This is a genomic window from Streptomyces ureilyticus (assembly GCF_011045025.1).
GTDB lineage: Bacteria > Actinomycetota > Actinomycetes > Streptomycetales > Streptomycetaceae > Streptomyces > Streptomyces ureilyticus.
In genome coordinates this window covers 1-57397 of the sequence record NZ_JAAKZX010000020.1, presented here as the reverse complement: position 1 = coordinate 57397, position 57397 = coordinate 1, and the positions used below count along the sequence as shown (strand labels likewise).

The following is a 57397-nucleotide window of genomic DNA, read 5'->3' as shown; positions in this document are numbered from 1 at the left end:
CGGGCCCGGCGCTCCACCACGAGCGCGTTGCCCTGGTCGCCGTACGTGCTCAGCAGGTCCGGGTAGATCCACACCAGACGCAGGCTGTTGTCACTCATTGATGATCGTCCTCTGTGGTCAGTTGCCGACGCGGATCACTTGCCGACGCCGGTCAGTTGCCGACACGGCGGCGCAGGTCCTGGAACGCGGTGTAGTTCGCGATGACCTCGATCCGCCCCGGCGGTGCGATCTGCACGGCCTGGTCGAGGTTCTCGCAGACCTGGAAGGTCTGGTTCGCGACCTCCAGACGCACCGCGAGGTCCAGCTTCCGGTCGCCGATGACGAAGATCGGGTGCCCACTCAGCCGCGTGTAGTCGACGTCCCACAGCCAGGAGGTGTCGGTGCCGTCGGCCCCACGCGCGTTCACGGACAGGATGACCGGCGTCGGCGGCGGGTCGATCAGCGAGAACGTCTCGAGCCAGCCCGCCGGGTTCTTGGCGAGCAGCAGCCGAAGGTCACGCTGCATGAACTGCACGACGTCGTAGCGTCCGGCGACCGCCTGGACCTGGTACATACGTTCCAGGGCGACCTGCGGCGGCACACCGAAGACGGCGGCCACGGCGGCCGACGAGGCGGCGTTGGCCTTGTTGGCGCGGCCCGGCAGCTGGAGGTGGATCGGCCAGGCGGAACCGTGCGGGTCGAGGACATGGTCGCCGTTCAGCGCCCAACTGGGCGTCGGACGGCGGAAACCGCACTCGCCGCAGTACCAGTCGTCGCCGGGCCGCTGCATCACACCGCCGCAGGACGGGCAGGACCAGGCGTCGTCCTTCCACATCTGCCCGGCGGCCACCCACACGACGTTCGGCGAGGAGGAGGCGGCCCACACGACCAGCGGGTCGTCCGCGTTGGCGATCACGACGGACTTCGAACCGGCCAGGCCCTCGCGCCAGTGCTCGGCGAGCATGCGGGTCTCGGCGGCGCGGTCGAGCTGGTCGCGCGAGAGGTTGAGGAGCGCGATGGCCTTCGGGTCGGTGTCACGTGCCACACCCGCGAGGTACTTCTCGTCGACCTCGATCACCGCGTACCGCGCGTCCGAGCCACCGGCCAGCGCGGAGGTGATGCCTGCGGGCATGTTCGCGCCCAGGGCGTTCGAGACGACGGGACCGGCGGCGCGCAGCGCCTCCGCGATCAGCCGTGTCGTGGTGGTCTTGCCGTTGGTGGCCGACACCAGGATGACGTCCAGGTGCTGGGCGAGCCGGGCCAGCAGGTCGGGGTCGAGTTTGAGCGCCACCCGGCCGCCGATCACCGATCCGCTGCCGCGGCCCGCGGCACGCGACGCCGCCGCGACCGCCTTGCCCGCCGTCACGGCCAGCTTGGCCCGCGGCGACAGCGGGTCCGAGTTGCCTGCCATCAAGTCCCGATCCTCCTTGCGTACGACGCCGCGCCCTGCCCTGCTGCCGGCAACGTGTGGCCCTCAGCCTATCGAGATCCACGACCGGCCCGGTTCGCGGCACCACCCCGGCGCCCGCGCGACATTGAGGACCGTACCCTTGCGGCCATGCGACACGGCTCGATCCCGGGCGCCCAAGGGCGCGTCCTCACGCTGTCCCTCCTCGGCGACCCCGTGTTGCACACACCGTGCGAGGAAGTCACCGACTTCGGCCCTCAACTGGCTCGTCTGGTCGAGGACATGTTCGCCACCATGTACGCGGCTCAGGGAGTCGGGCTCGCCGCGAACCAGGTCGGTCAGTCGTTGCGGGTCTTTGTGTACGACTGCCCTGATGACGAGGAGCGACGGCATGTGGGTCACTTGGTGAACCCGCGTCTGGTCGAGGCGGACGGACTGCTGCTGCGCGGTCCCGAGGGGTGTCTGTCGCTGCCGGGCCTCGAGGCGGGGACGGAGCGGTACGACCACGCGATCGTCGAAGGCTCCACGCTGGACGGTGAGTTGGTGCGGGTCCATGGCACCGGGTTCTTCGCCCGGTGCCTTCAGCATGAGTGTGATCACCTTGACGGCGGTGTGTACGCGGACCGGCTCAAGGGGTGGCGCCACCGGCGGGTGATGCGTCAGGCGGCGCGGGCATCCTGGGGGCGCTAGAAGCTGGGTCCGCCGACCTTGTCGCCCGCCGCCGCCAAGCGTCCCCACAGCAGGTCCGCCAGACTGCGTACCAACTCCGCACGTGAGCACGGGCGTTCGCCCAGCCACCAGTCGCCGGCCGCGTGCATCATGCCGACGATGCCGTGGCCCCACACCCGCGCGAGCTGCGCGCTGTCGGGGCCGAGGTCTACCCGTTCCTCGATGACCTTGCTGAGTTCCTCGCCCATACGGCGCAGCAGGGGAGCGGAGTGCAGGCCGACGTCGAAGCCCTGGTCGCTCTGTGGGCCGCCCTCCGACGGGTGCATCAGGAAGCGGTACACCTGCGGACGTGCCTCGATCGCCGCGAGATACGTGTCGAGCGTGGCCTCGACCCGCTCGCGGCGCTCGGCCGGCGCGTCCAGCGCGGCCCGCAGCGCCTCGAGCAGGGCGTCCGTGTGGCGCTTGGCGAGAGCCGCGTACAGTCCACCCTTGTCACCGAAGTGCCGGTACAGAATGGGCTTGGTGATGCCGGCCTCGGCGGCGATGGCGTTCATCGAGGCGCCGGGGCCGTCGCGGAGCACCACCCGGTCGGCGGCTTCCAGTAGCTCTCGCCGACGGCGGTCGGCGGACCGCTGCTGCTCGGTCCGCTGTGTGGTGTCCATGAGCTCTCCCCACCCGTGCTGATTCGGTGACGCCCTGCGCAACGTAACACCCTGCTGTGATTCTGCATCGAACGGGCTGCCGGAGGGGAACCGGGAGTTGACTTTTCCTACCGACGGGTAACAGGCTACTGTTACCGCAAGTAACATGTGAGTGCGTAGCTGGAGGGGACATGGCCGAGTTCACCATGGAGCTCAACGACGAGCAGAAGGAGGTCCGGGACTGGCTCCACGGCTTCGCCGCCGATGTGATCCGTCCTGCGGCAGCCGAATGGGACGAGCGCGAAGAGACTCCCTGGCCGGTCATCCAGGAGGCCGCGAAAGTCGGTATCTACTCCCTGGACTTCTACGCCCAGCAGTACTTCGACCCCACAGGCCTCGGCATCCCCATGGCCATGGAGGAGCTGTTCTGGGGTGACGCGGGCATCGCCCTGTCCATCGTCGGCACCGGCCTCGCCGCCGTGGGCGTCCTCGCCAACGGCACCGAGGAGCAGATCGGCACCTGGATCCCCCAGATGTACGGCGACGCGGGCGACGTCAAGGTCGCGGCCTTCTGCTCCTCCGAGCCCGACGCCGGCTCCGACGTGGCCTCCATGCGCACTCGTGCCGTCTACGACGAGGCCAAGGACGAGTGGGTCCTCAACGGCACCAAGACGTGGGCGACGAACGGCGGCATCGCCAACGTCCACGTCGTGGTCGCCGTAGTCGACCCGGAACTCGGCTCCAAGGGCCACGCCTCCTTCATCATCCCGCCGAACACGCCGGGCCTGTCCCAGGGCCAGAAGTTCAAGAAGCACGGCATCCGCGCCTCGCACACCGCCGAGGTCGTCCTGGAGGACGCCCGCGTCCCCGGCTCCTGCCTGCTCGGCGGCAAGGAGAAGCTGGACGAGCGGCTGGCCCGGGCCCGGGAGAGGGCGAAGGCCGGTGGTGAGCGCGTGAAGAACGCGGCGATGGCGACGTTCGAGGCCTCGCGCCCGGCCGTGGGCGCCATGGCCGTGGGCACGGCCCGGGCCGCGTACGAGGTGGCCCTCGATTACGCCCGGACGCGTGAGCAGTTCGGCCGCCCGATCATCGACAACCAGGGTGTCGCCTTCCAGCTCGCCGACATGCGTACGTCCATCGACGCGGCCCGGCTGCTGGTGTGGCGGGCCTCGTGGATGGCCGTCAACGGGAAGCCGTTCACCGCGGCTGAGGGTTCCATGTCGAAGCTGTTCGCGAGTGAGACCGCGAAGAAGGTGACGGCGGAGGCGATCCAGATCCTCGGCGGCAACGGCTACACGCGCGAGTATCCCGTCGAACGCATGCACCGGGACGCCGCGATCTACACGATCTTCGAAGGTACGAGTGAGATCCAGCGGCTGGTGATCGCGCGCACCCTCGCGGGGATGCCGATCCGCTGACGGCACCTGAGCCGTCGGCGGTGCCGTGAGAGCCTGGGGAGTACGGGAAAGGCAGCGCAGTCGAGCCGAAGGAGTGCGGCGATGGCGCGGACAGCCAGGGAACTGCTGGACACCACCACCGGAAAACTCGCCCCCGACCCGCAGGCCAACCGACTGCTGCCCCTGATCGGCCGGGGCGCGGCACGGCGCGACACCCTCGCCACGCTCGCTCTCGAACAGCGCTACGTGATCGCCGCGGACCGCCGGGCGTTCCTGCATCTCGCGGAACGGTCGGCCGCCGAGCCCGAGTGCGCCGCCTTCTTCACCATGCTCGCGGAGGGCGAGGCCCTCGCCCATGTGCGGCTCGGCCCGCTGCTCGCCGCCTGCGGAGCGGATGAGGCGCGGGCGGCGGCGTACGAGCCGCTGGCGGGGGCGCAGGCGTATCCCGCGTACGTCGCCTGGCTCGCCCTGAACGGCGCACCGGCCGACGTGGTGCTCGCGCTGAGCGCCAACTTCTCGGCCTGGGGCGGCTATTGCGCCACCATCGCTGAGGCGCTGCGCCGCCAGTACGGCTTCGACGACGAGGCCTGCGGTTTCTTCGACCTGTTCGCGGAACCCGCGCCCGACCTGGAGCAGAAGGCGATGGCCGCCGTACAGGCCGGGCTGGACGCGGAGTTGATCAGCGAGGAGGCGGTCCACCGCTACGGACGCCTGCTACAGCGCTACGAGGAGATGTTCTGGCACACGCTGTGGGAGCTGGACCGGGGCGAGTCCTAGACGCTCCAGCGGTCTGTCAGTCGGGTGATGTCCCACTACTGTGCGCGATGCACGCCACGTCGATACGGTCGGCCAGTTTGGCGAGTTCGATCGTGAGGGTCGCCACCGTGTCCTCGTCGAGGCCCTCCTGACCGGCCTCCACCAGATGGAGCCACCGGCCGCCGACGTTGCGCAGCAGCTTGCTGACATCGGCGGCCGCCACCTGCAAAGTGCCGCGGTCGTCGACGATCAGAGGGAGGGTCACTTCGCGGTTCACACAGGCGATCGTAACTGCGGAACGCTCACGCTCCGTGCCATACGGTGGTGATGTTGCAGAACTCGCGGATTCCGTGGCCCGCCAGCTCACGCCCGTAGCCGGACCGCTTGACCCCGCCGAAGGGGAACGCCGGGTGGGACGCCGTCATCCCGTTGACGTAGACACCGCCCGCTTCCAGATCGCGTACAAAGCGGTCGACGTCCGTCTCGTCGCGGGTCCAGACGTTGGAGCTCAGCCCGAACGGCGAGTCGTTGGCGATCTCCACCGCCTCGTCGAGGCCGACGGCACGATAGAGCGTGGCGACGGGACCGAAGGTCTCCTCGCGGTGGATGCGCATGGCGGGGGTGACGTCGGCGAGGACCGTCGGCGGGTAGTACCAGCCGGGCCGGTCGGGCCGTTCGCCACCGCACAGCACCGTCGCGCCGCTCTCCACCGCCTCGTCCACCAGCTCCGCCAGACCGTCGCGGCCCTGCTCGCTGGAGAGCGGGCCGACCTCCGTGTCCTCGTCCATCGGGTCGCCGACCTTCAGCGCCTTCATGCCCGCCGTGAAGCGCTCGGCGAAGGCGTCGAACACGTCCGTGTGCACGATGAACCGCTTGGCGGCGATGCAGGACTGCCCGGTGTTCTGCACACGCGCCGTCACCGCGGTCTTCGCCGCCCGGTCGAGGTCGGCCGACGGCATCACCACGTACGGATCGCTGCCGCCCAGCTCCAGCACCGTCTTCTTGACCTCGTCACCGGCGACCGAGGCGACGGCGCGGCCCGCCGGTTCGCTGCCGGTGAGCGTCGCCGCCCTGACCCGCTCGTCGCGCAGGATGCCTTCGACCTCGCCGGTGCCGATGAGCAACGTCTGGAAGCAGCCTTCCGGGAAGCCTGCCCGGTGGAACAGGTCCTCCAGGTAGAGGGCGGTCTGCGGCACGTTCGAGGCGTGCTTCAGCAGTCCCACGTTGCCTGCCATCAGGGCGGGCGCGGCGAACCGGATCACCTGCCAGAGCGGGAAGTTCCACGGCATCACCGCGAGTACCGGGCCGAGCGGCCGGTAGCGCACGATCACCCTGGAGGCACCGGAGTCACGCGCCTCCGACTCCGGGCCCTCCTCGTCGGCGAGAAGTTCCTCGGCGTGGTCGGCATACCAGCGCATCGCCTTCGCGCACTTCGCGGCCTCCGCGCGGGCCTGCTTGATCGGCTTGCCCATCTCCGTGGTCATGACGCGGGCGGTGTCCTGTGTGTCCGCCTCCAGCAGGTCGGCAGCCCGGCGTAGCCGCTGGGCGCGCTCGGTGAATGAGGTGGTGCGGTACGTACGGAACGCGGCGTCGGCGCGCGCGAGCCTGCGCTCGATCTCTTCGGCGCCGAGGGCGTCGTAGGTTTTGAGTGTCTCGCCGTTTGCCGGGTTCACCGTTGCGATGGGCATGGCTGACCTCCTCGTACGGGAGCGCTCCACTGAGGGCACCGGTTCTGCGAGCGCCGTTGTTTGAAGCGCCGTCCAGGTCTGCGGGTAGTTTGTGGCTGGTCGCGCCCGCGATGAGGGTCCCCCCGCTCGAGCGCAGCCGAGAGTGGGGAGGAGCCGCATATGTCACAGCCCGCGCCCCTTCGGGGCGCTTGTCGCAGCCGACCTTGTCGAGTCCGCGTACCCCGGCGCAGGCGTTCTAGCCGACCCGCACTTCGAGGCGGTTCAGGAACTCCGCCTGGGCCTTGACGATCACGGCTCTCGCCCGGTCGAGCCCGAACCACTCCACTCGGCTCAGTTCGGGGAACGCCTGGACTCGGCCCGAGTTCCTGGGCCACTCCATCTCGAACGTTCCCGGGACCACCCTCGCCGGGTCGATGTCGGCCTCGATCGCCCATGCGGTGACGATCTTGCCGTTCGCCTGCCGGACCTCGCCGAGCGGTACGGCCTCGCCGTCGGGCGGCTCCAGGCCCAGTTCCTCGCGGAACTCCCGGCGGGCCGCGTCCCAGGCCGGCTCGTCGGGCTCGTACTCGCCCTTCGGTACGGTCCACGCGCCGGCGTCGCGCCGCTCCCAGAACGGGCCGCCCATATGGCCGAGCAGTACCTCCAGGCCGTCGCCGGCGTGGTGGAACAGCAGCAGGCCCGCGCTGCGGCGAGCGGCCTTCACCGGGTCACCTCCGGGTGCGCGGCGAGCAGCGTCTCGACGGTGTCGGCCTCCGCCGGGGTCTTGTCCTCGCGGTAGCGGACTACGCGGGCGAAGCGGAGCGTGACGCCGGCCGGGTAGCGGGTGGACTTCTGCAGACCGTCGTAGGCGATCTCGACGACGAGTTCGGGACGGACGGTCACCACATGCCCGCTGTCCTCGACGGCGAGCTCGCGCAGCCGATCGGTCTGCCAGGTCAGCATCGCGTCCGTCATGCCCTTGAACGTCTTGCCCAGCATGGCGAACGAGCCGTCCGGATTCCGCGCCCCGAGGTGCAGGTTGGACAGCTTGCCGGTGCGCCGCCCGTGCCCCCACTCGGCGGCCAGCACCACCAGGTCCAGCGTGTGTACGGGTTTGACCTTCAGCCAGGAGGCACCGCGCCGGCCCGCGCTGTAGGGGGCGTCGAGGCCCTTGAGTACGACGCCCTCGTGGCCGCGCTTCAGCGTGTCCGCGAGGAACCGTTCCGCGGCCTCGCGTGCCTCGCCGTCCGCCGGATCCGCCACGAGCGTGCGCCGCACCCGCATCGGCTCGGGCACCAGCCGGGCCAGCTCCGCGTGGCGGTCGGCGAACGGCAGGTCGAGCAGGTCGTGTCCGTTCACGGACAGTGCGTCGAAGAAGACGGGGGAGACGGGGAGGGCCCTGGCTGCCGTGCCGACGTCCGTGCGGGATCCGACCCGTCCGGCGATGTCCTGGAAGGACTTCGGCCGTCCGCTCTCGTCGAACGCGATGACCTCGCCGTCCAGGATGAACCGCTCGCCCTTCAACTCCCTTGCTGCGGAGGTGAGTTCGGGCAAGCGGTCGGTGATGTCGTCCAGGGTGCGCGTGTAGAGGCGTATGGCGTCGCCGTCGCGGTGGACCTGGACGCGGATGCCGTCCAGCTTCTCCTCGACGGCGCAGGGGCCGAGCTTGGCGATCGCCTCCGCCACGGATGTGGCGCTGTGCGCCAGCATGGGCAGGACCGGGCGGCCGACGGTGAGCCTGAACTCGGCGAGGGCCTTCGGGCCGTCCGCCAGCAGACGCTGCGCCACGGTCCGCAGCGAACCGGCCAGCATCACCGCCCGCCGTACGTCCGCGGAGGGTGCGCCGGTCGCCTCGGCGAGCCCCTCGACGGCTACGGCGTCCAGGGCGCCCTGTCGTACTTCTCCGCTGAGCAGGCCGAACAGGAACCGTTGCTCGTCCACAGTGGCTGCCGCCATCAGCTCGCCGACCAGGCGTTGGCGTTCGGCCTGCGAGCCGGGGCCGGAGACGGCGGCGAGCGCGGTCAGCCGGGCGTCCACGTCCCGCACGGTGAGCGTGGGCTCACCGGCAGGGGCGACCGGTCGGCTGAGCACCTTCCAGCCGACACCGATCCGCCCTTGCGGGAGGCGTCCCGCCAGGTAAGGGATCACGATCGGCGCCTCCTCGGCTTCCGCGTCCCGGAAGAGCTCGGCCAGGAGGCCGATCTTCCGGGAGCGGGCCGAGGTGGCGGCGACCTCTTGCGATACGCGGGCGAGCCGGGCGAACAGCATGTGGCCATGGTGCAACGGAGCGGGACGCTCTACACCCGCACGGCGGCGCCTCTATCCGTTCTATCCGTGGAGTGCGGATTCGAGGTCGCTCATCAGCAGCTCCCCGTTGATCGTGGCCCCCGCCCGGTAGCCGCCCGCCGCCGCGTTCACGACCTGCTCGGCGAAGCCCATCGCGTTGCCGGCCGCCCAGACGCCCGGCACGGTGGTGAGCCCGGTCGGGTCGACCACCGGGTACGCGCCGAAGGGGGTCTCCCGAAGCTCGGCGCCGAGCTGCTCCAGTAGCCCGGTCTGCGGTACCGCGCGGGGCGCGACGAACAGCACGTCCCGCACGTGTGCCGTGCCGTCCGCGAGGCGTACGCCGGTGAGCCGGTCGTCATCGATGACGAGCCCCGCCACCTCGCCGGGAACCACGTGCACTCCGGCCGTGGCCAGGTGGCGCAGATCCTCGTCCGAGAGCTCGGACTCGGCGACCGTGTGCAGGAACAGGGTGACGTCCTTGGACCACTGCGTGACGATCAGCGCCTGATGCACGCTCATGGGGGACGTCGCGAGAACCCCGAACGCCTGGTCGCGGACCTCCCAGCCGTGGCAGTACGGACAGTGCAGCACATCGCGCCCGAACCGCTCCGCGACCCCGGGCACCGACGGCAACTCGTCCGCGAGCCCGGTCGCGACGACCAGCCGGCGCGCGTGCACCGAACGCCCGGACGCCAGCGTCACATCGAACTCGTCGGCGTCGTCCCGCGCGACGTCCACCGCGCGGTCCCGGACCAGATCAACCCCGTACCGCTGAATCTCCAGCCGCCCCTCGGCGAGGAACTCGGCGGGTGACATCCCGTCCCGCGACAGATAGCCCTGCATGTGCGCGGCAGGCGCGTTGCGCGGCTCGCCCGCGTCGACGACGAGGACCTGGCGCCGCGCGCGTCCCAGCACGAGTGCGGCGGACAGCCCGGCCGCGCCGCCTCCGACGACGACCACTTCGTAACGATCGGTCATGGTGACCACCTCCACGGACAAGGTCGCCCCACGGCTGCCGCATTGACAAACGCCTTTGCCGAAACTGCAATGTGCTCATGAGTGAGCACGAGACGGACCTGAATGAGCGGGACACCGACGACGTGCTGGCGGGAGTCGGCCCCCGGCTGCGGCGGATCCGGAAGGAGCGGGGCGCGACGCTCGCCGGGCTGTCGGAGGCGACCGGTATCTCGGTGAGCACCCTGTCACGGCTGGAGTCCGGCCTGCGTAAACCCAGTCTGGAACTGCTGCTGCCGATCGCCCGGGCCCACGAGGTGGCTCTGGACGAGCTGGTGGGGGCTCCGCCGGTGAGGGATCCGCGGGTTCGGTCCCAGCCGATCGAGCGGCACGGGCGCACCTACTGGCCGCTCACCCGCCAGCCCGGCGGACTCCAGGCGTTCAAGGTGCTCGTGCCGCAGGGGCAGGAGGAGCCGGAACCCCGTGTCCACGAGGGGTATGAATGGCTCTACGTCCTCTCCGGGCGGCTGCGCTTCGTGCTGGGCGAGCACGACGTGGTGCTGACGGCGGGGGAGGCCGCCGAGTTCGACACGCGCGTGCCGCACTGGTTCGGGTCGACGGGGGAGGGGCCGGTGGAGTTCCTCAGCCTGTTCGGGCCGCAGGGGGAGCGGATGCATGTACGGGCACGGCCGAAGCGTTCTTGATGTGCGTGACGCTAGCCTGATCGGCAAGCGACCGCTTAGTATGCAGTCCGACACCGCTCAGACGACAGACGCGAGCCGAAGGGGCGCGCCGGTGTCGAGAGCACGAGCGCGCGGAGGCCCGAAGGGCTGAGCACGGTCGGGCTCTCGACACCGGCTGAGGCGCCCCTTCGGTGAGCAAATAGACACAGTCCTGTGGAGGCCCCCGCATGCAGGCATGGCAAGTGCACCAGAACGGTGAGCCGGGCGAGGTGATGCGGCTCGAGGAGGTGGAGCGGCCCGTGCCCGGCGAAGGCCAGGTCTTGGTCAAAGTGCGTGCCGCGAACATCAACTTCCCGGACGCCCTGCTGTGCCGCGGGCAGTACCAGATCAGGCCGCCGCTGCCGTTCACGCCCGGCGTGGAGCTCTGCGGCGAGACCGAGGACGGGCGGCGGGTCATCGGCAATCCCGCCCTGCCGTACGGCGGCTTCGCCGAGTACGCGGTCGCGGACGCGGCGGCCCTACTGCCCGCCCCCGAGGCGCTCGACGACGCCGAGGCCGCGGCGCTGCACATCGGCTACCAGACGGGATGGTTCGGTCTGCACCGCCGGGCCGGTCTGGAGGCCGGCGAGACGCTGCTCGTCCACGCTGCCGCAGGAGGGGTCGGCAGCGCGGCCGTGCAGCTCGGCAAGGCCGCGGGCGCCACGGTCATCGGGGTCGTCGGCGGGTCCGACAAGGCGGACGTGGCGCGGGAGTTGGGGTGCGACATCGTCGTCGACCGGCGCGCCGAGGACGTCGTCGGCGCCGTGAAGGAGGCGACTGGCGGCCGGGGCGCGGACGTGATCTACGACCCGGTCGGCGGTGAGGCGTACGCGCAGTCCGCCAAGGTCGTCGCCTTCGAGGGGCGGATCGTGGTCGTGGGTTTCGCGAGCGGGGCCATTCCCAGTCCGGCCCTGAACCACGCCCTGGTGAAGAACTACTCGATCATGGGCCTGCATTGGGGTCTCTACAACACCAAGAACCCGAAGCTCGTCCTGCGCTGCCACGAGCAGCTCACCGAACTGGCCGCCCGCGGCGCGATCAAGCCGCTGGTCAGCGAGCGCGTGCCGATGGGCGGTGCGGCTGCCGCCGTGCAGCGTGTCGCCGATGGGGTCACCACCGGTCGCGTCGCCGTCATCCCTAGTCTCGGTGAAGGAGGAGCGGCATGACCCACGCCGCCGAACTGCGGGATCGTACGCAGGAGTTGCTGTCCGCCCATCCTCCGGCCACCACCGACCGCCTCGACTTCCTCAAGGCCCGCTTCGACGCCGGACTGGCCTGGGTGCACTACCCGGAGGGCCTCGGCGGACTTGGCGCGCCGCGCTCTCTCCAGGCCGTCGTGGACGCCGAGTTGGAGGCCGCGGGCGCCCCCGACAACGACCCGCGGCGCATCGGTATCGGCCTCGGCATGGCGGCGCCGACGATCCTCGGCTTCGGTACGGAGGAGCAGAAGCGCCGTTTCCTCAGGCCCCTTTGGGTCGGCGAGGAGGTCTGGTGCCAGCTGTTCAGCGAGCCGGGTGCCGGCTCCGACCTGGCCGCGCTCGGCACGCGTGCCGTACGGGACGGCGACAGCTGGGTCGTCAACGGGCAGAAGGTGTGGACGTCCAGCGCCCATGTCGCCCGGTGGGCCATCCTCATCGCCCGTACCGACCCGGACGTGCCCAAGCACCGCGGCATCACGTACTTCATCTGCGACATGACCGACCCCGGTGTCGAGGTGCGGCCGTTGCGCCAGATCACCGGCGAGGCCGAGTTCAACGAGGTGTTCCTCACCGACGTCCGCATCCCCGACAGCCACCGGCTCGGGGAGATCGGCGACGGCTGGCGGGTCGCGCAGACGACGCTCATGAACGAGCGGGTGTCCATCGGCGGTATGCGCATCCCGCGCGAGGGCGGCATGATCGGCCCGGTCTCGAAGACCTGGCGCGAGCGCCCCGAGCTGCGCACCCACGACCTCCACCAGCGGCTCCTCACCCTGTGGGTGGAGGCCGAGGTCGCCCGCCTCGCCGGCGAACGGCTGCGCCAGCAGCTCGTCGCGGGCCAGCCCGGCCCCGAGGGCTCCGGACTGAAGCTCGCGTTCGCCCGCCTCAACCAGGAGATCAGCGGCCTTGAGGTCGAACTCCTCGGCGAGGAAGGCCTGTTGTACGACGACTGGACGATGCGGCGGCCCGAACTCGTCGACTTCACCGGGCGCGAGGCCGGATACCGCTACCTCCGCTCCAAGGGCAACAGCATCGAGGGCGGGACCAACGAGGTCCTGCTGAACATCGTCGCCGAGCGCGTCCTGGGCCTGCCCGCCGAGCCGCGCACCGACAAGGACGTCGCCTGGAAGGACCTCGCGCGATGACGGATCTGCTGTACTCGGAGGAGGAAGACGCGCTGCGCGCGGCCGTACGCGACCTCCTCGCCGACCACTGCGACACGGCGGACGTGCTCGCTCGCGCGGAGTCCGGCGCGCCGTACGACCCCGAGCTGTGGAAGGCCCTCGCCGACGGCATGGGCCTCGCGGGCCTTCTGGTCCCCGAGTCGTCGGGCGGCCAGGGCGCCACGCATCGCGAAGTCTCCGTGGTGCTGGAGGAGTTGGGCCGATCGGTCGCTCCCGTGCCCTATCTGACGAGCGCCGTCGTCGCCACCGAGGCCCTGCTCGCCAGCGACGCCGGTGACCTCCTCGGCGAGCTGGCATCCGGGCGGAGGATCGGCGCCCTCGCCGTCGCGCTGAACGTCGCTCCCGGCGCCGCCTACCAGCTCGTACGACATGAGAACGGCGCCCTGCACGGGGAGTTGACCGGCATCGCGGACGCGGCCGTCGCCGACGTACTGCTGGTGCCCGCGGACGACGGCGGCCTGTACGCGGTGGAGGCCGACGCCGTGACCGTCAGCCCACAGGTGTCCCTGGACCTGACCCGGCCGGTGGCGACGGTGGTCCTTGAGGGTGCGGCCGGGCGACTGCTGGGGGATGCCGAACCCGCCGTACGACGCGGCCTGCGGGCCGGAGCCGGACTGCTCGCCTCCGAGCAACTGGGCCTCGCCGACTGGTGCTTGACCGAGACGGTCCGCTATCTGAAGGACCGTAAGCAGTTCAACCGGCCCGTCGGCGGTTTCCAAGCCCTCAAGCACCGGCTCGCCCAGTTGTGGCTGGAAGTCGTCAACGCGCGTGCCGCGGCCCGCAACGCCGCCGACGCGCTGGCCACCGGGAGCACGGACGCGGATGTGGCGGTCGCGCTCGCCCAGGCGTACGCGGCATCCGTCGCGGTCCATGCCGCCGAGGAGGCAGTGCAGTTGCACGCAGGCATCGGCATGACGTGGGAGCACCCCGTGCACCTCTACCTGAAGCGGGCCAAGGCCGACTCGATCGCGTACGGAACGGCCGGCCGCCATCGCGAGGCGCTGGCCGAACTGGTCGACCTCCCAGCACCCTGACGTACACCTGCTCACACCCGTGAGAAGCCCGCCCCACCTGGGGCGGGCCCGGCGGCTCGGCCGCGGCTCGGCGCTGCCCTCACACGGCGGGGGTCTCTTTGCCCAGGAGTGCCTGAGGGGCGTACCGCAAAACGGTCTTGACCGCCTCGTCGCCCAGGCGCCGGCGCAGCCGCGGGACGAACTCCCGGCCGAGTACGTCCATTCCCGGCCCGCCTCCGTACGCGGTGAGCGAGGACTTGCGTCCGACGTCGGTCCCCAGGCAGACGTGACCCAGCTTGCCGGCCTCGGCCATGCGCTCGATCAGGTCGAGGACGACGGAGTCCGGCCGGTACTTGATCCGCCCGATCGTGTCGTAGACGAGGTGGGCGCCGCGGGCGATCAGGTCGAGGTGCAGTTCCGGATCGGGGTTGCGGTCGGTGTGGGCGAGCAGGACCCGCCCGGCCGGCAGGCCGTGCTTGTCCAGGAGGTCCAGGGCAGCGTGTGCGGCGGTCCCGACCTCGGTGTGGACCGCCACGGCCACGCCTGTCTGCCGGGCCGCCGTCGCTCCCGCGGCGAACCAGCGTTCCTCGTGGCGGTCGATACGGTGGTACGAAGCCCCGAGTTTGATGACACCCGCCTTGTGAGGGCTGGGGACGGGGCGCGGAAAGTCCCAGTCGTGGCTGTCCATGCCGGTCCGGAGGTCGTCCAGGAGCACGTCGAGAAGCGTGGCGTCGTCGGCGTGGCGGGCCCAGTGAGCGGCCGGGTAGTGCGCGCTGCGGTGGAAGCCGGTCGCGGCCACGACATGGACGGCGCTTGTGCGGGAGACCTCGGCGAGCTGGACGGGGCGGCGTCCGAGGCCGACCGGGGTCAGGTCGACGACGGTACGGATGCCGCTCGCCGCCACCCGCAGGAGCTCGGCCGCCGCCTTGCCGGTGTCGAGGAACTCGTCACCCGGATTGACCGGGGTACGCAGGAAGACGTGCTCGTGGGCATCCACCGCGCCGAGTTCGTCAGCGGCGACAGGGCCCAGGACTGTCTCGACGACAGGCATGCTGTTCTCCTTCACGATGCCGACCCTCCGACCGGTGTCGGGGAGCCCACCCCGGCTCGGGCAGGGGGAGCCGGGCGCCACGACCGACAGTTGCAGCCGTGGTACTGGTACCGGCGGTCATGACCGGTGGCCGGGACCGACCGGCCAGGCCGGTTCGGAAGTCCCTAGGCCAGTTCGATGTGGAACACGAAACGGGAACCCGCATAGCGGGATTCGGTGAGTTCGACGGGTGTGCCGTCGCCGGTCGTGATCAGTCGGCGCTCGACGAAGATGGCCGCCCCGACGGGCAGTTCCAGAAGGGCGGCGTCGTCCTCGGTGGCGATGGCCGCTATCTGCGTTCCGGTTGCCCGGGAGGGGGCGAAACCCTGCTCGGTGAGGGCCTGGTGCAGCGAGCCATGGGCCAGGTCCTCGCGCAACAGCCAGGCACAGGACGGTGGCAGCACGACGTTCTCGATCGCCATCGGCTGCTCGTCGGCCAGCCGCAGCCGCCGTACGTGAACGACGTTGGACTGAGGAGCGAGTCTGAGCGCGGTGGTCTCCTCCTGGCTGCCCACGCGCAGTTCACTCGCCAGGACGGTCGATGACACGGGCATGCCGCGCAGGGCCATCTCCTCGGTGAAGGAGCGGAGTTTGCCCATCTGGCGGTGGACCTGCGGTTCCCCCACGAAGGTGCCGACTCCGGAGATCCGGTAGATCGCACCCTCGGCGACCAGACGCTGGGTCGCCTGCCGGACGGTCATCCGGCTGACTTGGAACAAGTCGCACAGTTCCGCGTCGGACTCGATCTGATCCCCGGGCTTCAGCCCCGCGATCCGGCCGCGGATGTGCCGTTCGACTGCTTCATGTCGCGGCATGGGCCGCCGAGCCACGGCTTTCCTCCTTTTGTCTGTACCGGTAGGTCCCTCTGTCCATAGCGATAGGGCCTGCTGTCTATACCGGTATGCCCCCGCAGCATAGGCCGTCACCTTAGCGCGCGTCCACACCAGTGCTGCCCGGCTGTAGCCAGTGATCAACCGGTGCAGATGCTTGACGTTCCACTGGTTACCGCTCTAGCGTCCAGGGCGTACTGCCTGTCTAGACTTATCCTTTCGAGTTTGCCGGAGGCCGTTCCACAGGAGCGCCCTGTCTCCGTCTGTCTCCGCCCTCGTACCGAGAGGTATCTGCACGTGTCATCGTGGATCCGTACCGCAGTCGGGATCGTCGAGCAGATTGCCGAGTCCCAGGCCGGCGCCGTCGAGGCCGCGGCTCAGATCGCCGCCGGGTCGATCGCCGCCGACGGGGTCGTCTACACCTTCGGCACCGGTCATTCGCGCATGCCGGTGGAGGAGATATTTCCCCGCTACGGCTCCTATCCCGGCTTCCAGCCGCTGGTGGAGCTGTCGATGACGTTCCACACCCAGGTGGTGGGGGCCAACGGACAGCGGCAGGCGATGTTCATCGAGCGCGTCGAGGGACTGGCCGACCAGATCCTGGCCAACTTCCGGCTGCGCCCTTCGGACAGCATGTTCATCTTCAGTGTCAGCGGGCTCAACGCCGTTCCCATCGAGATGGCGATGGGCGCGAAGAAGGCAGGGCTGCCGGTCATCGCGGCCACGTCGCTGCAGGAGACGAACGCCGCCGAACCGCGGCATCCGAGCGGCTCCCGGCTCGCCGACCACGCCGATGTGGTGATCGACCTGGGATCGCCGGTCGGCGACGCCATCTGCCACGTCGACGGCCTGGACGTTCCCGTCGGCCCGGTGAGTACCTTCACCGCGATCGCCGTGGTCAACGAGATCAAGGTCCGGGTCGCCGAACTGCTCGCCGAGCGGGGCGCCATGCCGCCGGTCATCACCAGTTCCCGCCTGGTCGGTGCGGACCGCAGCAACGAGCTGTTCGAGGGCGCCTATCTCGAATTCGCCCGCCGCTCCGCCGCCGCTCTGCGCACCGCGGACGGTGCGCCGTGAAGCGGCTGCTGGTGGCCGGCGCTCAGGGCGGGATCGGCGCCGCGTGCGTCAACGCGGCGCGGGCAGCCGGTGCCGAAGTCTTCGAGGCCGACCGCGACTCGTACGACATCACCGTATCCGCGGGTGCCGACGCGGCCGTGGCGCGAGCAGCCGAGGCCCTGGACGGTCTGGACGGCATCGTGCACGCGGTGGGCATGTCCGGCCGGCGTCTCGGCGACGGGCCGGTCGACGAGTGCGGCGACGAGGCATGGCGTGAAGTGCACCGGGTCGATCTCGACTCGGTGTTCTACCTGCTGCGTGCCGGCATACGGCGGCTGTCCGGCTCGGGCGGGTCGATCGTCGTGATCGGCTCCGCCCTGGCGAGCACGCTCGATGAGGACTTCCTCACCGCGGCCTACGCCAGCGCGAAGGGCGCCCTGGTTCCCCTGGTGCGCTCGGCCGCGTTCACCGGCGCCCCCAAGGGGGTGCGCGTCAACATCGTCGCGGCTGGCCTGGTGGACACCCCGATGGCCGCGCGTGCCATGACAGATCCCGCGATCCAGGACCGATTGCCGCGGCTGATGCCGCTCGGGGCGCGGGCCTGCAGCCCCGGAGAGATCGCCGACACCGTCATGTGGCTGCTGTCGGACTCTTCCTGCCGCACGACCGGCGCGGTCGTCCCCGTAGACGGAGGGTGGCACCTGAGGTGAACGGCACGCGCGTCAACCAGGCGGAGGCCGAGCGCCATCCGCTGCTGTGGGACGGTGATGTGGTGGTCGTCGGCGGAGGCTCGGCGGGCTCCGCGGCAGCCGTCGCGGCCACCCGACGGGGCGCCTCCACCCTGCTCGTGGAAAGCGCCGCTCACCTGGGCGGCACCGGGGCGAGTGTCCTGGACACCTTCTACGGCTTCTACGCGCCCGGTACGGGGGAGCGCGTCGTCGGCGGCGTGGGCTGGGAGGTGTGCCAGGAGCTCACCGATCGCAAGGCGGCCTTCGAACGCCCCAACACCTACGGCGCGGGCACCGGCATCACCTACGACCCCGAGACACTCAAGCTGGTCTGGGACGAACTCACCGGCAGGGCCGGGGTGCGGGTCCTGTTCCACGCGCGTGCGTCACGGGTGGTGATGGAGGGTCAGGACGTTCTCGGGGTGGTCGTCGAGACGGTCGCCGGCCCCGGATACGTACGGGCCGGGGCCGTCGTCGACGCCAGCGGTGATGCCGACATCGCCTGGCGCGCGGGGGCTGCGCTGGAGCGACCCGCCGAGGACCGCGTCGTGCAACCGCTCACCCAGACCTTCCGGCTCGCCGGTGTTGACGCCGAGGCGACCGGGACGGCGGAGCTGCACCGCCTGATGGCCCTGCACGCTGACTCGGGACCGCGTACGAGCTGCCCCGGCGCGAAGGTTCTGTTCACCGGACCACCGAACCTGGGGTCGTCCACACCAACGTGACCCGCGTCAGCGGCGTCGACCCGACCGACCCGTGGCAGCTCTCCGGAGCCGAACAGGAGGGGCGTCGTCAAGTCGTCGAGTACACCCGGTTCCTCGTCGAGCAGGTGCCGGGGTACGAACGGGCCTTCCTCATCGCGTCCGCGCCGCGGATCGGCGTGCGGGAGAGCCGCCGTCTGATCGGCGAGTACGTCCTGGGCAAGGAAGACGTCCTGAGTGCGCGTCAGTTCGAGGACTCCATCGCGCGCTGTGGGGCTCCGATCGAGGACCACGCCGCCGGGCAGCGGACGATCTGGCAGTACGTCGGCTCCGGTGACCAGAGGCCCACCGGCCGCACTTACGGTGTGCCCTACCGATGCCTGCTTCCCCGTGGCGTTGACGGTCTGCTCGTCGCGGGCCGGTGCCTGTCGGCCACCCACGACGCCCACGCCTCCGTCCGCTCCATCGGACAGTGCATGGCGATGGGGCAGGCCGCCGGGACCGCGGCGGCCCTGGTGGTCTCCGCCGGATGCCGGCCCCGCGACGCGAACATCGTCCAACTACGTGAACAACTCGCAGCCGATGGCGCCCTGATCGGACCCGACTGACCGTCTCTGCGTAAAAGGCTAGACAGGTTGTGCGTGCGCCGCTGACCCACTCAAGCGCTGATCGTGACGACTCAAATCAGTCAAAGTTTCTGATTCTTTACAACTCAACTGATTGACTGGACGATTTGCGCGCCTTAACTTCCCGTTAAGTCTATACAGGCAATACTGATCCATCAGGAGATCGTATGGTCGCGACCATGGGCGGTCCTCGCCCCGAAGGATCCGCCCTTGGGGTGGACATCGGGGGCACGAACATCAAATGGGTGCACCGTGCCGGCGCGGTCGTCGTCGCGCGGGGCACGCTGCCCACGCCGGCCGCCGGTCCCGCGCAGGTCGCCGCCACCATCGCCGAACTCGTGGGCGCGCGCACCGCCGAGGCCATCGGCGTGGCGCTGCCCGGCCATCTGAGCCCGGACCTGCGCTCCACCACCACCATTCCGAACATCGACGGCGAGTGGCAGGGTTACCCGCTTGCGGACACGCTCGAACGCGCGACCGCGAAGCCCGTCCTGCTGATGAACGACGCACGCGCGTTCGCCTCGGCGGAACTCGCTCTGGGCTCCGCGCGCGGTCACACCGACGTGGTGTTCATGACCATGGGCACCGGGATAGGCGGTGCGATCGCCCTGGGCGGCAGCGTCCTGCGCGGCCCCGGCGACAGGATCGGCGAAATCGGGCACATGACCGCCGCGCCCGGCGGAAGCCGCTGTGCGTGCGGAGCCCGCGGCTGCCTGGAGACGGTGTCGGGCGGCCGGGCGCTGGCAGTCGCCTGGTCCCGCGTGCTCGCCTCGCGCGGGACCGCGGACCAGGACCGGACCGCGACACCCGAAGACCTGGTCCGGGCCGCCCAGTCGGGCGACACCACGGCCCGAGAGATCCTCGATACGGCCGCCACGGCAGTAGGTACGGTCCTGGGCAGCGTGCTGACCCAGCTCGGTCTCTCGACGGTCGTCGTCGGCGGCGGCGTGGCGCCGGCCTTCGGCGTGATGCGACCGGCCGTCGAACTGGCACTGCGCGACCGTCGGCGACTGATCGGACCGGTGACGTTCCTGGCCGCCGCACTCGGCCCGTACGCCGGCGCGATGGGGGCGGCGCTGAACGCCACGGCGCAGCCCCGCGCCGTCGCTTCGGCACTGCCTCGGTTATCCGTCATCTGACGGTCCCCAGCACCCGTCGGCGAGCGGCGCGATCGGCGGACCGGCCCTCCTCCGCATCGGCGGGTGTCGCGCCGGCGAATGGGCTTCCGTCCTCACCGGCGGCCTCACACCCGGAGACCCTGCTTGGCCCGGCGAACGAATCCGAACGATCCTTGCCCGTCAGCCGTCAGCCGTCAGCCGTCAGCCGTCAGCCCCACCTGCCGACCGGCCTCCCCATCCGCATCTCATCTGCATCCCATCTCCTCCCAACGCGCCTTCCGTAGCGCGGGATCCGGCGCCCAGTCGGCCGGCCGTCGCCCTCCCCGCTCGGCGGCCGGTCTCCATCCCGCCCAGCCCAGGAGGGTTTCCCGATGATCGACGCGTTCGTCGACGACGGCTCGGTACAGAACGAACCGCGCCCCTCCGAGCGGCCAGAGCACACCGCACGACAGCAGTGGTGGCGCACCGCCGTCATCTACGAGGTGTACGTCCGCAGCTTCCTCGACAGCACCGGGGACGGCATCGGCGACCTCGCCGGTGTCCGCGCGGGCCTGCCGTACCTCAAGCGACTCGGTGTCGACGGCATATGGCTCAACCCGTTCTACCCCTCGCCGCAGTACGACCACGGCTACGACGTCGCCGACTACTGCGACGTGGATCCGGTCTACGGAGACCTGGACGAGTTCGGCGGCCTGGTGGACGACGCGCACCGACTCGGGTTCAAGGTGCTCATCGACATCGTCCCCAATCACTGCTCCAGCCGCCACCCGTGGTTCCTGCAGGCCCTGGCCGAAGGCCCGGACGGCGGTCCGGGCAGATCCCGCTTCCACTTCGCCGAGGGTCGTGGTGCGGGCGGCGAACTGCCGCCCAACAACTGGCACTCCATGTTCGGCGGACCCGCCTGGACCCGGGTGACCGAGCCGGACGGCACGCCGGGCCAGTGGTACCTGCACCTGTTCGGGCCGGAGCAGCCGGACTTGAACTGGCGTAACCCCGAGGTCGGTGGCTACTTCGAGCAAGTACTGCGGTTCTGGCTGGACCGTGGCGTCGACGGGTTCCGCATCGACGTGGCCACCGGCCTCTTCAAGCATCCCGCACTGCCGGACTCCCCGGACCCGGCAGCCGACGCGCGCGCCCGGGACACGGTCAACCCCCTGGCGTGGAACCAGCCCGAGACCCACGGTGTCTGGCGCATCTGGCGCGCCATCTGCGAGGAGTACACCGCCCGGGACGGCATCGACCGGCTGCTCGTCGGAGAGGTGTCCGTGCGCACCGCGGCCGAGCAGGCCGCCTATGTCCGCCCGGACGAGCTCCACCAGGCGTTCTTCTTCCACATGCTGACGGCCCCTTGGGACGCCGCCACCTTCCGCCGGGTCATCCAGGACGCGCTGCGGGACATAGCCGACACCGGGTCGACCATCACCTGGGTGCTCAACAATCACGATCAGGTCCGCACCGTCACCCGGTACGCGGCCGCCGCGCGCGCTCGCGCCGCGGCGCTGCTGATGCTCTCCCTGCCCGGCGCCGCCTACATCTACCAGGGCGAGGAGTTGGGCCTGCCGGAGGTCGTCGACCTGCCGGACGAGGTGCTCACCGACCCGATCTTCCATCGCAGCGGCAGTCGCGTGGGCATACGTGACGGCTGCCGCGTACCGCTGCCGTGGTCGGGGCACATGTCGCCGTTCGGTTTCACCTCGGGCGAAGGCGTCGCCAAGCCTTGGCTGCCCCAGCCCGAGTGGTTCGCGGAGCACACCACCGAGCGGGGCATGGCCGATCCCGATTCCTTCTGGCATCTGTATCGCGACGCGCTGCGGTTGCGCCAGAGCCTGCCGTCGCTCGGCAACGGGACGCTGCGCTGGCTGGATTCCCCGCCGCAGGTCCTGGCCTTCGTCCGCGGTGACGGGCTGGTGTGCGCCGTCAACTTCGGCGACGTCCCCTGTCCCGCCCCGGTCCACGGCACACCGCTGCTCGCGAGCGGTCCCTGCCCGCCCGGCACCCTCCCTGGCAGCACTGCCGCCTGGTGGGTGGCCGACGGCCTCACCGACTGATCCGTTGTCCGTCGCAACACGTTCCGTACGTCTTTCACAAAGGAGTGACCCAATGAATGGCAGAGCGGCAGTACTGACGGCCGTCGCCGTCCTGATGATCGGGGCCGCCGGGTGCGGTTCCTCGGACAAGGACGCCTCCAGCGCCCCCGCGACCACCGGTGCGGGCGGCGCCTCCACGTTGGACCTGCCCAAGCTCGACGGGCAGAAGCTGCAGGTGGCCGGCGTCTGGACAGGCGCCGAGCAGAAGAACTTCCTCAAGGTACTGGCCCGCTTCGACGAGTTGACGGGGGCAAGCACCACCTTCGTGCCCACCGGCGACAACGTGTCGACCTTCGTCGGCAGCAAGATCCAGGGCGGCTCTCCGCCGGACGTGGCCCTGCTGCCCCAGCCCGGCGTGCTGCAGCAGTTCGCCAAGGAGGGCTGGCTCAAGCCGCTCCAGCCCGCCGTGACCAAGGAGCTGGACCAGAACTACAGCAAGGCCTGGCGTGACCTGAGTACGTACGAGAACAAGCAGTACGGCGTGTTCTTCAAGGTCACCAACAAGTCCTTGTTCTGGTACAACACGGCGATCTGGGAGCAGGCCGGACTGAGCACCACCCCCACCACCTGGGAGCAACTGCTCAAGGACGGTCAGACACTCTCCGACTCCGGCACCCCGCCGTTCTCCATAGGCGGCGCCGAGGGCTGGCTCGTGACCGACTGGTTCGAGAACATCTACCTCAGCCAGGCCGGCCCGGCCATGTACGACAAGTTGACGAAGCATCAGATCAAGTGGACAGATCCATCGGTGACCAAGGCGCTGACCACGCTGGGCCAGATCTTCGGCAGGCCCGATCTGATGGCCGGAGGCACGCGCGGCACGCTGCAGACCGACTTCCCCACCTCGGTCGGCCAGGTCTTCTCCGACCCGCCCAAGGCCGCGCTGGTCTACGAGGGCGAGTTCATCGCGACCAACATCACACAGGAGACCACGGCCAAGGTCGGCACCGACGCCAAGGTCTTCCCCTTCCCGTCCGTGGACGGCGGCAAGGCACCAGTGGTGAGCAGCGGCGATGTCGCGGTCGCACTCAAGGACGGCGAAGGCGCGCAGGCGCTGATGCGCTTCCTGGTTTCCCCCGAGGCCGCGGAAATCGCCGTGCAGCAGGGCGGTTTCCTGTCTCCGAACAAGGCGGTCGCCTTCTCCAACTACCGCGACGACACCGTGCGGGGCATCGCGAAGAACCTGATCAAGGCCGGCGACAACATCCGGTTCGACATGTCCGACCAGGCGCCGGCCGCGTTCGGCGGAACCAAGGGGCAGGGGGAGTGGAAGGACCTGCAGGACTTCCTCGCCAAGCCCTCCGACGTCGCGGGCGCGCAGAAACAGCTCGAAGCGGACGCCGCGAAGGCGTTCGCCAAGGCCGGCTGAGGCAGCCGCCATGTCACAGACCCTTTCCCCTCCGTCCCCCGCCGCCCCCGCGGCGGCGGGGGCACCCGCCCGCCGCAGGAGGAGGACGCTCCGAGGCCGTAGCTGGATCGCGGTCTTCTTCCTGCTGCCCGCGCTGGTCCTGCTCGGCGCACTCGTGGTGTATCCGATCGTGTGGTCGGTGGTACGCAGTCTCTTCGGCCCCGACGGATTCACGCACTTCGTCGGGCTCTCCAACTACACCGACGTCTTCACCGACCACCAGACCCTCGTGGCCATCAAGAACAATGCGGTCTGGGTCGTGGTCGCACCCGTCGCGGCCACCGGGCTGGGCCTGATCTTCGCCGTGCTCACCGATCGGATCCGCTGGGGCACGGCATTCAAGCTGGTCGTCTTCATGCCGATGGCCATCTCCATGCTGGCCGCCGGCATCATCTTCCGGCTGGTCTACGACCAGGACCCCGGCAAGGGCGTGGCCAACGCGGTGGCGACCGGCGTCCACGACACCTTCTTCAAGGCATCGGCGTATCCCGGGGCTCATCCCCGCGTGGCGGGCCCCGGCAGCGGCACCCTGGCAGGGCCGGTCGGCGGCCCTTACACGAGCAGGCCCGTCAGCGCCGATGGCGGTCCGGCCACACTGCCACTGGTCGGTTTGCAGCCCAGCACGCTGACCGGCGCGACGCAGGCCGCTTCGCCGAGTGTTTGTCCGCAAGGTGCGTTGTGCGGCACGGTCTGGCTGGACTTCCAGCCGGGCGGCAGCACGCCCGGGAAGATCGACCAAGGGGAGAAGGCACTGTCCGGCGTCCGGGTCGAGGCTGTGCGTGACGGGCGCGTCATCGCCACGGCGACGGCCGCCAAGGACGGCGCCTTCGCCCTGCCCGCGAACCGGCTCGGCGCCTCACCGGTTCAACTGCGCCTGCCGGCCACGAACTTCACCGAGCAGTACGCGGGTGTCAACTGGCTCGGCCCGACCCTGGTCACCTGGTCGATCATCGGTGCCTACGTCTGGATGTGGACGGGCTTCGCGATGGTCCTCATCGCCGCCGGGCTGGCCGGGATTCCCCGGGAGTTGTTGGAGGCCGCACGTGTCGACGGCGCGAGGGAGTGGCAGGTCTTCCGCCGCATCACGGTGCCGCTCCTGGCGCCGGTGCTGGGCGTCGTCCTGGTCACGCTGGTGATCAATGTGCTGAAGATCTTCGACCTGGTGTACGTCATCGCGCCCGGCGCCAGCCAGCAGGACGCCAACGTACTGGCCCTGCAGCTCTATCTGTCCTCCTTCGGCGGCGGCAACGACCAGGGCACCGGCAGCGCGCTCGCCGTGCTCCTGCTCGCCCTGGTGGCCCCGGCCATGTTCCTCAACATCAAGCGGTTCCGAAAGGAGAGGTCACGATGACAACCCTTCAGACCGCCCAGGCCAGCCAGACCGACGCCACCGTCCCCACTGCCTCCGGCCGCCCGGGTCCGGGCGCTGCCGCCCGCGCGGCGCGTCGGCTCGTCGGCGGATCCACACGTCTGGTCCTGCTGGTGGTGGCCATGTTCTGGCTGCTGCCCACAGTCGGCCTGCTCCTCTCCTCGCTGCGCGGGCCACTGGACATCGGGTCGTCCGGCTGGTGGACCGTGCTCACCAAGCCCGCGCAGCTGACCCTGCACAACTACACCAGCCTGCTGGACGACTCGACGATCACGCATTCGTTCCTGAACAGTCTGCTGATCACTGTCCCCGCCACGCTGCTGGTGGTGGTTGTCGGCTCACTCGCCGGGTACGTCTTCGCCTGGGTCGAATTCCCAGGCCGGGACTGGGTGTTTCTGCTCATCGTCGGCCTGCTCGTGGTGCCCTTGCAGGTTGCGCTGGTGCCCATCACCAGCCTGTTCGGGGATCTCGGGATCTTCGGCAGCATCGCCGGCGTCGTCCTCTTCCACGTCGCTTTCGGCCTGCCGTTCGCGATCTTCCTGCTCCGGAACTTCTTCGCGGGCATCCCGCGCGAACTGCTGGAGGCCGCCCGTCTCGACGGGGCGGGCGAGTTGTGGCTCTTCGTCCGGGTGGTGGTTCCGCTCGGCGGGCCGGCGATAGCCTCGCTCGGCATCTTCCAGTTCCTGTGGGTCTGGAACGACATGCTCGTCGCGCTCATCTTCGCCGACGCGGATTCCGCCCCGCTCACCGTGGCCTTGCAACAGCAGACCCGCCAGTTCGGCACCAATATCGACGTCCTGTCCTCCGGGGCCTTCCTCTCCATGATCATCCCGCTGGTGGTCTTCTTCGCCTTCCAGCGGCAGTTCGTCAGCGGCGTCATGGCAGGAGCGCTGAAGTAAGCCGCTCGTGCTCGCGTCGCCGGGCCCGGACCGGACAACTGCCCGGTCCGGGCCCGGCGACGCGAGGCCTTCCAGACCCTGCCCCAGAGAGCCGTACCGCCAAGTGATGGTGGCCTGCGCCGACGCCTGGGAGCGCCTCGGGAAGCGCCTATGGAGGCGGGCCTTTCCAATTTCTTTGTGGGGATGGGCGTTGCCGCGCCCGATGCTGCGCCGAAGTGAACGCACAGCGGCAGTCCAGCCAACTTCCCACATGGCACTGCTCCTTGGCACCCGAAGGACCGCATACTCGCTGAGGCTCCACGTATGGCAGACCCTCAGGGAGGCAGAGCATGGCCCTCACCACCCGTCGCAGAGCGCTCACCACCTTTGCCGCCGCCCTCGCGGGCTCGGTCGCCGTGCCGGTGTACGCGCAGGCGAGCGAGCGGAAGCACGGCCCGCGCCCGCTGTGGCGCGCCCACGCGCACAACGACTACCTGCACCCCAGGCCCCTCTTCGACGCCCTGGACCACTGGTTCGGCAGCCTCGAGGCCGATATCTTCCTCGTCGGCGACCAGCTTCTGGTGGCCCATGACGCGGTCGATCTCGATCCGGCCCGCACGCTCGAGTCGCTGTACCTCGACCCGCTCGCCCACCGTGTGAAGGCCAACCACGGTTCGGTGTACCGGGGTTACCGCAAGCCGATCCAGCTCCTCATCGACCTCAAGACCGAGGGCTCCTCGACGTACCTCGAACTCGACCGCCATCTGCGCCGCTACAAGCACCTGTTCACGACGTACGCGCACGGGCGGGTCTTCCCCGGCCCGGTCACCGCCGTGATCTCCGGCGACCGTGCGGCCCGTACACCCATGGAGGTCCAGACCGTGCGGCGCGCGTTCTACGACGGCCGTCTCGCCGACCTCGGCGGCCCGGCGCCCGCCTCCTTCATCCCGCTGATCAGCGACAACTGGAACCTCAACTTCACCTGGCAGGGCACCGGTCTGTTCCCCGAAGCCGAGCGTCAGAAGCTGCGGAGCATCATCGCGACGGCCCACTCGCGCCGCCAGAAGGTCCGCTTCTGGGCAACGCCCGACCTGGCGGGCCCGGCCCGCGACGCGCTCTGGGGCGAACTCCTCGCCGCCGACGTCGACTACATCAACACCGACGATCTCGCAGGCCTCGAGAAGTTCTTGGACGCCAACGTGCGGGCGTAGCCCAGCGCTTGCACAAGCAGTCAACACACGATCGGCGGACACGTCAGCTGCCTGGACGAACCTCCCGCTACGCCACACTTGCGGCCGAAAGCCGCGATGTGGGCGTGGCGGAGGAGGTTGACGATGGCCATTTCCATCTCTGTGGTGCTGCTGCTCGTGGTGCTGGCAGTGATCTTCATGCGTAGCGGTGCGTTGAAGATCCCGCACGCTCTGGTGTGCATCCTGCTCGGTTTCTATCTCGCGAGCACGAGCATGGCGCCGACCATTCACGACGGCATCTCGGCGACAGCGGACATGGTCGGCGGCCTGAGGCCGTGAGGCGCTGAGGCCCTGAGCCCGGACAAGGTCTCACGGCGACTCAGGGCCCGCTCACGGTCTGGAGAACACTCCGATCCCGTTCGGCACCGGGCGCTCGGCTCCGGCGCTGGGATGGTTGCGTATGCTCACCGCAGCCGCTCCGGGCTCCCGGGCGACCAGCGTGGTGGACCCGCCGCCGTCGAGACTGAAGGCGTCGAGGGAGCCCAACTGCCGCATGATGGCGGCCACTTCGGCGATCGTGAGGCCGGTACGGAACTCCGGCGCACCGTCCAGCGCGAGCAGCGTCAGGCGTCTTCCGCCGTGCGAGACGCCCGCTGCCGTCCGCACCGCCGCGGTCGCGTTGTCGAGACCGGCGAGCGGCTGACCACCCCTCAGGACCGGGTAGCCGCCCACCACGAAGCGGTACGGAATCCTGGACGCGGCCGCGACGAGTCGGTGCCGCACCTTGACCCGCTCGCCCAGCGACAGCTTCCGCAGCTGCTGGGCACCCGCCTCCCGGCCGACCAGGACCGTGGTGCCGGCCGCGATGGGACCGCTGCCCGGCGTGTCGGCGAAGGACACGACGCGGCCGTCCTCGACCGTCACCTCATGAGTGTCCGCGCTGCAGGGCGCGGCCCGGTCGGTGTCCGTGCCGCAGGTGGCCCGCAGCCGGGAGACACTGCCCCAGTCCGAGGTGAAAGCGCCGACGGAACCGACCGGCAGCGCGTACTGGTTGAGCCCGCCGAGCGGCAGCCGTGTCGCACGCGTACGGACCGAACCGTCGAGGGCCATGCTGTCGAGGCGGGCCCGCCCGTCGGTGCCCACGCCCAGCACGTCCCTCGTGCTCGTACCAGGCGGGAGAGCGGGACCGAACCGCTGACCGTCCGGAACCGCCGCCTTGAGCGTGCGCCCGCTCGCGATCGCCGGGCCGACGGACGCGCCCGTCGCCTCGACTCCCGGATGCTGGGTCTCGGTGATGTTGAAGAAGTCGCCGTTGACGCCCGCGACGGCGCCGCGCACGTCGGCCAGTTGAGAGACGGGGGCGCGGGCCGCCACCGCGCCGGGGTACATGAGGTCGACCCTCACCCGGGGATCGCGGAGATCGACGCTCAGCACATGTGCGTGGGCCACCCCCTTGGCGGCTGGAATGTCGAACTCCGAGTACGCCACCCCCGGAGCGATCGCGACCGGGGCCACCGAGGGCTTGGCGCCCTCCACGCCGCCGGCCGGTGCCGCCCCCACCAGGGCGGCACCGGCCAGCACACTCCATACCGCGAGAACCGTCAGCACGGTTCTGAACCGTCCACGTCCCATACCGCCCCCTGCTGTCTCCACCGGTCTCCTCAACGAGCCCAGGACACAGGGGAGTTCACCACAAGGTGGTTGACGTGACGATGCTACGTACCGACGAGACGCGAACGGATCAGAAAACGCACTCCTTCGGGTGCCTCCAGCGAGAAGCCGCTGCCTCGCCCTTCCACCACGTCGACGATCAGCCGGGTGTGACTCCACACCTCGTACTGACTCTTCGACATCCAGAACGACACCGGCTCGTCAACGCCGTCGACGGCGAGCGAGGCCAGCAGCACATCGGAGTCACCGGTCCGGAACTCGCCCTCCGGGTAACACATGGGCGCACTGCCGTCGCAGCAGCCGCCGGACTGATGGAACATCAGCGGGCCATGGGCGGCACGGAGGCGCCGCAGCAACTGGGCAGCGGCAGGTGTCAACTCCACGCGGGGGGCGGGTGAGTTCACCGTGCATCACTCCTCAGCGCTTGCCGGTGCTGGGCGGTGACTGAGTCAAGCACCTGTCCCGTTGCAAGAAGGTTGCACGCGGAGAAGTGACGTACGGGGGACTGGCCGGACCGGCGCCGTCAGGGCAGCTGGACCAGAGTGAGCTGGTACTCCTCCACCTGGGGCAGTCGCTGGTCGGCGAGGCCGGCCAGCATCTCCTGGTACGCGGAGGGCAGCTCCTCGTGCATCCGCGGCGGCAGACTGGTGAGCCGGTGGGAGGCGAGGAGCCTGGACCCGGGCCGCCAGTCGGCGAGTTCGGCCGGGTCCGCGCAGGCCCACCGCATCCGGGCTTCGACCTTGCTCAGCGCGTCATGCTCGTCCTGGGTGCCGACGATGCCGGGACCGGCGGTGTCCAGGGCCAGCAGTGAACCGGGGAACCGGTCGGCGATCAGGTCCACGACGTGCCGTACGTCCTGCTCCTCCAGGAACGGCAGCACGGCTTCGGCGGCGAAGAGGTACGGGCCGGTGGACCCGGTGGCAACGGTGTCGGCCCACGCGCTGTCAGTGACCGAGGCGGCGATCATCGTCCGGCGCGGGGTGTCCGTGAAGAGGGTGCGGCGCAGTTCGATCACGTCGGGCAGATCGAGGTCGAACCAGCGGGCCTTGCCGTTGTCGACTCGTTCATACCGGGTGTTGAGGCCGGTGCCGAGCTCCACCACCGTGCCGGTGGGGTTTTCGGCGAGGAAGTCCGTCACCCATCGGTCGAAGAGGGAGGTGCGCAGTACGGTGCCGACCAGGCTGGGCAGGTTCTCGAAGCGCGCGAAGTCGTAGTCGATCGACGCGACGATCTCCTCGGCTCGCGCGTCACGCAGGGCCGCGTCCTTCTTGCGGTTCTCCACCGCCCGGCCGTACAGCGGGATCAGCAGCGTCTCCTGGACCGTGCCCAGGCGTACATCGCGCTCGGTCATGCCAACCTCCCAGATCGCTGTCCGTATCCGGTCGGGCGGCGCCGTGGCCGACCACCGCCCGACCCGGGGTCTTCAGTCAGGCTCCGGCTACGAGTTCGGAGTGCTCGTGCTCGCAGGCATCGTCGATGCCGTACGTGTCCCAGGCGGGGAACGGATCGACGGTCGGCGTGCTCTCGCCGTCCCTCATCAGGCAGTCGGCCAGCGCCGCCCGCAGCGCCTCGGCGCGCAGCCCGGTGCCGATGAACACCAGTTCCTGGCCGGAGGGGCTCTCCGCGCCGAGGGCAGCGGAGGGCTCGAAGCGGGCGACGGAACCGGCCTGCGACCACAGGCCCGTCACCTGCGCGCGGCTCGCCAGCCAGAAGAAGCCCTTGGACCGCAGGACCTGCCCGAAGGCCCCGCTGTCGAGCTCCTCGGTGACGAACGTCCACAACCGCCCCGGATGGAACGGCACTTGGGAGCGGAAGACCGTGGAGGAGATGCCGTACTCCTCGGTCTCCGGGACGCGGTCGCCGTTCAGCTCCATGACCCAGCCCGGCGCCTGCTGGGCGCGATCGAGGTCGAACAGGCCGGTGCCTAGCACCTCGCCCACGTTCACCCGGCCGTGCGCGACGGGAACGATCCTCGCCACGGGGTTGAGGCGGGTGAGGGCCGCACGGAGCCGGGCCGCGCTCTCGTCGTCGACCAGGTCGAGCTTGTTCAGCACGATGACGTCGGCGAACTCGATCTGGTCCATCAGCAGATCGCTGACGGTGCGCTCGTCGTTCTCGTACTGGTCGAGGCCCCGCTCGGCGAGCTCGTCGCCGTTCGCCAGCTCGGGCAGGAAGTTGGCGGCGTCGACGACCGTGACCATGGTGTCGAGCCGGGCGAGATCGCCGAGCACGGCTCCGTCGTCGCGGGCGAAGGCGAACGTGGCGGCGACCGGCATCGGCTCGGAGATGCCGCTGGACTCGATGAGGAGATAGTCGAAGCGGCCTTCGCGGGCCAGCCGGTCGACCTCCTCCAGCAGATCGTCGCGCAGCGTGCAGCAGATGCAGCCGTTGGTCAACTCGACCAGGCGTTCCTCGGTGCGCGAGAGGGTGGCCTCGCCGCCGCGCACGAGGGCCGCGTCGATGTTGATCTCGCTCATGTCGTTGACGATGACCGCGACACGCAGTCCCTCACGGTTGCCGAGGACATGGTTGAGCAGAGTGGTCTTGCCCGCGCCGAGAAATCCGGAGAGCACGGTCACGGGCAGCCGGTCGTCCGCCATGCCGCTCAGTCCTCGGGGTGCAGCAGACCGCGTTCGTACGCCTTCACCAGCCGCTGCGGCACCTGGTGGACGGTCCCGTCGATCGTGACCGGCACGAGCTGCGGGGTGCTGGCCTTCCACTGGGCGCGACGGTGACGGGTGTTGCTGCGGGACATCTTCCGCTTGGGAACGGCCATGGGGTCCTCCTTGGTGAGCGAGCGACCCAGACGCTACATGAAAATGGATCCCATTACGAAATGTGTTGCCCGGCCCGGCGGGCGGGTCAGGGCGAGACGAGGCGGAGGATCGCGGTGCCGTCGGGGCTGGGCACCACTTGCAGCGCGACCGTGCCGGCTTCCTTGGCGGGCGGACCCCCGGCCGCTCCGCACTGGGTGCCGCTGCCATTGCTGTGGAAGTAGGTGGTGCAGCCGCTGCCCTTGCCGCTCGCAGTGCCGCTGGTCGAGCCGCCGTTTTTGCTGGTGCCGTGGGTCACCTTGAAACCGGCCTCGTTCTTGCCGACCTTGGTCACGGACAGTTTGGCGGGGCCGGCGGGGATCTTGATGTCGAACGTCACCGGCTTGGACACCGCGATCTCGCAGTTGCCGTCGGCGCACGCGCCCGTGTCGGTGCCGTCCGCCGCCGTGACCGTAGGGGACGGAGACGGGCTCTTCGAGCTGTCGTCCGCACGAGAGTCCGGGGACTCGGTCTTACCCGTGCCCGCGCCCGCGGCAGCATCACCGGAGTCATCGCCGGAACCGCCGCAGCCGGCCACGGTCAGCAGCGCGAGCGTCGCCAGCAGCGCACCGCCCGCCAGTCGTCCCGTACGTCCCGCCGTGGTCAGCCTTGTCATGGTGTTCCCATCCCTTTCGTGACTCGCCCGAGAGCAGGCGGCGAGTCTATTGAGGGGCCGACGGGACGGGTCCCGAAACCGTCGCCCGGGCGACGTGGGGTCCTTTGTTCCCTTCCCTTACTCCGGGTGGTATGTCTGTGCCGCTGTGACTCGGGTGCCCGCGCGACGGCGTCCGCGAGTGATCTGGCTCACGTCAGCTTTCTGTCAGGTGACTGTCCGGGAGGTGTCAGTCCGGTCCGCTTCCATGTGCTCATCGAGGCCTGCGACCACCGGCGGGCATTCCGCTGCCCGGCGCATCGGGTCGGGTCGGCGCACCGTACAACGGCAGTTGTTCACGGACAGCACGGACAGCACGGACAGCAGAGAGGACCCGGATGTCCATCCCCCACAAACCGTCCGCCGTCACCCCCTTGCCCCCCGAGGAACTGACCCCGGAGGAACTGGGTTTCGACCCGGACGCCCTGCGCGAGAAGTACCGGGCCGAGCGTGACCGCCGGATCCGCCCCGACGGCAATCGGCAGTACCGGCCGCTCGTCGGCGAGTTCGCCTCGTACGCCGACGATCCGTACACCCGGTTCGTGCCCCGGGAACCGCTGCACGACCGGGTCGAGGCGCTGGTCGTGGGCGGCGGGTTCGGCGGTCTGCTGGCCGGTGCGCGGCTGCGGCAGGCGGGGGTGCGGGAGATCCGGGTCGTCGAGCAGGCCGGGGACTTCGGCGGCACCTGGTACTGGAACCGGTATCCCGGCATCCACTGCGACATCGAGTCGTACGTCTACATGCCGCTGCTCGAGGAGATCGGCTACGTCCCGAAATGGAAGTACGCGCCGGGCGAGGAGATCCGGCAGCACGCTCAGGCCATCGGGAAGCACTTCGACCTCTACGGCGACGCCTGCTTCCAGACACAGGTGACCGAACTGCGCTGGGACGAGGGCGAGTTGGAGTGGATCGTCGCCACCGACCGCGGCGACCGCATGCGGGCGAGATACGTGGTCGTGTCCAGCGGAACGCTCAGCCAGGCCAAGCTCCCCGGCATCCCCGGCATCGAGACATTCCGGGGGCACGCCTTCCACACCAGCCGCTGGGACTACGCGTACACCGGCGGCGACGCGAACGGGAACCTGCACAAGCTGGCCGACAAGCGGGTGGCGGTCATCGGCACCGGTGCCACCGCGATCCAGATCGTGCCGCATCTGGGACGCGACGCACGGCACCTGTACCTGTTCCAGCGCACTCCGTCCTCGGTGGACGTACGCGGTCAGCGCCCCACGGATCCGCAGTGGGCGAAGTCGCTCACTCCCGGCTGGCAGAAGCGCCGCAGGGAGAACTTCCTCCGGCTCGTCACCGGCGGTCAGGCGGACGAGGACCTGGTGAACGACGGCTGGACCTCCACCGCGCGGCTGCAGCAGAAGCTCATCCCGAGCGACAGCTATGCGGACGTGTCTCCCGAGGAGCGGGAACGGCTGTACGAGCTCGCCGACTTCCAGAAGATGAACGAGATCCGCGCCCGCGTCGACGCGCTCGTGGACGACCCGGCCACGGCCGAACTCCTCAAGCCCTGGTACCGCTACATGTGCAAGCGGCCCACCTTCAGTGACCACTACCTCGACACGTTCAACCGGCCCAATGTGACCCTGGTGGACACGGCCGACCATGGCGGGGTCGAGCGCATCACCGAGGACGCGATCGTGGTCGGCGGGAATGAGTACGAGGTCGACTCCGTCATCTTCGCCACCGGTTTCCAGGTCGGCGTCTCGGGGATCCTGTCCGGACTCGTCCCGGTGCACGGCCGTGGCGGTGCCGGCCTCCTGGAGACCTGGATGCAGGAGGGCCCGAAGACGCTGCACGGCTTTTACAGCCACGGCTTCCCGAACCTCTTCCAGCTCGGCCCGGTGCAGAACGCCAGCGCCGTCAACTACGTGCACATCCTGGACGAGCAGGCCACCCATGTGGCCGCGGTCGTCGGCGAGGCCCGCAAGCGGCGGGCCCGCTACATCGAGCCCAGCGCCGAGGCGGAGGCCGCCTGGGTGGCCACGATCCGGGAGAAGGCGGCCGACCTGCATGCCTTCCAGGCCGAGTGCACACCTGGCTACTACAACAACGAGGGCAGGCCGAGGAAGCGCAGCGAGTCGTACGGCGACGGGCCGGTCGCCTTCCACGAACTGCTCCGGCGCTGGCGCGAGGACGGCGGCCTGCGCGACGTCCTCGTCGAAGCCGAAGTCGAAGCCGAATGAGTCGGGCCGAAGGACAGGGGGAGTGGGGATGAGCATGCAGCCCAGCCGGTACGACGACACCGGCCGCCGGTCCGCCACGAGCAGCCGGTGGGACATGAGACGGCTCAACTGGCCGAGCCGGCTGTGGGGTTCGAACGGCGTGACCTTCGGCCCCGACGGGCGGCTGTACGTCGCGCAGTTCATCGCCGGGCAGATCAGCGCCGTGGACCCCGCCTCGGGGGACGTCGACGTCGTCGTGCCGCTGGACGGTCCGGTCCAGGCGCCGGACGACCTGGCCTTCGGGGCGGACGGCTCGATGTACATCGCGGACCTGACGCCGGGCCGGGTGTGGCGTCGCAGTCCGGAGGGCGAGTACACCCTGGTCTCCGACGAGGTGCAGGTGCCCAACGGCATCACCTGCGCCGGCGACCGCCTCTTCGTCAACGAGATGAAGATGGACGGCCGTCTGCTGGAGCTGTTCCCTGACGGCGGCGACCCGGTGGTGCTCACCGACGGGCTGATCTTCGGCAACGCGATGCAACTCGGCCCGGACGGCTACCTCTACTACCCGCACATGCTCACCGACCAGGTCTGGCGGATACCCCCCGACGGCGGCGCCCCCGAGCTGGTCGCCGAGGACGTGCACGAGCCGGTCGCGGTGCGCTTCGACCAGGGCGGGGTGATGACGGTGCTGTCCCGCGGCGAGGCCGGCATCGTGACCCGTATCGACCTCTTCGGCAGTGGCGACACGTCGATCGTCACCAGCGGTGTCGTCGGCCTGGACAACGCGGCCTTCGACGCCGAGAACCGCATGTTCGTCTCCAGCTTCGCCAGCGGCGGCGTCACGGAGATGAACCCCGACGGCCGGATCCGCGAGATCGTGCCCACCGGACTCGACGGCCCCTACGGAGTGACGATCGACCTCGGCGGCACGGTCTACGCCGCCGACCACTACCGCGTGGCACGCCCGGAGCCCACCGGCGACGGCGAACCGGGCGACGTGACCACACAGGAGCTGCTCATCTTCACCCACGGCATCACCGCCGCGGACGGACTCCTGCACCTCACCTCCCAGTACGGCAACGTCGAGACGTACGACCCCGTGGCGAAGACCAGGCGGCAACGGGCTGCCGGGCTGGACCAGCCGTTCGGCATCGCGGTGGGACCGGACGGCTCGCTCGTGGTCGCGGAGGCGGGCGCCGGCCGGGTCGTACGGATCGACGAGCGGGACGACTCCGTCACCGTGCTCGCGGAGGGGCTCGACCACCCGGTGGATGTGGCCTTCGACGCGGAGGGGCGCTGCTATGTCAGCGACGACCGGCGTGGGGCGGTGCTCCGGATCGACGAGGGGGGCGAAGAAGGGGTCGACGACGGGCCGGACGCCGGGAAGGCCGTGCTCCTCGCGGAGGGGCTGGGCGCACCGCAGGGGCTGGCCGCCCTGGGTGACGAACTGTTCACCGTGGACACCGAGCACCGCAGGCTGCTGGCGATCTCTCTCAGCACGGGCGACACCAGGGTCGACGCCGAGGACCTGGCGGTCGGCCTGCCTCCGGGGACCGGCCCCACCGAACGGCCCGCGCTGTTCACCCACGGCATGCCCGGATCGCCCGGCCAGTTCGCCGGTCTCGCCGTCACTCCGGAGGGTTCCCTGCTGCTGTCGGCCAACGGCGAGGGAAGCGTGCTTCGGCTGTCGCCCAGGCGGGCGCCATGAGAGGGAGCGCCGGAGCGCGGGCAACCGGCGGGGGACGGGCAGATTTAGTTGAGTTAGGCAAGAAGCTGGTAAAGTGATCCGTATGTCCACACCATCGCCGGCCACCACCCCCGCCTCCACGGAAGTGATGGAGATCGAGCGGGCGCTCACGCGCATCGCCTATCTCATGGGCCGAACGCGTCAGCACGACCGGCTCATGGCGCTGGCCGGAGTGCCGCTGGACCGCGCCGCCGTGGCCCTCCTGCGGCAGATCGGCGACTCCGAGCCGATGCGTCCCGGTGAGCTGGCGAACCGGCTGGCCGTGGAGGCCTCCCACGTGACCCGACAGGTGCAGCAGTTGGAGAAGGGCGGTTACGTCACCCGCGTACCCGACCCCGACGACCGCCGTGCCCAGCGCATCCAGATCACCGAGGCCGGCCAGGAAGCCGTCGACCGCATCCGCGAGATGAGCGCCCGCGGTATGCAGCTGGCCCTGTCCGACTGGTCACCCGAGGAACTTCAGAAACTCGCCACGCTCTTCCACCGCATGGTCGACGACTTCCTCTCGTACGCCGCCGAGATCGGCGCGGAAGAGGAAGCGGGGCCGGCGGCACGCAAGCCCTGACCTGGGGGCCGTACTGGCGGATCGGTGCGACCGGTCGCCCTCGATGACAGCCAGTTGACTGTCGGCGACAGCCGGTTGACATATCGGCGGCAGCCGGGTTGATGGGAAGCCACGAAGCCCTCATTCTGGGGCGTATGGAGCATGTCGCCGCTTCGGCGATTCTTGATGCACAGGGCACCGTGACGGGGTGGAGTGAGGGTGCCCGGAGGCTGACGGGATACGCGGCCGAGGAGGCCGTGGGCCGGGCTGCGGGGGAACTGCTCGCCGAGGACGTGCCGTCCGGCATCGTCGCCGCGCTGACGGGCACCGCCGTGCTGCGGCACCGGGACGGATCCCAGCTCGCGCTGGCCCTGAACGCGAGCCCCCTGCTGGGCGCGGACGGCGCGGCCACCGGATTCGTGGTCACCGCCGAGCCGTCCGACGGGCAGGGGCCCAGCCTCGCGGCGCAGGCCTTCGACCAGGCGTCCATGTCGATGTCGATCTTCGACACCCGGCAGCATTACCTGCGGCTCAACAACGTGGCCTGCCAGGTGATGGGGGTCCCGGAGGACACCCTGGTCGGCCGGTACTTCCCGGACACCGTGGAGGACGCCGAGCACAGCCGGGGCTTCGTGCAGCATCTGCGCCAGGTCGCCGAGACCGGCGAACCCGCCCACTACGAGAGCTTTACCCGGTCACCGTCCGGCACGCGGTACCACGCCTGGAACATCGAGATGTGGCCGGTACGGGACCTCTCCGGCGAGCTGGTCGGCACCGCCCTGGCGGCGTTCGACAGCAGCGAGCAGCACTGGGCCCGGCAGCGGCTGGCCCTGCTGAACGAGGCCGCCGCCTCCATCGGCACCACCCTGGACGTGGTGCGCACCGCCGAGGAACTGGTCGAACTCGTCGTCCCGCGCTTCGCCGACTTCGCCGGCGTCGACCTGCTCGACTGGGTCCTCGGAGCGGACGAACCGCCGACGACGCATCACTCCGATGTCGTGCTGCGCAGGGCAGCCCACCGGTCCGTCACCGCGGGCACACCGGAGGCGGCCGTCGAGCTGGGTGAGGCGGACACTTATCCGCCGTTCTCACCGCCCGCGCGAGCGCTGCTGGACGGACAGGCGGTGCTCAGCGGGGCCGGGGAGCCGGACTTCGACCGGTGGCTGAGCGGGCATGAGGCACGGGATGCCAAGGACCGTGAGTACGGCGTGCGGGTGCACTCGATGCTGGCGGTGCCGTTGCGGGCCCGTGGCACGACCCTGGGCGTCGCGGTCTTCGTACGGGCCGCCAATCCGGATGCGTACGCCGGTGACGATGTCGTTCTGTCCGAGGAGCTGGCGAGCCGGGCCGCCGTCTGCGTGGACAACGCCCGTCGCTTCGGCCATGAGCGGTCGACCGCGCTGGCCCTTCAGCACAGCCTGCTGCCACGGGGGTTGCCCGGGCAGGCGGCCGTGGAGGTGGCCCACCGTTACCTGCCGAGCGGTGCGGTCGCCGGGATCGGCGGCGACTGGTTCGATGTGATCCCGCTGTCCGGCAGCCGGGTCGCCCTGGTCGTCGGAGACGTCGTCGGGCACGGCCTCCAGTCGTCCGCGACCATGGGGCGGCTGCGTACGGCCGTACGGACCCTCGCCGACGTGGATCTGCCGCCGGACGAACTCCTCACCCACCTCGACGACTTGGTGACGCACCTGGCGACGGACGAGAGCACCACCGACGACGTCGCGGAGCTGGGGGCGACCTGTCTGTACGCGGTCTACGATCCCGTTTCGCGCCGGCTGACCGTCGCCGGTGCCGGGCATCCGCCGCCGGCCGTCCTGCTGCCCGACGGCACCACGCGGCTCGTCGAGATGTCCCCCGGACCGCCGCTCGGGGTGGGCGGACTGCCCTTCGAAGCGACCGAACTGGAGCTGCCCGAGGGCTCGTTGATCGCCCTCTACACGGACGGGCTGATCGAGGGACGGGACCGCGACCTCGACCAGGGCACCGCCGAACTGTGCCGTGCGCTGACCGTGCCCGCCGACTCGCTGGACGCCCTGTGCGACGCGGTGCTGAAGTCCGTACTCCCGCCGCAGCCCGCCGACGACGTGGCCCTGCTGCTGGCCCGCACCCGTGCGCTCGGCTCCTGCCAGGTGGCCACCTGGGACATCGAGCCGGACCCCGAAATCGTCGCCGCCACCCGGCAGTACGCCACCGACCAGCTCACCGAGTGGGGCCTGGACGAGACCGCCTTCGTCACCGAACTCGTCGTCAGCGAACTGGTCACCAACGCGATCCGGTACGGCGAACCGCCCATCCAACTGCGCCTGATCCGCGACCGCGCGCTGATCTGCGAGGTTTCCGACGGCAGCTCCACCTCACCGCATCTGCGCCGGGCGCACGTCTACGACGAGGGCGGCCGCGGTCTGCTGCTCGTCGCCCAGCTCACCCAGCGCTGGGGCAGCCGCCAGACCGTCAACGGCAAGACGATCTGGGCACAGCAGCCGCTGCCGCCGGGCTGACTCGCTCGCCTCGGCATATTGGAGGCGTGTTGTACTGGCCGCGTGAACTCCCAGAACTCCCACTGCTGTGCACCCGGCCGGTCGTCCTCCGAAACGGCACCCGCCGCGTCCGAGCCGTCGCCCGTTCCCGGCAGCGGTGCGGCGTCCGGCGGCTCCAGGGTGGCGCTGCCCGGCGGCACCTTCCATATGGGCGGTGAGGACGCGGACGCCAACCCAGGTGACGGTGAGGGCCCGGTCCGCGAGGTGACCGTCGGGCCGTTCGAGATCGACACCCGCTGTGTCACCAACGAACGCTTCGCCGCGTTCGTGGACGCGACGGGCTACCGCACCGACGCCGAGCGGTTCGGCTGGTCGTACGTCTTCGCCAGGTTCCTGCCGGGGGAGTTGCGCAAGGTGTCGCCGCGGCCGGAGGGCACGCCGTGGTGGTGCGGGGTCCAGGGCGCGTACTGGGCGGCGCCCGAAGGGCCCGGCAGCGAGCTCGACGGCCGCTGGGATCACCCGGTCGTCCATGTCTCCTGGGGCGACGCGCTCGCCTTCTGCCGGTGGGAGGGCTCCCGGCTGCCGACCGAGGCCGAATGGGAGTACGCGGCCCGTGGCGGACTCGACCAGAAGCGGTTCCCGTGGGGAGACGAGCTCACGCCGGGCGGCGAACACCGCTGCAACATCTGGCAGGGCCGCTTCCCGTTCCGCAACACCGCCGAGGACGGCTACAAAGGCACCGCCCCCGTCGACGCCTTCCCGCCCAACGGGTTCGGCCTGTTCAACACCTCCGGCAACGTCTGGGAGTGGTGCGCCGACTGGTGGGGCACCGACCACGGCACCGGGCCCCACGCCGACCCCAAGGGACCGGAGCAGGGCACGGCCCGCGTGATGCGCGGCGGCTCCTACCTGTGCCACGACTCCTACTGCAACCGCTACCGCGTCGCCGCGCGCACCAGCAACACCCCCGACAGCTCGGTGGGCAACCTGGGCTTTCGCTGCGTACGGGACCCGGCGAAGAGCTGACTCAGCCCTTGACGGCCGAGCTGGCGACGCCCTGCACGAACCACCGCTGGAAGAAGAGGAAGACGATCAGCACGGGCAGCACCAGGAGCACGCCGAAGGCGAGGATCTGACCCCAGTCCGGGGGCAGTTGTTCCTGGAAGACGCTCATCTCCAGCGGCAGCGGACGTACCGACGGGTCGGAGACCATCAGGACCGGCCACAGGAACGAGCCCCACTGCATGAGGAAGGTCAGGATCGCCACCGAGGCGAAGGCCGGCTTCGACATCGGGATGATGATCGCGAAGAAGGTGCGCCACGGGCCCGCGCCGTCGATGCGGGCGGCTTCCTCGATGCTCGGCGGGATCGTGCGGAAGAACGTGGCGAACTGGTAGACCGAGAAGGCGTTGGCGATGAACGGCAGCGCCAGGATGGGGAGCGTGTTGCGCTGGTCGTTGAACATGTAGAAGAGCGGGACCGCCACCGACTCGAACGGGATCAGCATCAGCAGCAGAACGAGGGTGAAGACGGCGTTCTGCCCGCGCCACTTCAGCCGTGAAAGACCGTACGCGGCCATGGAGTTGACGATGAGACCGCCTGTGACGACCACGAAGGCCAGCAGCAGCGAGATGCCCATGAAGCGCCAGAAGTAGCCGGTGCTGTCGGAGTTGAGGCTGTCGAGGACGGCTGTGTAGTTGTCGAACGACAGGTTGGTGGGCAGGAAGCCGGACAGACCGTTCAGGACTTCGTCGGACGGCTTGAGGCTGCCGATGAACAGGTAGATGACGGGCAGCGCGAAGATGAACGCCAGCACGGACAGGACGGCGTAGTCGAGGACGCGGCGCAGGGGTGTGCGGGTGAGGCCCGGGTTCATGCTCATGGATGCTCAGTCCTCGTTGTCGGGCCGGACGACGCGGCGCTGGATGAGGGTCAGGACGAGGACGATCAGGAAGAAGACGACGGTGATCGCGGACGCCTGGCCGATGTTGTTCTGGTCGAAGGCGGTGGTGACCGCCTGGTACATCACGGTGCGCGCGGCGTCCTCGTTGAGGCCACCGCCCTGGACCAGGACGTAGATCTGGTCGAAGACCCGGAAGGCGAACACCGAGGTGAGCAGGGCGACGAAGACGAGGGTGCCGCGGATGCCGGGGAGGGTGACATGGCGGAACTGCTGCCAGCGGGAGGCACGGTCGAGCTCGGCGGCCTCGTAGAGCTCACTCGGGATGCTCTGGAGTCCGGCGAGCAGGATGACCATCTGGAAGCCGACGCCCTGCCAGATGGAGAGGATGATGATCGAGATCATCGCGCTGGCGGAGTCGCCGAGCCAGTCGAAGGCGCCCCAGTTGCCGAAAGTCACCGCGTCCAGGGCGGAGTTGAGCATGCCCTGATCGCTGCGGGCGAGGATGAGCCGCCAGATCACGGCGACCAGCGCCATCGGGAAGACGACCGGCATGAAGAACAGGGACCGGAACACGCCGATCGCCTTGAGCTTACGGTTGAGCAGGATCGCCAGGCCGAGCGCCAGACCGGTCTGCGCGGGTACGACGACCACGGCGAAGGTCAGGTTGTTGAGCAGGGCCCGCAGGAACGGGCCGGACAGATCGGGGTCGGTGAACAGACGCCGGTAGTGCTCGATTCCGAACCAGGTCGGTTCCAGCGGGGAGCCGAGGCGGACGTTGTAGAAGGAGAGGACGACGGCGTAGCCGAACGGAATGCCTACGAACGCGATGAGCCCGACTACGGAGGGGGCGGACATGAGCAGTCCGTGCAACCAGTCGCGGTTCTTGCGCACAGAGCGCGCCGGACGCGCGGGTTCGACGGAGGTCACGGGTGGGGCCTGCTCCCGGGAATGGGGCGCGGCGTGCGCGGGTTCGACGGATTTCACGGGGGGTCCTGTTCCCGGCGGGGCGGGCGCGACGTGCGCGGCCCGCCCCGGCCGATGGGTCCTACGGGATCTCGTAGCCGGCGTTGTCGGAGAAGTCCTGGTCGATGGCCTTGGCGGCCTTGGACAGGGCGTCCTTCGGGTCGGTGCCGCCGTAGATCGAGTTGAGGGCCTCGGCGAACTTGGCGGTGACGGTGGGGTATCCGGCGGTCAGCGGCCGGGTGGTGGCGACGCAGGACTTGGAGATGTCGGTGTCGCCGCAGGGCTTGGCGAGCTGGTCGGCGAACAGCTGGAGCGGGCCGCCCTGCTTGTAGAGCTCGCTCGCGGCGAGCGCGGACTTGGTGGCGGGCGGGGCGCCGTTGGCCGTCGTCATGGCGCCGACGTTCTCGTCGTTCAGGAGGGTGTCCAGGAACGTGCCGGCGGCCTTGGCGTTCTTGGAGTCGGCGCCGATGCCCCAGGCCCAGGAGCCCTGACCGGTCTTGGGACCGTTGCCGAAGTCGGGCAGCGGAAGGACGACCAGGTCGTCACCGACGGCTTCGCTGTACGTGGGGTACATCCAGTGGCCGACCCAGCTCAGCGCCGCGCGGCCCTTGGCGAAGGCGTTGCCGTCGGTGTTGGGGTCGACGTCGGACTTCCAGGACTGGAGGGTCTTCAAGGCCGACACGGTTTCCGGCGAGTCGAGTGCGCCCTCCGCCTTGCCGTCCTTGAGGAGCGAACCGCCGGCCGACCAGACGATCGGGGAGAAGCCGTAGGTGCCCCACTCGGTGGCGAGCCCGCTGTTCTCCTGAACGTCGAGGACCTTGCCGTCGGAGTCCTTGCCCTTCAGGGCCTTGAGCGCGGCGGTGAACTCGTCCGCCGTCCAGGCGTCGTCCACGCTCGTCGGGTACTTCACGCCGGCCGCGTCCAGCAGCTTCTTGTTGCCGTAGATGCCCAGGCCCGAGTCGTACTGGCCCAGACCGTAGTGCTTGCCGTCGATCTCGCCCTGCGCCTTGATGGCGTCCGTGGCGTTGCTCAGGGTCTTGGCGGAGACGTAGTCGTCGATCGGGGCGAGCTTCTGGTTGAAGACGAAGTTCGCCATGGTCGGGCCGTCGAACTCCATCACGTCCGGCAGCTCCGAGGCGTCCGTCGTCGTGATGGTCTTGGTGTAGTCGTTGCCGGGGATCAGCTTCAGATCGACCTTGATGTCCTTCTGCGAGGAGTTGAAGGACTTCACCGCGTTCTGTATCGCGGTGTCCTCGCTCTTCTGGCCCTGGTGGGCCCAGACGCTGATGGTGCCCTTGCCGCTGCCCGCCTCCGCGGAGGTGTCGGTGCTGCCGCCCCCGCCACAGGCGGCCAGCGCCGCCAGGGGCAGGACGAGGGCCAGGCCCGTACTCGCTGTGCGGCGGACATTTCTGCTGGTCGAACTCATGGGCTGTGCCTTCCGTGCTGTGGCGAGGGTTTGCAGTGCGATGTGCTGACGTGCTGTCTGGGCGTGGGGGAGTGGGTCTCGAAGGGTGCGGGTTACTGCGGTCCGCGCGGTCTGGGAGGTGCGGTCGTCTCGCGCAGGACGAGACGGATGGGCATCTGCACCTGCTCCGTGGGTGGTTCGGCGCCGGGTTCGTCCAGCTGACGCAGCAGCAGCCTGGCCGCCTCGGCGCCCTGGTCGGCGACCGGCTGGGCGACGGTGGTCAGGCCGACCACGTCGGCGAGTTCGTGGTCGTCGAAGCCGACGACCGACACGTCCTCCGGGACCCTGAGCCGGTGGCGGCGCAGGGCGCGCAGGGCACCCATCGCCATCTCGTCGGACTGCGCGTACACGGCGGTCGGCGGGCGGGAGACGGCCAGCAGTTCGGTCATGGCCCGCTCACCGCCCTCGACGGTGTAGTCGCCGTCCGCCTCCAGAGCCGGATCGTGCTCGATTCCGGCGTCGGCCAGGACGTCCAGGTAGGCGTTGCGCCGATCGATGGGGGTGGTCCAGTGCAGCGGCCCGCTGGCTCCGCTGATCATGCCGATGCGGCGGTGGCCGAGGTTCACCAGATGCCGTACGGCGCTCTCGGTGCCGGCCCGGTCATCGATGCCGACGACGGTGAAGCCCGGCCGGGACCCGCCGACCGTGGTGGCCAGCGGCACCCCCAGTGAGCGCAGGGCCGCCGACTCCTCCTCGTCCGGGATGAGCAGCGTGAGCACCGCGTCCACCCGCTTGCGCACCGGCAGCCTGGTGAAGAAACGCTTGCGTATCTCCGGCGAACCCAGGTTGTACAGCAGCACGTCGTACCCGGCGGCGCTGAACTCACGCTCGGCGGCGTCCAGAACGGTGCCGAAGAACCAGCGGCCCACGTACGGAACCAGGACGCCGATGGTGAACGTACGGCCGCTGGCCAGGCTGGCGGCGGAGCGGGACGCGGTGTAGCCGAGCTGGGCGGCGACGGCCGTGATCTTGTCCCGCACCTCGTCGGAGACGCCCGACCGACCGCGCAGAGCGCGGGACACGGTGGACGCTGAGACGCCGGCGGCGCGGGCGACGTCGTTGATGCTGGCCGTCACGGCGCAGTTCCTCCCGTTGATTTCACGTCGGTGTGATGTGGGGGTGACGAGACCGTAAACCCGGCCTCGCTGTTGCGCAAGCGTTTGCGTTCAGATTTACTTGGGCCGATTCCAAAGTGAGTCCGCCTTGAATCGATGGTCAGCGCATGCGTTTGGGCGCTGTGAGCCGACAGGAACTGTGCATGCGATACGCCCCGCCAGGTCACTGCGTGAACGACTTCGCCCTGCTGCGGGACGAGGACGGCACCTACACGGTGCTGCACCTTCAGGGGCCCTGGACGGCCGAGTTCGATCACCTGCGGATGGAGACCTCGTACGGCCGGGCGACCTCCACCGATCTGGTCCACTGGCAGCCGCAGGGACCCGCCTTCGGCAACGGGCTGCCCGGCCGCTTCGACGCGCAGGCGGTGTGGACGATGCATCCGTTCCGGTACGGCGACGGAATGGCGATGTTCTACACGGGGGTGAGCGGTCTCCTGCCCGGCGGCACGCCGCTCCAGTCCGTCGGCCTCGCGTACTCCGACCGCACCGATGGCACGGGCTGGCGTCGCCACGGCACCGGGCCGGTCGCCGAGGCGGACCCGCGCTGGTATCGCACCGGCGAGCAGATGGGCTGGCGCGACCCCTTCGTCGTACGCGACGACGAGGGTGACGGCTGGGTCATGGCCGTCTGCGCCAGCGACGCCTCCCTCCCGGTGGAGGCCAGCGGCTGCGTGGCCCTCGCCACCTCCGAGGACCTGGAGCACTGGACCGTCCACCCGCCGCTCATCTCACCCGGTGACGTCGACGAGTTCGAGTGCCCGGTCCTGGAACGCCTCGACGACGGCAGTTGGCTGCTGCTCGGCTCCATCGGGCAGACCCGCTGCATCGAGGCGTGGACGGCCCCCCGCCTGCGCGGCCCGTGGACCCGCCGCGGCGCACTGGGCCCGACCGGCGCTTACGCCCCCAGGGTGATTCCCGCCCCCGACGGCTCCCGAGTCGTACTGCACACGACTCCCCGCCGTGTCGGCCTCAGCGACTCCGGGGAACGCTGCCGCGGCATGCTCGCCCAGCCCAAGTCCCTTGTGGTGCAAGGCGATTCAGCGCCCCATCTGGGATGGTGGTCCGGCTTGAACGCTTGGCTGGGCGAGGAGACCGACCACCCCGCCCTGCATGCGGTCGGCGACATCGGCATCTCCGGACCCGTCGAGATCACCCTGCGCACCGACGCACAGGGCACCGACCGTGCCGCCCTCGCCGTGGGCTGCGACGGCAAGAACCTCTGGGTCACCGGCCCCGACGGCACCCGGCTCGGCGAGACCATCCTGAGCGAACCCGCTAGTTCGCTGCGCATTCTCACCATTGGCGAGTACGTCGAGGTCTACGCCGACGGCGTCTTCGCCCTGACGGCCCTGTGCTACTCCGGCCACCCCACACCGTGGACAGCCGTCACCGAAGGACGCGAACGCCCCATCCCCATCCCCATCCCCGTTCGCCCGATCCGGCTGCCCGACCCGCACCGCGACGATGCCTCGGCAATCTGGCCCGGCGCCGTACCCCAGTGACAGCGAGACTCCGCGCCTGCTGACCGACATCCCGCACGCACCCGGAAAGGCCAAGCCATGAACGTCACCGCCGACGGTCTCCGCTTCCCCGACGGCTTCCTGTGGGGAGCCTCCACCGCCGCCCACCAGATCGAGGGCAACAACGTCAACAGCGACTGGTGGCAGACGGAACACGGCGGCGGCTCCGTCGCCGAGCCCAGCGGCGATGCGGTCGACAGCTACCACCGGTGGCGCGAGGACATGGATCTGCTCGCCGAACTCGGTTTCTCCGACTACCGCTTCAGCATCGAATGGGCCCGCATCGAACCCGCCGCCGGCCACTTCTCCCGGGCCGAGATCGCCCACTACCGACGCATGGTCGACGGCGCCATCGAACGCGGCCTGCGACCCATGGTCACCCTCCACCACTTCACCGTCCCGCGCTGGTTCGCCGAGCGCGGCGGCTGGACGGCGGACAGGGCGGTGGACCTGTTCGAGCGGTACGTGCGGGCGACCGCGCCGGTCATCGGCACCGGCGTGCGGCACGTGTGCACCATCAACGAACCCAATATGGTCGCGGTCGCCGGAGCCATCCGTGAGCTGGGCACCGAAGCACCCCCCACGGCGGGACTCCCGCTGCCCGACAAGGCCACCACCGACGCCCTGATCCAGGCACACCACCGCGCCACGGCCGTCGTCAAGGCGATCTCCGCCGACATCCAGGTCGGCTGGTCCATCGCCAACCAGGTCTACCAGGCCCTGCCCGGCGCCGAAGCCGCCACCGCCGCCTACAGCCACCCCCGCGAAGACGTCTTCATCGAGGCCGCCCGCGACGACGACTGGATCGGCGTCCAGTCCTACACCCGCACCAGGATCACCACCGACGGCCCCATCCCGGCGCCCGAGGACGCCGAACGCACCCTCACCGGCTGGGAGTACTACCCCAAAGCCCTCGGATACGCGCTGCGCCACACCGCAGAGATCGTCGGCGACGTCCCCCTGATCGTCACCGAGAACGGCATCGCCACGGGCGACGACAACCGCCGCATCGCCTACACCACCGGAGCGCTCCAGGAAGTCTCTGCCGCCCTGGAGGACGGCCTCGACGTACACGGCTACCTCCACTGGAGCGCCCTCGACAACTACGAATGGGGCTCTTACAAGCCCACCTTCGGCCTCATCTCCGTCGACCCCGACACCTTCGAACGTACTCCCAAGCCCTCGGCGGCCTGGCTCGGAGGACTTGCACGCACCGGAATGCTGCCGCGCGCCGGTCGCTGAGCATTCTCACGACCGGCGACTACGTCGAGGCCTACGCCGGCATCGTCTGCGCCCTGACGACAGGAGGCGACGTTCGCACGACCGTGCCGGGCTGCGCCTGCGGAGCTGCCCAGGAAGAGGGCCGTAACCCGTCCCCGGGCGGATGCGAGTGGCAGCGAAAGTTCCGAGTAGCGCAGCTCACGCGAAGGAATCGTTGACCGGATAGCAACCGGTTCCTAGATTGGGGTGCGTCTCAATACGGCGTAAGCGCGGACGGCGGGACCGTCACCGCTCACGTCGACTACGGCCAGCGCAACTTCTTGAGCGTCACCGAACTGCCCCGCGCGGCGGAGGCCCCGAGGCCCCCGCCGCGCGGCGGCGTCCAAGCCGCCCTTGGCGCAGCCGCCTTCGAGACACCTGAGTCATCTGTGAAAGGACCGGCATGACCTCGGGCCACCTCCGCAACCCCGTGCTGGCCGGATTCCACCCGGACCCGAGCATCCTGCGCGTCGGCGCGGACTACTACATCGCCATCTCGACCTTCGAGTGGTACCCGGGCGTGCCCGTGCACCGCTCGAAGGATCTCGTCCACTGGGAGCCGGCCGGTCACATCCTGGACCGCCCGGATCTGCTCGACCTGCGCGGAGTCGCCGACTCGGCCGGCGTCTGGGCGCCTTCACTGTCGTACCACGACGGGCAGTTCTGGCTGGTCTACACGATCGTCCGCACCATCGGGCGCCCCTTCAAGGACCTCGACAACTACCTGATCACGGCCCCGTCGATCGAAGGCCCGTGGTCCGAGCCGGTGTACCTGAACTCCTCCGGCTTCGACCCGTCCTTCTTCCACGACGAGGACGGCCGCAGCTGGCTGCTGAACATCCAGTGGGACCCGCGCGACGACCAGCCGTCCTTCGCCGGGATCCTGCTCCAGGAGTACGACGCCGACAAGCGGGCCCTGATCGGACAGCCCCGCACGATCCTCACGCAAGATGAGCTGGTCGAGGGCCCCAACGTCTACCGCCGGGACGGCTGGTACTACCTGATGCTCGCCGAGGGCGGCACCGGCTGGAACCACGGCATCCTCATGGCCCGTTCACGCGAGCTGACCGGACCGTACGAACTCGACCCGCTCGGCTCGCTGTTGACCACCCGGGACACCCCGGACTGGCCACTGCAGAAGGCGGGTCACGGCGAGCTGGTCGAGACGCCGGCGGGGGAGTGGTACCTCGCGCACCTGGCCTCCCGCCCCGTAAAGACGCCCGAAGGGCCGCGCTGCGTTCTCGGCAGGGAGACCTGCCTGCAGCGCGTGACCTGGACGGACGACGGCTGGCTTCGGCTGGCCGACGGCGGACGGCGGCCGAGCCTGGAGGTGCCGGCACCCACGGGGGTGGAGCCAGGACAGCCAGGCCCGGTCGCCGGGCCTCCGGCCCGTGACGACTTCAACTCGCCATCTCTGAAGGACGGTTGGAGTACGCTGCGGGCCCCCGCGACCTCCGAGTGGCTGACGCTCGGCGAACGCCCCGGGCATCTGCGGCTGCGCGGCCGGCAGAGTCCGCACTCGCTCTTCGACCAGAGCCTGCTCGCGCGGCGGCTCACTTCCGTGCGGTGCGAGGTGACGACGGTCGTCGACTTCCGCCCCTCCCACTTCAGCCAGCGCGCGGGCCTCATCTGCTGGTACGACACGTCGACGCACTACTACCTGCGCCTCACCCACACCGAGGGCAGGGGACGCGTCCTGGGCGTGGTGCTCACCGACGACGGGGCGTATCGGGAACTCCAGGAGTCCGAACTCGACGTCGACGACTGGCCGTTGGCGTACCTGCGGGCCCGCTTCGACGGCACGGAACTGCGTTTCTTCGCCTCGCCCGACGGGACGGACTGGCAGGCCGTGGGCCCGGTCCTGGACGCGAGCAAACTCTCCGACGACTACGGGAACCGGTTGCGGTTCACCGGTGCTTTCGTCGGAATCTGCGCACAGGACCTGGGCGGAACGCGCGCTCCGGCCGACTTCGACTGGTTCGAGGTGCGGGATCTGGACGGAGGGGACGGCAAGGACGGCGGGCAGGAGTAGGGATTCTCCGCCGGTAGTGCCTGGCGAACGCCTCGGCGGTCAGCGACGAAGTTACGTGGCTGACCGCCGAGTTGCGTTCCAAAGACTTGGTTACTTGAGTGCGCCCAGGGTGACGCCGCTCCGCCAGTAGCGGCGCATCGCGACCATCATGATCGCCATCGGGATGATGGACAGCAGCGCGCCCGTCAGGACGAGGCTGGTCACGTCGATGCCCGACTCCAGGCGCTTGCCGGACCAGTTGTACAGGCCCAGGTTGAGCGTCCAGTTCTCCTCGCCGCGCAGCACGGTCAGCGGGAGGAAGAAGGCGTTCCAGGTGTTGACGAAGGCCAGCAGGAACACCGTCGCACCGCCCGTGGTCATCATCCGCAGCACGATGCTGAAGAAGATCCGCAGCTCCCCGGCGCCGTCGATCCGGGCCGCCTCAAGCAGCTCGAACGGGATCGTGGCCTCGGTGTAGACCTTGGCCAGGTACACGCTGAACGGGTTGATCAGGCAGGGGATCAGCATCGCCCAGGGGGTGTCGACCAGGCCGATCTCCGAGAACATCAGGTACAGCGGCAGGGTGAGCAGCGCGATCGGGATGAGGAAGGAGCCCACCACGGCCGCGAACACCACGCCCCGCCCGGGGAAGTCGAAGCGGGCAAGGCCGTAGCCCGTGAGAAGGGCGATGAGAGTGCCGCCGAGAGAGCCGACTCCCGCGTACAGGAACGAGTTGGCGGTCCAGCGCAGGAAGATGCCGTCGTCGTAGGTGAACACCTGCTGCAGGTTCTCCCACAGGTGGAAGCCGGAGAACCACAGCCCGTTGCTCTGGTACAGCCCCACGCGGTCCTTGGTCGCGGCGATGATCAGCCAGTACACCGGGAACAGGCTGTAGACGCTGGCCAGGACCAGACCGAGGAGGAGGAACCGCTGCCCGCCCCGTGAACGGGCCGCGGGGTCGAGGCGGGTGCGCCGCCGCATGGCGGGCCCGTTGGGTGGCACGGCGGCGGTTTCCGTGCCCTTTTCCTTACGGTTTTCCGTCAGCGCCATCAGTCCACCTCCCTCGAGGTCAGTCGGTAGAAGACGAAGGACGCCACGCCGAGGATCAAGGCGAGGAGCACCGAAAGGGCCGCGGCGTAGTGGTAGTTGCCGGCGTTGAACGCCTGGTTGTAGATGATCATGATGGGGGTGAAGCTGTCGCTGACCGTCTGCGGCGTCACGTTCCTGAACAGCGCGGGCTCGTTGAAGATCTGCAGCATCTGGATGATCGACAGCAGAGCGGTGAGGACGAGCGCCCCGCGCACGAACGGGATCTTGATGCTCCGCGCGATCCGCATCTCGGAGGCGCCGTCGAGCCGCGCGGCCTCGAAGAGCTCGCGGGGTACGCCCTGGAGCGCCGCGTAGATGATCACCATGTTGTAGCCGATGCCGTGCCAGGTCAGCAGGTTGCCGATGGCCGGCCAGACCATCGAGGGCGCGAAGAAGTTCCAGTCGAAGCCGAACAGCTCGCCGAGTGGCGTCAGCGGGCCGACCTCGGGGCTGTACAGGTTGACCCACACGATGGCCGCGACCACGCCGGGGATCATGTACGGAACGAGCAGCAGGATCCGGAACCGGCCGGCCACCTTCGAGGTGACCGCGTCCAGGAACAGCGCCAGCACCAGGCTGATCAGCAGCATGAACGGGATCTGGACGCAGGCGAACAGCACCACCCTGAGGATGGACGTCATGAACGCCGAGTCGGTCAGGCCCTGCTGGTAGTTCTCCAGCCCGACGAACTCCCTGGTCGCGCCGCCGAGACCGAGCCCTGACTGCTTCTGCAGGAACAGCGACTGGTAGACCGCGTAGCCGATCGGAAGCAGATAGAGGAAGACGAAGCCGAGCTGGAAGGGCACCGTGAACGCGGCACCCTTCCAGCGCAGTGAGCGAATCATGAAGTGTGCCTCAGCCCTTGACGCTGATGCCGCGCTGCTTCAGGTCGTTGACCGTCCACTGCTGCATGTGGTCGAGAAGGTCGGTGACCTTCTGCTCCTTGTTGACGACCTTGGCCCACTCGTCCTGCATCTCCGTGAACATCGCGGTCCAGTTCGGGCCGAAGGTCCAGTCGGTGTTGATGGTGCTCAGGCTGTCCGTGACGATCTTCTTGGCCGGCTCGTAGTTCTTGCCGAGCAGCTTCTCGGAGATCGCCTCGGAGACGTACGCGTCGCTGTCGGCCAGCGCCGGCATCACACCGCTGCCGGTCTCGGGGCTCGCCATGGTCTTGACCGCGCCGGCATCGGTGGACATCCACAGCGCCGCCTCGGCGGCCTGCTCCTTGTTCTTGCACTCCTCGGACACCAGCGTCAGGTTGCCACTCTGGTTGGTGCCGGCCGGAGTCTTGGGCGCCTCGCCCTTGAAGGCCGGCCAGGGGGACAGCGCCCAGTCGCCGAAGGACTTGGTGAAGTTCTGCACCATGCCGGACATCTGCCAGGTGGAGATCTGCCGGGTCGCGGTGCCGCCGTTGTCGTAATTGCGCTGCACGGCCGCGTAGTCGGCGAACGAGAGCTTGGAGTTCAGGTCGTTGTCGATGATCTGCTGGATCACGTCGGCGGCCTTGAGGGTTCCCTCGTCCTTGAAGTTCACCGCCCAGGCGTCGCCGTCGACGGAGTACCACTTGGCTCCGGCCTGCATGGCGAGCACCTCGAGGGTGCTCGGGTCCTCACCGGCGTAGTTGGTGACCTTTATGTCGTGCTTCTTGAGTTCCTTGCCCGCGGCGATGAAGTCGTCCCAGGTCTGGGGCGGCTCCAGGTCGTACTTCTCGAAGAGGTCGGTGCGGTAGATGGTGAAGGCGGGCGCCGAGGCGGTGGGAACGCCGTAGACCTTGCCCTGCACTTGGCCGGTGGCCCACGAGCCGGGGTTGAACTTGTCCTTCTCGCCCTCGACGTACTCGGTGATGTCGGCGAGCGCGCCCTGGGAGACCCAGCTGGTCACGTACTCGCCGGTGTTCTGCATCAGACAGGGAGGGTTGCCGGCCTTGACGGCGTTCGTCAGCTGCTTCTGCATGGTCAGCTGGTCGGTGACCTTGGTGTACTTCAGCTGGACGTCCTTGTGGCTGGCGTTGAACGCCTTCACGACGGCCTCCTGGCCGTTGGCCCAGCCCCAGAAGTCGAGGGTGACCGGACCGGAGGCCTCGGCGGGCTCATCGTCTCCGGATCCGCCGCAGGCGGCGAGCAGACCTGTCAGGGCGATGCCCGCGACAGCGGCGCGAGCGAACCTTCTCCGGGGGTTGGTGAAGTTCATCGTACGGTCATCCTTCGAGGCGTAGACGATCGCGGAAGAGGGGTGGCTCGGTGGGGCGACGGCGAGCGGGGAAGACGTCGGCTCGTGTCTCGGAAACCCTCTGGCGGAAGCTGTAGAAAACGGTTGCTGTGAAACGTAGGTCGACTGCTCTGTTTCCCGCAAGAGTCCGACGGCAAATTGTTAAGTTCGGTTGTCGCTGACGTGGCGGTCTTTCGCGGTCGCGTCCCACCCGCGCATCGCAGCGAAAGCACAGGTCAGCGGTGCGCAAGCGGAGGCCTGCGGCGCTCTGGGAGCGCTACTGAGCGTCTTCGAACAACATGGAAGGCGTTTACGTAACAGCAATCATGAGAGCAGTTACGACTGCCGTACTGGGGGTGTCTCCCAGGCCCTTAAGACACCGGGGGAGGCTGGACGGACTGCCGTACGACGACGTGCGTGCCCAGCACCACATGGTCGCCGTCACCGCCCCTGCGGCGGCCGCCGCCGCTCTCGCGCCGGTTGGCCACCGCACGCAGCGCCACGCGGCCCATCTCCTCGTACGGCACGTGGACGGTGGTCAGTTGGGGGGTGAGCTGCGAGGCCAGCGGGATGTCGTCGTAGCCGACGATCGACACGTCCTCGGGCACCCTGAGCCCACCCGCACGCAGGGCCTGCATGGCACCCGCGGCCACCACGTCGGTGCCCGCGAGCACCGCCGTGAAGTCAAGGCCGAGGCGCAGGCTCTCCTCGACGGCGTCGTACCCGTGCTCGTAGTCGTACGGGCCGTGCAGCACCAGCTTCGGGTCGAAGGGCACGCCGTACGCCTCGAAGGCCCGCCGGGCGCCGTTCAACCTGCCCTGGGCGGTGGTGAGTTCGGCATGGCCCGGCAGCACCAGGACGCGGCGGTGACCGGCGGACAGGAGGTGGCTGGCCATGGCGTACGCGCCGCCCTCGTTGTCGTAGTCCACGGTCGTCGCCGGTACGTCGCCCTCCAGCGGAGGCCTGCCCACCAGCACGAGGTGCGAGCCTGCCGCGTCCAGGGAGCGGGCGAAGCGGGCCATCCTCAGCTGGTACTCGTCGTAGTCGTACGCGCCGCCGAGCAGTATCACCGCGGTGACGCCCTGCTGGCGCATCAGGTTGACCAGGGCGAGTTCGCGTTCCGGATCGTCTCCGGTCGTGCCGACCAGCGAGAGCCAGCCGCGCAACGAGGCCGCGCCCTCGACTCCCTTGGCCACGTGGGTGAAGGCGGCACCGGTGATGTTGTTGATGAGGATGGCCACCGTCGGTGTGCCGCCGCCGGCGAGTGAGCGGGCGTGGGCGTTGGTGACGTAGTCCAGGTCCTGGACCACCTTCATCACGCGGCGGCGCAGCTCTTCCGACACCGGATAGTTGCCGGACAGGACGCGCGACACGCTGGCCACCGAGACGCCCGCCCGTGCGGCCACGTCCCGGATGGTGGCCCGTCCGGAGTCACCCGACGCTGTGCGCTCGCTCACCGTTGCGGCTCCTTCACCGTAGTGACTCCCGACCGGACACCCAGGGCGCCTGCCCTGGGCCGGTGCGGGAACCGTATCCCATTGTTTCTCCGAGGCGGTGGCTGGTGCCCGGGGCCGGGATCATGCGACACGGGCCAGATCCGCATGCCGCACCTCGTGGGCCGGAGGCAGGCCCGCGGAAACGCGTTCCAGCTCCTCGACGACGATGCCGCCGAGGCGGGCCAGCTCATTGCCGAGGGAGCCGGCGATGTGCGGGGTGAGGAAGACGTTGGGGAGCTTGTACAGCGGGGATTCGGCGGGCAGCGGTTCGGGTTCGGTGACGTCCAGGACCGCGCTCAGGCGGCCGCTCGTCAGTTCGTCGGCGAGCGCGTGGGGGTCGACCAGGGCTCCGCGGGAGGTGTTGATCACCACTCCGCCGTCCCTGATGAGGGCGAGCTTTTCGCGGTCGAGCATGCGGTGGGTCTCGGGGATGTCGGGGGCGTGCAGGCTGACGATGTCGCTGCGTCTGAGCAGGTCCTCGAGCGACAGCAGTTCGGCGCCCAGCGCCGCCGCTTCGTCCGCGTCCACATAGGGGTCGTACAACGCGACGGACAGGTCGAAGGGCCGCAGCAGCTCCAGCAGCCGGCGGCCCACGCGGGAGGCGCCGATGATCCCCACCCGGCGGCCGAGGTTGCCCGTGGCCGCGGTCTCGGCGGTGGACGGGTAGGCGTGGGTGTCCCGGAAGCGCTCGCGGTGCGCGAAGGTGTCCTTTCCGGCGAGCAGGATCATGGAGAGGGTGTACTCCGCGACCGGCAGCGCGTTGCCGGTCACCGCGCTGGAGACGGTGAGCCCTCCTTTCCACAGCGCCTCGCCGACCAGTGAGCGGACGGAGCCCGCGGCGTGCAGGACGGCGCGCAGGTTCGGGGTCGCGGCGAGGACGTCCTCATCGAGGTGGGGGCAGCCCCAGCCCGTGATGAGCACCTCGGTCCTGGCCAGTGCCGCGGCGGCCTTGGGGGCGGTGAAGTCCTGTACGACGAGCGAGGTGTCGATCTCGGCGACCTGCTGGAGCCGTGCCATGAGCGGCGGAGGAAAGAGCAGAGGGAGGTGCACCGGATCCATGGCGAACACGGCCCTCGGCAGCTGGGCGCTGGACATGACTCTCCTGAGGTGCTGGGAAACGTTTTCTGAAAGCGTCTTCTACCGTAAGTCTGACGCATAGGGCGGTCAATGCGCAGGGTGATCCCTGGGGCCGGTGGTTTCCGATGTTGTCGGGCGTGTACGCAAGCGTCGCGGCAGGGCGGCGTAGCAGCTAGTGCGGTGTATCTGCCGCAACAGAACGATCAGTTCGCCAGCTGCTGTCGATGGTGACGGGACCTTTGAATCTCGTCGTAATCGGTTACTCCAACCGGTTGGCGCGAGCCGGGCCAGACTCTGCGCGGCGCACCGTTCGGCTCACCACTCGGCGAAGGAACCGTCTCCGTGGCGCCAGATCTGGTTGCGCCAGCGGTGGCCCTCGGACGCGGCCCTGCGTACCGCCTCCTCGTCGATCTCGATACCGAGGCCGGGCCCGGGCGGGGGCGTGACGTGGCCGTCGGCGTAGTGGAAGGCGGCCGGGTCGACGAGGTGGGACAGGAGCGGGTTGTCGTACGGGGCGTGCAGGGCCAGGCTCTGCTCCTGGATGAGGAAGTTCGGGGTCGCGAAGTCGATGTGCAGACTCGCGGCGAAGGCGATGGGCCCCAGCGGGCAGTGCGGGGCGAGGGCCACGTCGTACGCCTCGGCCATCGCGGCGATGCGGCGTACCTCGGAGATGCCGCCCGCGTGCGACAGGTCGGGCTGGGCCACGGCTATCCCGGTGGGCAGTACGTCCCTGAAGTCCCAGCGGGAGTAGAGGCGTTCACCGGTGGCGAGGGGGACGGCGGTCGCGGCGGCCAGTGGGGCGAGGTCGCGGGAGAACTCGGGCAGCACGGGCTCCTCGACGAACAGCGGCAGCAGCGGCTCGACCAGCGGCAGGGTGCGGCGGGCCATACCCGTGGAGAGGCGGCCGTGGAAGTCCACGGCGATGTCCACGTCCCAGCCGACCGCCTCGCGCAGCGCCGTGAGCCGGGCGACGATCCCGCGGACGGCGGCCGGGGTGTCGAGGTGGCGCAGCTGGTCGGAGGCGTTCAGCTTGACCGCGTCGTAGCCCTCCGCGACGGCCTGGTGCGCCGAGTCGGTCAGTTCGCTCGCTGTGGCGCCGCCGAGCCAGCGGTAGACGCGGACGCGGTCCCGTACCGGGCCGCCGAGCAGCTCGTACACGGGTACGCCGAGGGCCTTGCCCTTGATGTCCCACAGGGCCTGGTCGATGCCGGCCAGCGCACTGGACAGGACCGGGCCGCCCCGGTAGAAGCCGCCCTTGGCGAGCACCTGCCAGTGATCCTCGATGCGGCGCGGATCGGTGCCGATGAGGAGGTCGGAGACTTCGGCGACGGCCGCGGCGACCGTTTCGGCGCGGCCCTCGACGATGGGTTCGCCCCAGCCGACGATGCCCTCGTCGGTTTCGATCCGGAGGAACAGCCAGCGTGGCGGGACACGGAATGTCTCCATCTTGACGATCTTCATGGGGCCTCTCTGGTCGGGCGGGGTCGCCGCGTGGTCTCAGGACCGGATGCTCCAGCCGCCGTCCACGGGCAGGGCGGCGCCCGTGATGAACCCGGCCTCCGGCGAGGCCAGGAACGCGACGGCGGCGGCGACCTCCTCCGGTTCGCCGAATCTGCCGAGGACCGTGCGCGCGGCCTCGGCGCGCCGGCTCTGCTCGGGGGTACGGCCCCACTGGGGGGTGGCGATCGGGCCCGGCGTCACCGCGTTGACGCGCAGGTGCGGGCCGTACTCCACCGCCAACTGCCGTACCAGCGCTTCCAGTCCGCCCTTCGCGGCGGCGTACGCGGTGAAACCCGGGGCGCCCGTGCGCCCGTGCACGGAGGAGACGGCGACGACGCTGCCACGGGCCGCGAGCAGGGGCGCGTGCAAGGCCCGCACTCCGAGGTAGGTGGCTTTCAGGCAGACGTCGACGACGCGGTCCCAGTCGTCCTCGGCCAGCTCGTGCGCGGCGCCCACGATCAGCGCGTACGCATTGCTGACCAGGACGTCGACCCGCCCGTACTCGCCGAGCACGACCTCGGCCAGCCGCCGCCAGTCGGCCGCGACGGCCACGTCAGAGCGCACGTGGCGGGCACGCTGCCCCCGCGCCCTGATCTCAGCGGCCACGCGCTCGCCCGCCGCGTCATCGATATCCGCGATGACCACGGCGGCCCCCTCCGCGGCGAGCCGCCGAGCACAGGCCGCGCCGATACCGCTGCCGCCGCCGGTGACGATGGCTACCTTGCCTTGGAAGCGGGTGGGGGTGGGGGC

At 69.7% G+C, this 57397-nt stretch carries 53 protein-coding genes (1 of these 53 cut by a window edge); 26 read left to right on the top strand and 27 right to left on the bottom strand.

Going from position 1 to position 57397, the window contains the following annotated elements; translation table 11 throughout:
• Both G6048_RS09430 and G6048_RS09425 read right to left on the bottom strand, forming a co-directional pair.
• Positions 1–98 carry the beginning of a type 1 glutamine amidotransferase gene (locus G6048_RS09430; protein WP_165339011.1) on the bottom strand. Its footprint begins 631 nt before the window's first position, so 98 of the gene's 729 nt are visible here — the first part of the coding sequence; it begins with the start codon at positions 96–98; the stop codon falls past the left edge of the window.
• Positions 99–151: 53 nt separating this feature from the next.
• Complete coding sequence (locus G6048_RS09425; RefSeq protein ID WP_165339010.1) at positions 152–1390, bottom strand: MurT ligase domain-containing protein; 1239 nt, start codon at positions 1388–1390, stop codon at positions 152–154.
• Positions 1391–1537: 147 nt separating this feature from the next.
• Between G6048_RS09425 and def the strand changes: the two genes are divergently transcribed.
• Positions 1538–2077 carry a peptide deformylase gene (gene def, locus G6048_RS09420; RefSeq protein WP_165339009.1) on the top strand — a complete coding sequence of 180 codons (540 nt, stop codon included), beginning with the start codon at positions 1538–1540 and terminating at the stop codon, positions 2075–2077.
• On the opposite strand, the gene G6048_RS09415 is transcribed toward def, so the two are convergent.
• Positions 2074–2718, bottom strand: coding sequence for a TetR family transcriptional regulator (locus G6048_RS09415; RefSeq protein ID WP_165339008.1), 645 nt, complete (start codon positions 2716–2718; stop codon positions 2074–2076). The two genes, def and G6048_RS09415, sit on opposite strands and share 4 nt — an antisense overlap.
• Positions 2719–2888: 170 nt before the next feature.
• Between G6048_RS09415 and G6048_RS09410 the strand changes: the two genes are divergently transcribed.
• Complete coding sequence (locus G6048_RS09410) at positions 2889–4115, top strand: acyl-CoA dehydrogenase family protein (RefSeq protein ID WP_165339007.1); 1227 nt, start codon at positions 2889–2891, stop codon at positions 4113–4115.
• Between the two features lie 81 nt (positions 4116–4196).
• Positions 4197–4871 carry a transcriptional regulator gene (locus G6048_RS09405; protein ID WP_165339006.1) on the top strand — a complete coding sequence of 225 codons (675 nt, stop codon included), beginning with the start codon at positions 4197–4199 and terminating at the stop codon, positions 4869–4871.
• 16 nt (positions 4872–4887) lie between these two features.
• On the opposite strand, the gene G6048_RS09400 is transcribed toward G6048_RS09405, so the two are convergent.
• The 5 genes from G6048_RS09400 to G6048_RS09380 form a co-directional block, all read right to left on the bottom strand.
• Positions 4888–5127 (bottom strand): DUF6213 family protein, encoded by a 240-nt coding sequence (locus tag G6048_RS09400; protein ID WP_165339005.1) that lies wholly within the window; start codon positions 5125–5127, stop codon positions 4888–4890.
• Positions 5128–5152: 25 nt separating this feature from the next.
• Positions 5153–6538, bottom strand: coding sequence for an NADP-dependent succinic semialdehyde dehydrogenase (locus tag G6048_RS09395; RefSeq protein ID WP_165339004.1), 1386 nt, complete (start codon positions 6536–6538; stop codon positions 5153–5155).
• Positions 6539–6773: 235 nt separating this feature from the next.
• On the bottom strand, positions 6774–7241 hold the full coding sequence (locus G6048_RS09390) for an NUDIX domain-containing protein (RefSeq protein ID WP_165339003.1): 468 nt from the start codon (positions 7239–7241) through the stop codon (positions 6774–6776).
• Positions 7238–8785, bottom strand: a complete 1548-nt coding sequence (locus tag G6048_RS09385) for an ATP-dependent DNA ligase (RefSeq protein WP_165339002.1) — start codon at positions 8783–8785, stop codon at positions 7238–7240. The genes G6048_RS09390 and G6048_RS09385 overlap by 4 nt, the downstream gene beginning before the upstream one ends.
• A 60-nt stretch (positions 8786–8845) precedes the next feature.
• Positions 8846–9781 (bottom strand): NAD(P)/FAD-dependent oxidoreductase, encoded by a 936-nt coding sequence (locus G6048_RS09380; protein ID WP_165339001.1) that lies wholly within the window; start codon positions 9779–9781, stop codon positions 8846–8848.
• A gap of 77 nt (positions 9782–9858) precedes the next feature.
• On the opposite strand from G6048_RS09380, the gene G6048_RS09375 reads away from it, so the two are divergent.
• The 4 genes from G6048_RS09375 to G6048_RS09360 all read left to right on the top strand — a co-directional run bounded on the left by G6048_RS09375 (position 9859) and on the right by G6048_RS09360 (position 13896).
• Positions 9859–10461, top strand: coding sequence for a helix-turn-helix domain-containing protein (locus tag G6048_RS09375; RefSeq protein WP_165339000.1), 603 nt, complete (start codon positions 9859–9861; stop codon positions 10459–10461).
• 206 nt (positions 10462–10667) lie between these two features.
• Positions 10668–11645, top strand: a complete 978-nt coding sequence (locus tag G6048_RS09370; protein WP_165338999.1) for an NADPH:quinone oxidoreductase family protein — start codon at positions 10668–10670, stop codon at positions 11643–11645.
• Positions 11642–12823: an acyl-CoA dehydrogenase family protein gene (locus G6048_RS09365; RefSeq protein ID WP_165338998.1), complete on the top strand. Its 1182-nt coding sequence runs from the start codon at positions 11642–11644 to the stop codon at positions 12821–12823. The genes G6048_RS09370 and G6048_RS09365 overlap by 4 nt, the downstream gene beginning before the upstream one ends.
• Positions 12820–13896, top strand: a complete 1077-nt coding sequence (locus G6048_RS09360) for an acyl-CoA dehydrogenase family protein (protein WP_165338997.1) — start codon at positions 12820–12822, stop codon at positions 13894–13896. The genes G6048_RS09365 and G6048_RS09360 overlap by 4 nt, the downstream gene beginning before the upstream one ends.
• A 79-nt stretch (positions 13897–13975) precedes the next feature.
• Here G6048_RS09360 and G6048_RS09355 read toward each other — a convergent pair whose 3' ends face one another.
• Together G6048_RS09355 and G6048_RS09350 are read right to left on the bottom strand one after the other, a co-directional pair.
• On the bottom strand, positions 13976–14926 hold the full coding sequence (locus G6048_RS09355; protein WP_165338996.1) for a phosphotriesterase family protein: 951 nt from the start codon (positions 14924–14926) through the stop codon (positions 13976–13978).
• Between the two features lie 164 nt (positions 14927–15090).
• A complete protein-coding gene (locus tag G6048_RS09350) occupies positions 15091–15795 on the bottom strand; it encodes a GntR family transcriptional regulator (RefSeq protein WP_165338995.1) in 705 nt (234 codons plus the stop codon).
• A gap of 297 nt (positions 15796–16092) precedes the next feature.
• On the opposite strand from G6048_RS09350, the gene G6048_RS09345 reads away from it, so the two are divergent.
• From G6048_RS09345 to G6048_RS09300, 11 genes are all read left to right on the top strand, one after another.
• A complete protein-coding gene (locus G6048_RS09345; RefSeq protein ID WP_206341380.1) occupies positions 16093–16872 on the top strand; it encodes a sugar isomerase domain-containing protein in 780 nt (259 codons plus the stop codon).
• A complete protein-coding gene (locus tag G6048_RS09340) occupies positions 16869–17561 on the top strand; it encodes an SDR family oxidoreductase (protein ID WP_165338994.1) in 693 nt (230 codons plus the stop codon). The genes G6048_RS09345 and G6048_RS09340 overlap by 4 nt, the downstream gene beginning before the upstream one ends.
• Complete coding sequence (locus tag G6048_RS50870; protein ID WP_206341379.1) at positions 17558–18304, top strand: FAD-dependent oxidoreductase; 747 nt, start codon at positions 17558–17560, stop codon at positions 18302–18304. Before G6048_RS09340 ends, G6048_RS50870 begins: the two co-directional genes overlap by 4 nt.
• Positions 18241–18888, top strand: coding sequence for an FAD-dependent oxidoreductase (locus tag G6048_RS50865; RefSeq protein ID WP_206341383.1), 648 nt, complete (start codon positions 18241–18243; stop codon positions 18886–18888). The genes G6048_RS50870 and G6048_RS50865 overlap by 64 nt, the downstream gene beginning before the upstream one ends.
• A 185-nt stretch (positions 18889–19073) precedes the next feature.
• Complete coding sequence (locus G6048_RS09330; protein ID WP_165338993.1) at positions 19074–20045, top strand: ROK family protein; 972 nt, start codon at positions 19074–19076, stop codon at positions 20043–20045.
• Between the two features lie 350 nt (positions 20046–20395).
• Positions 20396–22072, top strand: a complete 1677-nt coding sequence (locus G6048_RS09325; RefSeq protein ID WP_165338992.1) for a glycoside hydrolase family 13 protein — start codon at positions 20396–20398, stop codon at positions 22070–22072.
• A gap of 52 nt (positions 22073–22124) precedes the next feature.
• The gene (locus tag G6048_RS09320) at positions 22125–23480 is read left to right on the top strand and encodes an ABC transporter substrate-binding protein (protein ID WP_033325032.1); all 1356 of its coding nucleotides are present in this window, start codon (positions 22125–22127) and stop codon (positions 23478–23480) included.
• 10 nt (positions 23481–23490) lie between these two features.
• The gene (locus G6048_RS09315) at positions 23491–24870 is read left to right on the top strand and encodes a carbohydrate ABC transporter permease (RefSeq protein WP_165338991.1); all 1380 of its coding nucleotides are present in this window, start codon (positions 23491–23493) and stop codon (positions 24868–24870) included.
• A complete protein-coding gene (locus G6048_RS09310) occupies positions 24867–25787 on the top strand; it encodes a carbohydrate ABC transporter permease (protein WP_165338990.1) in 921 nt (306 codons plus the stop codon). The genes G6048_RS09315 and G6048_RS09310 overlap by 4 nt, the downstream gene beginning before the upstream one ends.
• A gap of 329 nt (positions 25788–26116) precedes the next feature.
• Positions 26117–26977 carry a phosphatidylinositol-specific phospholipase C/glycerophosphodiester phosphodiesterase family protein gene (locus G6048_RS09305; RefSeq protein WP_165338989.1) on the top strand — a complete coding sequence of 287 codons (861 nt, stop codon included), beginning with the start codon at positions 26117–26119 and terminating at the stop codon, positions 26975–26977.
• Positions 26978–27100: 123 nt separating this feature from the next.
• Positions 27101–27295 carry a hypothetical protein gene (locus tag G6048_RS09300; RefSeq protein ID WP_165338988.1) on the top strand — a complete coding sequence of 65 codons (195 nt, stop codon included), beginning with the start codon at positions 27101–27103 and terminating at the stop codon, positions 27293–27295.
• Positions 27296–27346: 51 nt separating this feature from the next.
• Here G6048_RS09300 and G6048_RS09295 read toward each other — a convergent pair whose 3' ends face one another.
• The 6 genes from G6048_RS09295 to G6048_RS09270 all read right to left on the bottom strand — a co-directional run bounded on the left by G6048_RS09295 (position 27347) and on the right by G6048_RS09270 (position 32056).
• Complete coding sequence (locus G6048_RS09295) at positions 27347–28588, bottom strand: phosphodiester glycosidase family protein (RefSeq protein ID WP_165338987.1); 1242 nt, start codon at positions 28586–28588, stop codon at positions 27347–27349.
• Between the two features lie 83 nt (positions 28589–28671).
• Positions 28672–29031: a DUF779 domain-containing protein gene (locus G6048_RS09290; RefSeq protein WP_165338986.1), complete on the bottom strand. Its 360-nt coding sequence runs from the start codon at positions 29029–29031 to the stop codon at positions 28672–28674.
• A 119-nt stretch (positions 29032–29150) separates the two neighbouring features.
• Positions 29151–29978 carry a class I SAM-dependent methyltransferase gene (locus G6048_RS09285; protein ID WP_165338985.1) on the bottom strand — a complete coding sequence of 276 codons (828 nt, stop codon included), beginning with the start codon at positions 29976–29978 and terminating at the stop codon, positions 29151–29153.
• Positions 29979–30054: 76 nt separating this feature from the next.
• Entirely contained in the window at positions 30055–31227 is a 1173-nt protein-coding gene (locus G6048_RS09280; RefSeq protein ID WP_165338984.1) for a GTP-binding protein, read from the bottom strand.
• A 5-nt stretch (positions 31228–31232) separates the two neighbouring features.
• The gene (gene rpmF, locus G6048_RS09275) at positions 31233–31403 is read right to left on the bottom strand and encodes a 50S ribosomal protein L32 (RefSeq protein ID WP_165338983.1); all 171 of its coding nucleotides are present in this window, start codon (positions 31401–31403) and stop codon (positions 31233–31235) included.
• An 86-nt stretch (positions 31404–31489) separates the two neighbouring features.
• Entirely contained in the window at positions 31490–32056 is a 567-nt protein-coding gene (locus G6048_RS09270; protein ID WP_165338982.1) for a hypothetical protein, read from the bottom strand.
• Between the two features lie 374 nt (positions 32057–32430).
• Between G6048_RS09270 and G6048_RS09265 the strand changes: the two genes are divergently transcribed.
• The 5 genes from G6048_RS09265 to G6048_RS09245 all read left to right on the top strand — a co-directional run bounded on the left by G6048_RS09265 (position 32431) and on the right by G6048_RS09245 (position 40063).
• A complete protein-coding gene (locus tag G6048_RS09265; RefSeq protein WP_165338981.1) occupies positions 32431–34287 on the top strand; it encodes a flavin-containing monooxygenase in 1857 nt (618 codons plus the stop codon).
• A 28-nt stretch (positions 34288–34315) separates the two neighbouring features.
• A complete protein-coding gene (locus G6048_RS09260; protein WP_235989555.1) occupies positions 34316–35977 on the top strand; it encodes an SMP-30/gluconolactonase/LRE family protein in 1662 nt (553 codons plus the stop codon).
• 82 nt (positions 35978–36059) lie between these two features.
• Positions 36060–36581: a MarR family winged helix-turn-helix transcriptional regulator gene (locus G6048_RS09255; RefSeq protein ID WP_165338980.1), complete on the top strand. Its 522-nt coding sequence runs from the start codon at positions 36060–36062 to the stop codon at positions 36579–36581.
• A gap of 134 nt (positions 36582–36715) precedes the next feature.
• Positions 36716–39058 (top strand): SpoIIE family protein phosphatase, encoded by a 2343-nt coding sequence (locus tag G6048_RS09250; protein WP_165338979.1) that lies wholly within the window; start codon positions 36716–36718, stop codon positions 39056–39058.
• A 42-nt stretch (positions 39059–39100) separates the two neighbouring features.
• The gene (locus tag G6048_RS09245; RefSeq protein WP_165338978.1) at positions 39101–40063 is read left to right on the top strand and encodes a formylglycine-generating enzyme family protein; all 963 of its coding nucleotides are present in this window, start codon (positions 39101–39103) and stop codon (positions 40061–40063) included.
• Between the two features lies 1 nt (position 40064).
• On the opposite strand, the gene G6048_RS09240 is transcribed toward G6048_RS09245, so the two are convergent.
• From G6048_RS09240 to G6048_RS09225, 4 genes are all read right to left on the bottom strand, one after another.
• Positions 40065–40919: a carbohydrate ABC transporter permease gene (locus G6048_RS09240; protein WP_165338977.1), complete on the bottom strand. Its 855-nt coding sequence runs from the start codon at positions 40917–40919 to the stop codon at positions 40065–40067.
• A gap of 6 nt (positions 40920–40925) precedes the next feature.
• Positions 40926–41924, bottom strand: coding sequence for a carbohydrate ABC transporter permease (locus G6048_RS09235; RefSeq protein WP_165338976.1), 999 nt, complete (start codon positions 41922–41924; stop codon positions 40926–40928).
• Between the two features lie 61 nt (positions 41925–41985).
• Positions 41986–43329: an ABC transporter substrate-binding protein gene (locus G6048_RS09230; RefSeq protein ID WP_165338975.1), complete on the bottom strand. Its 1344-nt coding sequence runs from the start codon at positions 43327–43329 to the stop codon at positions 41986–41988.
• 92 nt (positions 43330–43421) lie between these two features.
• The gene (locus tag G6048_RS09225) at positions 43422–44444 is read right to left on the bottom strand and encodes a LacI family DNA-binding transcriptional regulator (protein ID WP_165338974.1); all 1023 of its coding nucleotides are present in this window, start codon (positions 44442–44444) and stop codon (positions 43422–43424) included.
• Positions 44445–44626: 182 nt separating this feature from the next.
• Between G6048_RS09225 and G6048_RS09220 the strand changes: the two genes are divergently transcribed.
• From G6048_RS09220 to G6048_RS09210, 3 genes are all read left to right on the top strand, one after another.
• Positions 44627–45988, top strand: a complete 1362-nt coding sequence (locus tag G6048_RS09220; protein WP_165338973.1) for a glycoside hydrolase family protein — start codon at positions 44627–44629, stop codon at positions 45986–45988.
• A 57-nt stretch (positions 45989–46045) separates the two neighbouring features.
• Positions 46046–47248 (top strand): glycoside hydrolase family 1 protein, encoded by a 1203-nt coding sequence (locus G6048_RS09215; protein WP_165338972.1) that lies wholly within the window; start codon positions 46046–46048, stop codon positions 47246–47248.
• 421 nt (positions 47249–47669) lie between these two features.
• The gene (locus tag G6048_RS09210; RefSeq protein WP_165338971.1) at positions 47670–49298 is read left to right on the top strand and encodes a glycoside hydrolase family 43 protein; all 1629 of its coding nucleotides are present in this window, start codon (positions 47670–47672) and stop codon (positions 49296–49298) included.
• Positions 49299–49388: 90 nt separating this feature from the next.
• On the opposite strand, the gene G6048_RS09205 is transcribed toward G6048_RS09210, so the two are convergent.
• From G6048_RS09205 to G6048_RS09175, 7 genes are all read right to left on the bottom strand, one after another.
• A complete protein-coding gene (locus G6048_RS09205) occupies positions 49389–50327 on the bottom strand; it encodes a carbohydrate ABC transporter permease (RefSeq protein WP_408056126.1) in 939 nt (312 codons plus the stop codon).
• Positions 50327–51211 carry a carbohydrate ABC transporter permease gene (locus G6048_RS09200; RefSeq protein WP_165338970.1) on the bottom strand — a complete coding sequence of 295 codons (885 nt, stop codon included), beginning with the start codon at positions 51209–51211 and terminating at the stop codon, positions 50327–50329. The genes G6048_RS09205 and G6048_RS09200 overlap by 1 nt, the downstream gene beginning before the upstream one ends.
• A gap of 10 nt (positions 51212–51221) precedes the next feature.
• Entirely contained in the window at positions 51222–52556 is a 1335-nt protein-coding gene (locus G6048_RS09195) for an ABC transporter substrate-binding protein (RefSeq protein ID WP_165338969.1), read from the bottom strand.
• A 389-nt stretch (positions 52557–52945) separates the two neighbouring features.
• Positions 52946–54031 carry a LacI family DNA-binding transcriptional regulator gene (locus G6048_RS09190; protein WP_165338968.1) on the bottom strand — a complete coding sequence of 362 codons (1086 nt, stop codon included), beginning with the start codon at positions 54029–54031 and terminating at the stop codon, positions 52946–52948.
• 120 nt (positions 54032–54151) lie between these two features.
• Positions 54152–55165, bottom strand: coding sequence for a hydroxyacid dehydrogenase (locus G6048_RS09185; protein WP_206341377.1), 1014 nt, complete (start codon positions 55163–55165; stop codon positions 54152–54154).
• A gap of 297 nt (positions 55166–55462) precedes the next feature.
• Entirely contained in the window at positions 55463–56608 is a 1146-nt protein-coding gene (gene dgoD / locus G6048_RS09180; RefSeq protein WP_165338967.1) for a galactonate dehydratase, read from the bottom strand.
• A 36-nt stretch (positions 56609–56644) separates the two neighbouring features.
• The coding region (locus G6048_RS09175) for an SDR family NAD(P)-dependent oxidoreductase (protein ID WP_206341376.1) at positions 56645–57397 on the bottom strand (753 nt) is incomplete at its 5' end.

Excerpts from the sequence above, each read along its gene's own strand:
- G6048_RS09425 (WP_165339010.1), bottom strand. The coding sequence starts at position 1,390 with ATGGCAGGCAACTCGGACCCGCTGTCGCCGCGGGCCAAGCTGGCCGTG.
- def (WP_165339009.1), top strand. The coding sequence starts at position 1,538 with ATGCGACACGGCTCGATCCCGGGCGCCCAAGGGCGCGTCCTCACGCTG.
- G6048_RS09415 (WP_165339008.1), bottom strand. The coding sequence starts at position 2,718 with ATGGACACCACACAGCGGACCGAGCAGCAGCGGTCCGCCGACCGCCGT.
- G6048_RS09410 (WP_165339007.1), top strand. The coding sequence starts at position 2,889 with ATGGCCGAGTTCACCATGGAGCTCAACGACGAGCAGAAGGAGGTCCGG.
- G6048_RS09405 (WP_165339006.1), top strand. The coding sequence starts at position 4,197 with ATGGCGCGGACAGCCAGGGAACTGCTGGACACCACCACCGGAAAACTC.
- G6048_RS09395 (WP_165339004.1), bottom strand. The coding sequence starts at position 6,538 with ATGCCCATCGCAACGGTGAACCCGGCAAACGGCGAGACACTCAAAACC.
- G6048_RS09385 (WP_165339002.1), bottom strand. The coding sequence starts at position 8,785 with ATGCTGTTCGCCCGGCTCGCCCGCGTATCGCAAGAGGTCGCCGCCACC.
- G6048_RS09380 (WP_165339001.1), bottom strand. The coding sequence starts at position 9,781 with ATGACCGATCGTTACGAAGTGGTCGTCGTCGGAGGCGGCGCGGCCGGG.
- G6048_RS09375 (WP_165339000.1), top strand. The coding sequence starts at position 9,859 with ATGAGTGAGCACGAGACGGACCTGAATGAGCGGGACACCGACGACGTG.
- G6048_RS09370 (WP_165338999.1), top strand. The coding sequence starts at position 10,668 with ATGCAGGCATGGCAAGTGCACCAGAACGGTGAGCCGGGCGAGGTGATG.
- G6048_RS09365 (WP_165338998.1), top strand. The coding sequence starts at position 11,642 with ATGACCCACGCCGCCGAACTGCGGGATCGTACGCAGGAGTTGCTGTCC.
- G6048_RS09360 (WP_165338997.1), top strand. The coding sequence starts at position 12,820 with ATGACGGATCTGCTGTACTCGGAGGAGGAAGACGCGCTGCGCGCGGCC.
- G6048_RS09355 (WP_165338996.1), bottom strand. The coding sequence starts at position 14,926 with ATGCCTGTCGTCGAGACAGTCCTGGGCCCTGTCGCCGCTGACGAACTC.
- G6048_RS09330 (WP_165338993.1), top strand. The coding sequence starts at position 19,074 with ATGGTCGCGACCATGGGCGGTCCTCGCCCCGAAGGATCCGCCCTTGGG.
- G6048_RS09325 (WP_165338992.1), top strand. The coding sequence starts at position 20,396 with ATGATCGACGCGTTCGTCGACGACGGCTCGGTACAGAACGAACCGCGC.
- G6048_RS09320 (WP_033325032.1), top strand. The coding sequence starts at position 22,125 with ATGAATGGCAGAGCGGCAGTACTGACGGCCGTCGCCGTCCTGATGATC.
- G6048_RS09315 (WP_165338991.1), top strand. The coding sequence starts at position 23,491 with ATGTCACAGACCCTTTCCCCTCCGTCCCCCGCCGCCCCCGCGGCGGCG.
- G6048_RS09310 (WP_165338990.1), top strand. The coding sequence starts at position 24,867 with ATGACAACCCTTCAGACCGCCCAGGCCAGCCAGACCGACGCCACCGTC.
- G6048_RS09305 (WP_165338989.1), top strand. The coding sequence starts at position 26,117 with ATGGCCCTCACCACCCGTCGCAGAGCGCTCACCACCTTTGCCGCCGCC.
- G6048_RS09300 (WP_165338988.1), top strand. The coding sequence starts at position 27,101 with ATGGCCATTTCCATCTCTGTGGTGCTGCTGCTCGTGGTGCTGGCAGTG.
- G6048_RS09295 (WP_165338987.1), bottom strand. The coding sequence starts at position 28,588 with ATGGGACGTGGACGGTTCAGAACCGTGCTGACGGTTCTCGCGGTATGG.
- G6048_RS09285 (WP_165338985.1), bottom strand. The coding sequence starts at position 29,978 with ATGACCGAGCGCGATGTACGCCTGGGCACGGTCCAGGAGACGCTGCTG.
- G6048_RS09280 (WP_165338984.1), bottom strand. The coding sequence starts at position 31,227 with ATGGCGGACGACCGGCTGCCCGTGACCGTGCTCTCCGGATTTCTCGGC.
- rpmF (WP_165338983.1), bottom strand. The coding sequence starts at position 31,403 with ATGGCCGTTCCCAAGCGGAAGATGTCCCGCAGCAACACCCGTCACCGT.
- G6048_RS09270 (WP_165338982.1), bottom strand. The coding sequence starts at position 32,056 with ATGACAAGGCTGACCACGGCGGGACGTACGGGACGACTGGCGGGCGGT.
- G6048_RS09265 (WP_165338981.1), top strand. The coding sequence starts at position 32,431 with ATGTCCATCCCCCACAAACCGTCCGCCGTCACCCCCTTGCCCCCCGAG.
- G6048_RS09260 (WP_235989555.1), top strand. The coding sequence starts at position 34,316 with ATGAGCATGCAGCCCAGCCGGTACGACGACACCGGCCGCCGGTCCGCC.
- G6048_RS09255 (WP_165338980.1), top strand. The coding sequence starts at position 36,060 with ATGTCCACACCATCGCCGGCCACCACCCCCGCCTCCACGGAAGTGATG.
- G6048_RS09250 (WP_165338979.1), top strand. The coding sequence starts at position 36,716 with ATGGAGCATGTCGCCGCTTCGGCGATTCTTGATGCACAGGGCACCGTG.
- G6048_RS09240 (WP_165338977.1), bottom strand. The coding sequence starts at position 40,919 with ATGAGCATGAACCCGGGCCTCACCCGCACACCCCTGCGCCGCGTCCTC.
- G6048_RS09230 (WP_165338975.1), bottom strand. The coding sequence starts at position 43,329 with ATGAGTTCGACCAGCAGAAATGTCCGCCGCACAGCGAGTACGGGCCTG.
- G6048_RS09220 (WP_165338973.1), top strand. The coding sequence starts at position 44,627 with ATGCGATACGCCCCGCCAGGTCACTGCGTGAACGACTTCGCCCTGCTG.
- G6048_RS09215 (WP_165338972.1), top strand. The coding sequence starts at position 46,046 with ATGAACGTCACCGCCGACGGTCTCCGCTTCCCCGACGGCTTCCTGTGG.
- G6048_RS09210 (WP_165338971.1), top strand. The coding sequence starts at position 47,670 with ATGACCTCGGGCCACCTCCGCAACCCCGTGCTGGCCGGATTCCACCCG.
- G6048_RS09205 (WP_408056126.1), bottom strand. The coding sequence starts at position 50,327 with ATGGCGCTGACGGAAAACCGTAAGGAAAAGGGCACGGAAACCGCCGCC.
- G6048_RS09200 (WP_165338970.1), bottom strand. The coding sequence starts at position 51,211 with ATGATTCGCTCACTGCGCTGGAAGGGTGCCGCGTTCACGGTGCCCTTC.
- G6048_RS09195 (WP_165338969.1), bottom strand. The coding sequence starts at position 52,556 with ATGAACTTCACCAACCCCCGGAGAAGGTTCGCTCGCGCCGCTGTCGCG.
- G6048_RS09185 (WP_206341377.1), bottom strand. The coding sequence starts at position 55,165 with ATGTCCAGCGCCCAGCTGCCGAGGGCCGTGTTCGCCATGGATCCGGTG.
- dgoD (WP_165338967.1), bottom strand. The coding sequence starts at position 56,608 with ATGAAGATCGTCAAGATGGAGACATTCCGTGTCCCGCCACGCTGGCTG.